Origin of the sequence: Methanosarcina sp. WH1 (assembly GCF_000970005.1) — an archaeon.
Classification (GTDB): domain Archaea; phylum Halobacteriota; class Methanosarcinia; order Methanosarcinales; family Methanosarcinaceae; genus Methanosarcina.
In genome coordinates, this window is the sequence record NZ_CP009504.1 from 519045 (window position 1) to 576715 (window position 57671).

Genomic DNA, 57671 nt, shown 5'->3' on the forward strand with positions numbered 1-57671 from the left:
AGGTATCCAGGGTGTAGATTCCTTCAAGGCTGTTGTAGTGCCAGCCTTCGAACCTTTTATTATAGGGGGTAACCTCCTTTTTCCAGTAAACCGGAATTACCGGCAGCTCTTCTGCATAATAGTCCTGCAGGGAGTAAGAACAGGAACGCAGGGTTTCGGGATCGGTAGTATTCAGGAGCTGGTCGCAAAGTCCGGTAAAGACAGGATCTTCGATGTATCCGTAGCGTCTGGAATCGAAGTACCCGGTACCCAGTCCCGCGTGCATCAGCATGCCCCAGGGTGTGGTCCTGGAAAAGACAAGCTCGTACCTGGAACTGTCCTTTCGGTCCCCGTAGGTGTTCAGGTCAACGTTTTCTATTTCAATGTCGATTCCCACATCACGGAAGTACTCCTGCAAAAGTTCAGCATCCCTTTCGTAGCCCGGACAGATCATGAGTTCCAGGAGGATATCTTTTCCGTTTTTGTCTTCCATGATCCCGTTTCCATTGTGGTCTTCATACCCTGCCTTTTCCAGGATTTCCCTGGCTTTTTCCGGGTCGTAACTGCATTTTTCCGTGGGTTTGTAGTATTCCATGTCCGGGGGAACCAGCCCCCTGTTGGGAATGCTTCCGTAACCCAGGGTGTCAAGCTGCATGATTTCTTCGTAATTTATGGCATAGGATAGGGCTTCCCTGAATTCAAGGTCCGAACGGGGGGCTTCGTTTAAGGTAATCCCAAGATAGAAAATTCCGATACTGTCCTTTTTGACAAAGTTGAAGTCCCCAGTTTTTTCCAGACGCTCGATGTTCGCGTAGGGGTAGGAGGAAGCATATTTGTAGTAGGTGTCAGCTTCTCCTTTTTCAAGGGCCAGGCAGGCGGCATCTTCATTTGCGTACCAGTCAACCTCTACCTTATCAAAGGCACAGCTTTTGCCTTCCCAGTAAGGGTTTTTCCGGAAGACGAGGCGGGCGGTGTTCAGGTCTACGGATTCTATATAATAGGGCCCACAGCCCACATAAGGGCCTTTGCTTGAGTATTCCATTGGATTGTCTATCTTTTCCCATATATGGGCGGGAAGAATATAGTAGGTCGCAAATTCCAGGTTGATGCGGGTGTAGGGTCTGTCGAACCTGAAAGTCACCGAGTTTTCAGTCTGCGAAACGGAGGAACTTTCCAGGGTTTCGTTGATCCAGCGGCAAGCAGGATGTTTTTCTCCATAGTAAATTATGCTGAACTGTACATCTTCGGGGGTCACCTTCTTTCCGTCACTCCAGTAAAGGTCATCCCGGATATAGAAGGTCCATTCCCTGTGGTCTTCCGAAACCTCATAATGATCAGCCAGCCTGCCGACTATCCTGCCGTCTTCGGACATTTGCATTAGGGGGAAATTGGAGAGATGGGCAAAGATGCCCAGGTAGTAGTCTCCTATCAGGGATTCAGATTTTATGACGTTCGGGGTTGCAATCTTCAGGACTTTTTCAGGTCCTTCAGATGATTTCGCATCCGTATCTGCTTGCGCACCCGGAGTTTCAATCCCCAATGCCTCTTCATCTCCCGAAGGCGGCATGACCTGGAATGCCCCTCCTAAAAATAGTAAAGAGAGAGCTGCAATACAGAACAGCTTGCTTTTTGTCCACTCCATACGCATCTATCTCCTTAAGCAGAATTTTTCCTTACATTCACGAAGTTTTCCAGGTTATAGATCCCGTAGAGGGGGTCTGCATACCAGCAATCGAATTCCCGGTTGAACGGCGTTACCACATTGTTCCAGTAGAGGGGAATTGCGGGCAGCTCTTCTGCATAGTAGTCCTGAAGCTCGTGGGCACAGGTTTCAAGTTCTGCAGGGTCCGTTGTTGCCAGGATCTCATCGCATAGTTCCAGGAACTCGGGGTTGTCCACGTTGTGCATGACTCCTTGTCCTGTCCTTCTGGAATCGAAGTAGCCGCTCCCCCAGCTTGCGTGCATCAGCATGCCCCAGGGGGTGGAACGGGTAACGGTCAGGTCATATTCATAATTGTCTTTCAGGGTAATCCAGGTATCCGAATCCGCAGTCCTCAGGTCGGCGGCAAGACTCACATTCTCAAAATACTCTTTAAGAAGTTCGCCTGTGCGGGCGTACTCGGGCCGGATAAGGATTTCAAGTTCGATGTTTTCTCCGTCTTTTCCTTCCAGGATTCCGTCCCCGTTGCTGTCCGAATATCCTGCTTCTTCCAGAATCTCTCTGGCTTTTTCAGGGTCATACTCAAGTTTTTCAGTTTCCTTAAACGACTCCATCACAGGTGGCACAAAACCACGGTTAGGGACTTCCCCATACCCTAGGGTTTCAAGCCTGACGATTTCTTTATAATTTATGGCATAGGCAAGAGCTTCCCTGAATTTCAGGTCCGAAAAAGGAGCTTTTTCCAGGTTCGGGGCAAGGAAAATCAGTCCGATATCCGTTTTTTCCAGAAAATCAAAATCTCCGGTTTCTTCAAGCTGCCCAATTTCGGAATAAGGGTACGACCCTGCGTATTTGTAGTAAGTGTCGGCATCCCCGTTTTTTAGGGCAAGGGTGGCAACGTCCACGTTTGAGTAGAAATGGACCACCACACTTCCGAATGCCGGGGCTTTTCCTTTCCAGTAAGGATTTTTCTCAAAAACGAGTTTTCCGGCATTGAGGTCTATCAGTTTGAGATAGTAAGGTCCGCAGCCCACATAGGGGCCATTGTTTATGTATTCCATCGGGTTTTCTATCGTTTCCCATACATGAGCAGGAAGGATATTGTAGGTCGCAAACTCCAGGTCGATGCGGGTGTAAGGCTTGTTGAATTTGAAGGTCACGGAATTGTTATCTTCCGATACGGTCGAACTTTCCAGGGTATTATTGATCCAGCTGGCCCAGGGGGTCTCTTTCCCGTAGTAGCGGATTGAGAATTCTATATCTTCCGGGGTCACCGGTTCTCCGTCACTCCAGTAGAGGTCATCTTTCAGGTAAAAGGTCCAGCACGTGTTATTTTCCGAAACCTCGTAGCTTTCAGCAAGCTGACCTGCAAGGTGCCCCTCAGAGTCCATTTTCATGAGGGGAGGGTTTGAGAGATGGGTAAAAACCCCCAGATTTGAGTCTCCTATAAATGATGCAGATTTTATTACATTTGGAGTTGCGATTTTCAGAACCGTTCTTTTGGAAATTGCTGACTGCTGCATCTCTTTAGCTGCTGCTTCGGAGATCGGTTCCGAGTTCTGCAATTCTTCCCCTTCTCCGAGCAGGGCTTTTATATACGTAATAACCTGGTCCAAAATTCCGTCTTCTGAGGGCGTAAAGTTTTCTCTAGAATCTTCAGACTCTGCCGCTCCTGCTGGATACATGTTTGCACAAAAAATAAAAATGAGTGTGGCAAAAGTTAGCCCCTGTTTCAATCCTCTGTTTAATCCTGATCTCTTGAAATGTTTCCTCTGTTTCATCCTGCTGCCTCTTCCTGTTTTACTTCCTTTCTCCTGGATTGCAGAAATAGCACCAAAGGCCCCGGTTATTTTGAAAAACTCATTGTTGTCCTGCTTCTTCTTTGCACCAATAGAGGGTGGGGACAATAGTATGCGTGAATTTTGAGTACTCCTACACGTTACATGTTAAATTTGGAGTCTGAACGATAATGGTAACCTTGATGTGTATTTTTCTTCAATTTTATCTGTATATTAATAATATTGGATATATTGATAATTAAAAATCATACGAAATTATTTTTTTTTATGTTATAGGTTCTAAACAATTTCGTAATATAAACCTTTTGATTTTTAATCTCTTTTTTAAAAAACAGATTTCTACGCAGCCTATTTTTTGAGTGTAGCTTCAATCTAACTGGAAAACAGAAAAATGCTTTGAGAAAAATTGTGTTTTTACTTTTGACTTTTAATCTCAATCTTTTTTTCAATTTTTCTTGCAAAGCTTTCTTTCGAGTGAATATAGATGGAAGCTGGAAGCCCGGTATTTGAGATCATATAAAGCAGGTCCATGGTTGTCCGGTTAAGCCTGGGAGAGTAGTTTAAAAGTGTGCTCCTCGAGACCCTTACCATTGTATCCAGGGACTTTATTCCTGTCAGGTACCTTTTTATATCGCGGGTTCTCTGGCTTTTTTCAAATATCAGGTCTATCCACGTATTCATTTCTTCCATCAGAATTTCCCTTGTAAGGTCTTCAGGGACAATGTAACTTTTTCCTTTCTCTATATTTTTGAAATATTCTCTGAAGTTGTCTCCCTTTGCAAGCGTATACACCTTCCCAAGCCCCCCTGAGTGGGTGTCCGTTGTTGCAGCGATGCCTTTACCGAACCTTTCCGCAAGGGCGATCGTAAGCTCATTTTTCTGCTTGAGCTCATGCATGTTATATTCAAGTACAGGAAATAATTTTGCCAGTTTAGGCACTGCAGAGAGGTCAGGCTCCTGGCGAAGCTCAAACCAGAAGGGATGGTTGTAGATAAAGGGCAGTTTATGACTTTTGAGATATCTTATAAAACTCTTCAGGTCATGTTCTATTATTGAAATCTCTGTAAGTTCTAAAAAGTCTTCTCTACAAAGTTCGAAAACGTTCACATGTAGTGTGTGCCCTGCAAACTCCGGGTCATAGATGGTCATTTCAACGCCAGAGACCAGTTTTTCCCTGTCCCATCCGAGAATTTCGTATGCGTTGACTGTATTATGGTCCGTAAATGTTACAAAATCCATTCCCATCCCAAGGGCTTTTTCATAAAGGCTTTCAGGACGCAAATCTTTTGCCGGGAGCACATCAAAAGAACAGGTAGTATGCACGTGCAGATCTGCCCGTTTCCAGCCTTCCTCCATAAGCTCAGCTGCCCTTTCCGGTGCAATCAGCTTTTCCTGATAATTCTTCGGCCTTCTCCCCATAGGCGTAGAATCCTGAGATTTTTAATTTTGTCCCGATTATTTTTATTCGGCTTTATATTTCTTCTACTATAGTATACTCCTTTTTTTAAATTAAGGTTTTCCGGGCTTTTCACTGAGGAGTACAGTCAGTATTTTTTTGTATTTCATACCACCATGTTTATAAATATGCTAAAGTATCCCTGTAGCTTCACAAAAACGATAGTGATTAACTATGGGGTTATTCGGAAAACTAAGAAAAATCATTAGCATTATTTTTGAAAATGAGGCCGAGCAAAAGGGAGATGACTTCGAAAAATACGTGGTGGACCTCTTCGATGAAAAGCAATTCTCCATCGTGCAGTGGACTACAGATATGGCAAGAAAACATACCCGATTCGTAGAATCCGACTGCGGCCCTGACCTTGTCTTCCGCTACAAACCCACCAATGAAATCTTCTGCGTGGAGTGCAAGTACAGGTCAAAACTCTTCAAAGGCAAACTCCAGTGGGCTGCAACCCGTCAACTAGGACGCTACAGGAGCTTTGCAAGGGACAATGAGATTCCGTTTTACGTCGTCATAGGGCTCGGTGACAAAGCCGGAAAGCCGAAAAGAATGTTCAGCATCCCCCTTGAAGAAGCAAAGTCTCCTGTGCTTTCTCCGGAGTGCTTTGAGAAGTTTGAACGAAGTCCAAAAAAGAAGTTTTTCTGGAAAGGTGGAATGCTGAAATAAATTTCCCAAATTAATTTTGGTTATCCACTAATACCTGATTGATGTTTTCATGGTATATTCTCAAATATGGCTTTTGCTTGCGTTTGTATGCCCACACAGCAGTTCGGTCACAGCAGTGCTAAAAATGTGGGAAAGGAATAGCTGTAAACTGTATTTCGATTATTTTGAATTAATATCAATCAACAAATGATGGACGACCAGTTTTCCTTTATCGTAATAATCATGGAAAGCCCAAAAACAAGCCGTTTGATTTCTCTAATTCATCTAATATTTTTTCAAGGGCATATATTTCACCCAATTTAACCAGAGGAACAAGAAAAAACTGGGAAAGAATAAGAGGACTTCAAACACTTTCCGTGAGCCTGGCATTTGTAGAACCATCGTGTTGTAAAGGCATCAAAAAGCAACCAAAAGTCGCGTTTGGTCTTCTATCCTGAAAACACCAATTCTGTATCAGTGGACGACCGAAGCACTGGTTTGTTTTTTTTTGTAACTGTATCAAAAAGATATATTTTTATAAGAAATCGTAACCAACTGTAGTCAAGTTACGGCTGATTATCAAAAAATCTTGGAGCCTATTCGAAGAGTCAGTAATGCATGTTGATAAGTTCCAATAGACCTCTAATGTCCAAGTATCCTTTCCGTTTGTGAATATTGCATTTTGTGATAGTTACAGTAAGTCACAATACTTTTCGGATAAGTACTCTTAGCCAACTTTCATTATTGTATGACAAGAATGGGTATACAATTTTTAAAGTGTTTAATTCTAAACAAACTGGATTTCCATCAAGATGAAATTTTGAAAGGGAACGTAAAAACCAGATTTAAGTCTAAACGAGGATAATTAAGGGGTGTAGTGATTGAAGAAAAAAACAGGGTTGTGTAAAGGAACACTTGGTAGTAAATGGAAATTAACCTGGATTTTATTAATTCTTATTTTTTCAATAATTTCAGTATCAGCCACAGGGGTAGAAAACAGCACAAAAAGCCACTCAAGTGGCATAGTAGACTATCATGAACAAAAAAAGGATGTAAGTAATGTAGTAGACGATCATGAACAAAAAATAGATGTAAGTAATATAGTAGATGATCATAATCAAAAAACAGATGCAAGTGACGTAGTAGATGATCATAACCAAAATACAGACACGGGCGACATAGTAGATGATCATAACCAAAAAACAGACACGGGTGATGTAGTAGTTAATCATAAACAAAAAACAGATGTAAGTAATGTAGTAGATGACCATAACCAAAAAACGGATGTAAATAATGTAGTAGATGATCAGGACCAAAAAACGGATGTAAATAATGTAGTAGATGATCAGGACCAAAAAACAGATTCAAGTAATGTAGTAGATAACCGGGACCAAAAAACAGATACAAGTGATGTAGTAGATGACCAGGACCAAAAAACAGATACAAGTGATGTAGTAGACGATCAGGACCAAAAAACAGATACAAGTAATGTAGTAGACGATCAGGACCAAAAAACAGATACAAGTGACGTAGTAGATGATCATAAACAAAAAACAGATTCAAGTGGCGTAGTAGGTGATCATAAACAAAAAACAGATTCAAGTGGCGTAGTAGGTGATCATAAACAAAAAACAGATACAAGTAATGTAGTAGATGGTCATAAACAAAAAACAGATTCAAGTGGCGTAGTAGATAATCATAAACAAAAAACAGATTCAAGTGGCGTAGTAGATAATCATAAACAAAAAACAGATTCAAGTGGCGTAGTAGGTGATCATAAACAAAAAACAGATACAAGTAATGTAGTAGATGGTCATAAACAAAAAACAGATTCAAGTGGCGTAGTAGATAATCATAAACAAAAAACAGATTCAAGTGGCGTAGTAGGTGATCATAAACAAAAAACAGATTCAAGTGGCGTAGTAGGTGATCATAAACAAAAAACAGATGCAAGTGACGTAGTAGATGGTCATAAACAAAAAACAGATTCAAGTGGCGTAGTAGATAATCATAAACAAAAAACAGATTCAAGTGGCGTAGTAGATAATCATAATCAAAAAACAGATTCAAGTGGCGTAGTAGATGGTCATAAACAAAAAACAGATTCAAGTGGCGTAGTAGATAATCATAAACAAAAAACAGATTCAAGTGGCGTAGTAGATGGTCATAAACAAAAAACAGATGCAAGTGACGTAGTAGATGGTCATAAACAAAAAACAGATGCAAGTAATGTAGTAGATGGTCATAAACAAAAAACAGATGCAAGTAATGTAGTAGATGGTCATAAACAAAAAACAGATGCAAGTAATGTAGTAGATGATCATAAACAAAAAACAGATTCAAGTAATGTAGTAGATGGTCATAAACAAAAAACAGATGCAAGTAATGTAGTAGATGATCATAAACAAAAAACAGATTCAAGTGGCATAGTATATTCTCATAAACAAAAAACAGATGCAAGTAATGTAGTATATTCTTATAAACAAAAAACAGATGCAAGTAATGTAGTAGATGATCATAAACAAAAAACAGATTCAAGTGGCATAGTATATTCTTATAAACAAAAAACAGATGCAAGTAATGTAGTAGATGATCATAAACAAAAAACAGATGCAAGTAATGTAGTAGATGATCATAAACAAAAAACAGATGCAAGTAATGTAGTAGATGATCATAAACAAAAAACAGGTCCAGTTGACGTAGTAGACTGCCAAAATCAAAAAACAGATTCAAGTAATGTAGTAGACAGGCAGAACCAAAAAACAGATGCCAGTTCCGGATTAGATTGTCCGGCAGGCTCCCAAGTTAGCTCTGAAGAAAAAACAGATGGCATTACTGGATTAGATTATCTCACAAGCTCCAACGTTATCTTTGAACAAAAAACAGATGCAAATAATGAACAATATATTGGGGCGAAAAATGAATCAAAAACCGAAGTGTACAATGATACACAAACTCTAAAAAATGGGGAAATGAGCCCTGAAATAAAGGTATACAACTGGAATGACAGCGCAGGAAACGAGTCGGTGATACCTGAGATAAAAGTAGGGGGCAGCAGCTGGAACCATTTGAAATTCATACAATCATATTCCTATTCTCTTCGTTCTTTTTATACTGTAAACGAGAAAGTGAAGATAATCTATAGAGGGCCTGAAACTCTCGGACAGCAGAAAATTAAAATATATCTTGTTAAGGAAAAAAGCCCGTTTCTTCCTGAAAATGGCATTTCAAACGGCATAAATGAAAGTACGATTTCCCTTGAAGATGTTTTCAATAGTAACACGGAATTTTATATCCAGATACCCGGGACTTTGAACAAATACGGAGACTTATCTCCTCTAACTGTTGGTCCTCTTCCTGCTGGAAGTTACTGGGTCCTTATAACCCTCGCAGGAAACGAAAATGAAAAACCTGAATCCGAAAAAGAGATTCTTTTAGCGAACTATTTCGAAGTTCTCAAATACGAACTGGAAGCCAGAGTTCCGTATACCTTCGAGGAAGGCGAAAGTTTTGAAGTCAATCTGAAACTGAAGAATGCACCTGTTCAGAAGAATTATACGTACTGGGCTTTACTGATAAGTGAAGATGCCTATACAACATCTGAAGGCACAAATTCAGGCCGGATGAATATCGGAATCAGGCCCATCGTGAACGGGAACGATATTCTCAGGAGTTTAAATGCCAGTTTGATTGAATCTGAGTCCGAAACCGGAAAAGGAGAGCTTGAGAGCAATATCCAGGCTCTTATCGGAAAAGGCAATGGTATTATAAGTATAAGCGAAAAAGACCAGAGCACTTTTTCCCTAAAAAGCTTCGAACTTCCTCCAGGAGACTACCTCTTCCTTGCAGGTGCTTATGAAAATGACAAAGGTCTTGCAGGGATAGCCCAGAAAAAACTAAGAATCTCCGCCGAAAACTCACATGGGTCAGGCTTGAAATCCAGCTCGGAAAATCAGACCTTTGACAATATCTCTCCAAAAATATACACAGTCTCTTCCTTGATGGGAATTAACCCTTATCTCGAAACTCCAGACGCATTCATATCCAAAGATCTCAAACCCTACGTTCAGGCAAGAGCATCAGTAGAAGTCGTAAGAAATCCCCCAAAAATCCCCTCCTTCCTGATAGGTTTTTCAGGAACCCTCCTTATCGGACTTGCTATACTGAGGAAATTTAGATAAAACCGAAAAATCAATTTCGAACGGCCACTTCACCCCAAACAGGTCGCCCGACAATTTAGAATATTTTCTTTTTCAGCGATGATTGAGTATTAAAGCTGGGAATCCTTACAAAGTATCTCTTTCTGGGGGACTGCGTACTGAGATAACTCTCTAATTGTACTTAGCTTGTGATTTCCGTTTTCTATCTTTTTTCTCTATCATTTGAGAGGATTTTTCCTAAAAAACAGTTGTATATTTCTTATTTTCAGCACCTGTTTCTCAGAAAATCTGCCTTCTATCTACCCTCTATTCCATCTCCCACTCAACAAATATATATTACTCTTTAAGTATCTTTTATTCATGACCCTTGAGCCCGTGCATATGCATAAGATCTCGGAGCTTGCAGAGAGGATTGACCGTTCATTTGAAGCTGATGAATCAAAAACGGCAGCTGATATTTATTTTCTGCTTGAGGAATTGAAGATTGACGGGAAAGTAATCCTGAAGGCTGTGGAAAGGCTCTTTCGGGGGATGGTCAGGCCCGAGCTGATGGCACAGGGCGAGGATCCGTATCCTGTTACTTATGCCTGTGACAGCGGGAGCACGAACCCGAAAACTTACGACAGTGGGCTTTTTGTTGACTTTTGCCACTGCGGGCTGGCTGCAACACCTACCGATCTTGATGTCCAGAGGTGCAGAACAATTGTCTGTGCGGCTTATTCTTCTTCGCAGAGGATAGCAATGCGAGCGACATCAGGCTGGGAAACCTTCGATGAAGGGCTTGGGAGGGCAAAGCTGGTAACAATTGCTCCGGACGAGCTGAAAAGAAAGGCTCCTGACATGGTGCACAGTTTAGCCATGTACCTGGCAGAATCCGAGCACATGCTTTTCATGAAGGATCTGTTAGAACCGGAGAGCTTTTTCATAATGGACGGGCCTCTTTATCCGAAACAGCTCATGTACTGGATGGTGCTGGACGACGAGGAAGTGCAAATCCGGCAGAACAATAATGCCCGAAAAATCCTCCAGAATTACATTGATATTATGGACCATTTTCTGGAAAAAAAGAGACCTGTGATAGGCTTTGTAAAAAATCCGACTGACGTGCAGATCATGGACAGCGTCCGGAAGAAAAGGGAAGGTTTTGACCTGCCCTGGATGCTTGATTCACAGTTTTTCCGAAACCTTCTCTCCCTTTACAAGGTTGAAGGCCAGAGAGGGCAGGGGCATGACAGACATAATTCGAAAACCAACGGGAAAAACGGCAAGTATAACGGTTCCAGAAATACTTACATTACTTACACTAATTGGTTTTTGCAGCCCAACCGATTTTACGAAAGGATGCTTAACGGGACTTCTCCTCTTGCAGCCGGGGATGCATTCCAGCAAGAGCTCAGGCATAAGTTTTCGCCTGAGGACTATGCTCTCTGTTTCTTCATGCTTTACGTACCTTCCACGGATGTGGTTTTTAAGGTTGAAGCTCCTTATGGGCTTATTAAGGATGATTTCCTGCGCATGCAAATTACCAAAAAAGTGCTCTTTGACCTTTCTTTGCATGGTTTTCCCCTCACTCTCACAAAGGCAGACCACCTCGCAAAAATCAGGAAAGTGGAGAGGCAGGAGATCGATAAATTTTTTGAAAATATGAGTCCTGATATCTCTTATAATGACACTCGGTGGGGTAATATCAATGAAATATGAAGATGCCGATATTCTGGCTTTTATTTCCAATAAGTCAAAACCTACTTCTGCTTCTGAAAAGGATGCCGAATCCGACGATAATGCAGGCTCAGATGAAAGTTCCAAGGCGAGGGATCTGGAAAAAAAAGACCTGGAAAAGGATCTGCTTACGGAAGTCCCCGGCTTGGACTCACTGCCAGCTTTTGAAGAATTCCCTGTTTCTTCAGCTGAAGCTCCTATGGAAGCCGATCCGCATAACTCTTTAAATAATGGTTCAAATACAGCCTCTCAGGCTCTTCCCAGCCGTTCACAGGCTGTTCCGGAGCTCACGTCCTCTTTTTCCCCGGATAACTCTTTTGTTGCAAGGCTTTCCGGAAAAGATGAACTTCCATTTGAAGCATTTGATGGCTATGATTTTGAAACCTCCGGAGTTACTCCATCTCTGGATGAAGCTTTCGGAATTGTCACAACCGGTATAGAGCCTCTGGAAATAACTCACTCGGGAGCTACAATTACTGGATACATTGCTTCTGCCCGCAGGAGTGAGATTAGGCTTGGGACATATGTTGTTGTGCCGTATGAGGGTGGAGAAAAACTCTTTGCAAGGGTAGGAAAACTTCAGTACAGGCAGGAGTTTGCAGTGGATGATGCAACTGAAATCCATTCGAGGCGCATGCTGAATGCCCGGGCAAGCCCTATGAATGAGGCAGACTATAAGTTTCTTGCCTGCCTTGACCCTCTTTGCATCCTGTACCGGAAAAAATCAGATAGTGCACTTACACGCAGGATGGCAGACAGAATTCCTCGCCCGAATACTCCTATACTGCCTGTTACGGATAGGCTTGAAGTTCAAACAGGGTTGAACATACCTGAAGAGGGGGTTTTCCTGGGGCACCTCAGCGTTGGAGGAGAACTTGTAAAGACCCACTCTGAACCCGAAACAGTTGCCTATTACCTGAGAAACGATTATTTTCTGGGCGACCCCCTTATTTTCAGGCATATACTGATCTGCGGGAGCACGGGAACAGGAAAGACTTTCCTCTCAAAAAACATCCTGCGCCAGTTCATGACCGAAAGCAACCGGTACCGACTGCGGAATTCTCCCGATAAAGCCCGGAAAAATCCCTGCCTGGTAATTATGGATCCTCAGGACGAATATTCCCAGCTTTTTGAGGACAACGAAACCCTGACCGAAGAGGACAAATTCAGGTTTGAGTCCGAAAATGTCACTTACGGCAGGGTTCAGTCCACAAAGGCTTTTGTGGCAAAGGTAGACGGACAGAAATATCCCGGAGATAAATCAAGGGCAGAACAGCTCGAGTTTACAATTCCGTTTTCCCTTGTGAAGTACAACTCCTGGCTGATATCGGCAGCCGGAATGTCTGAACTTCAGTACATAGGGCTTGAAGTGCTCCTCGGGGACTTTTTCAAATCAAGCGTTCCCCATACCTACCTGAACTTCATTAACTACATTGAAAATGAAGGTACTCGTTCCCACTACGTTGACAGTGGAAAACTGCATGAGTCCTCTTATGATGGAATTGTGAGGAGAGTCAGTAGCCGGTTTTTCCCGAAGGTATTTGATCAGGATGCAACTCCAATCACCGAAATTGTGGATAAAATCTTCAAGCCAGGGCAAATTTCGGTTTTCCCAACCGAGTACATAAGTTCTCCTAGAATCAGGGACCTCATAGTGCTCACAATCATGAGCCTGATTGTTGACAACAAGCTCAATACCACAGGGATTGATGCCATTAAAGAAACTCCAATCGTCCTGGCGCTGGATGAAGCTCATCGCTATCTTTCCCGTGCAAACGGAGAACATGCCCGTCTTATCATCTCCCGTTTCGCCGACGCAGCCCGGCAGGGAAGAAAGGAAGCGTTGGGGCTCTTTTTGATCACGCAGGACCCTCAGGATATTGACGACACTGTTTTCAAGCAGGTCAACACAAAGCTGATCCTTAATCTCAATAATGACGCTGCAATCTCATCCTTAAACGTCCCTAAAGAATACGAACGCAGGATTCCTTATCTCAAAAAAGGACAGATGATAATCCACAGCCCTGATAACAGTGATATTGTGGAAATCCTTGGGCTTTCAAACTGCGTTGTGAGGCACCGCTAAGAAGGTATGAAGCTAATAATTATAACTAAAAAACGATAATTGATGAAAAAATGTACAAAACTTGAATATTTACGAAACCTTCTTTTTCAAGAAAGGGTTCTCAGCACATGCCTGCTTGAAGCACAGGCATGTGTTTCTTCTTTTGTATTTCTTCTTTCTTTTTATTTCTTTATGTGTTCTGTCCCTGTTTTTCAGCTTAAAGCAGTTCGCAGAGCCCCATGTTATCGAGAACCGCCTTGATATTCCAGTATACATACCTCTTATATCCACTGGGGTCAGGGATGTCGTAAATTGCCATGCCTCCGACATTCCAGGCAACGTTTTTGATAAGCTCACTCTCTTGCAGTTTGTCTACGAACTCTTTGAGTTTGCTGAAGTCATCGATACTTTCTCTCCAATCTGCAGCCCTCAGTCCACTGTCACCTGCGTTTGCCATCTCCATCTTCTGCAGGGCAAATGCATATATCTCGAGCATGTCGATGTTTGCAGGCAAGACGTTCTTGACAATCGGGGCCCCTTCCCGCATACTTTCTTTCAGTCTTTCCGTAAATGCAAAGACGTCGTCGGAAGTCAGGGTGTTTTCGGCTATCTTTCCTTTTAATGTTTCAAGAATCTGTTTCATGATATTTTACCCCTACATAAAATGGCTCACATAGTCTGATTTTAAAGGGTGAGTTCCAGGGAGTAGTTTATTCACACCTAAAATAAGTAATAAGTTTTCTCTATTAAAATGATTCTAAATCAGTTAGTTCTGCGGAGTTATTCACCCACACATAAAACAGGATTAATCTGTTTTCTATATTAAAATTATCTGTTATTTATAAAGACCTTATTTATAAATTAATATTTTTTTATAGTAATTGTTGTGGATGATATCTTTTACGCTGTAAACCGAAGTAATAAAGATATTAAACAGCCATTACCTGTGCAGGATTTTATAAAAAAAGTGATAAATTACATAAGAAATATGAAAAAGGATGGGATAGCGCGGATTTGAACCGCGGTCCAAGCGTCCCAAACGCTCGAGGATGGACCAAGCTACCCTACTATCCCAAGGGTACTTCCTCTCAAAGGCTATTATCCTTTATATAGCTTTCGTTAGAACATACACCTGTAATCTGACTTTATGAATCAACACTTCCAGCTTTACTTACTTTAATTCTGGAATTTGTGCAGGGGTTTCCCGATCCTGAGTCGTTTTTTCACTCCCAACGCTGGTATATGTCGTTTTCCACTCCTAAAAGGTCAAGCGCCCTGCCTGCCATGGTGTCTATGAGGTCATCCAGGGTTTTCGGTCTGGAATAGAAACCCGGACATGCCGGGAGAATGCTTGCCCCAGCCCTTTTAGCCTTCAGCATGTTCTCGAGGTGTATCAGGTTCAGGGGAGTTTCCCTTGTCATCAGGATCAGTTTTCTTTCCTCTTTCAGGCAGACGTCTGCAGCCCTTGTTATCAGGGTGTCTGATATCCCGTTTGCAACTGCCCCGAGGGTTTTCATGCTGCAGGGAGCGATGACCATGCCTGCAGTTTTATATGAACCGCTGGCTATGGGGGCTGAAAAGTCTTTCTGAAAATAATTCCAGGTTGCAAGCTTTTCCACTTCAATGGGCAAGTAATCAGTTTCGATCTCGATTATCTGTTTTGCAGCTTCGGTCAGTACAAGATGGGTCTTAATTCCTTTTTTCGCCAGCACTTCCAGAAGGCGGATCCCATACTGCACCCCTGAAGCCCCGCTGATTCCTACAGTTATTTCCATTATTTGCTTCTCCTTGCAGTCATGTCACTTTTTTCACAGGAGATAATGAAGCTTCCAACCATTTCCTCTGCGGCTGAGACTATTTCTCTGATCTCTTGCTGGCTGATATTATCCACATGGATTCCGGCAACAAATACCGATGTCTTTCCTGTTGCCCTGCTTACTCGCCTTGCACTGTCCAGGGCAAGCTGCTCTTCCCTGTGTCCGGGAAGTGTTATCACAGAAGAGCTGGCTCTCCTGCTTTTTTCATCAAATAGCCCGACCGCAACAGCACCTGCATGTTCCTTCCCGCCGGTAAGGGTCAGCAGGTAGTCTTCCCCGATCTTTTTTACCTCGAGTATGATTTCTACACTGCAGACTTTCCTTGTGGTTTTAAACAAAAATTTTACTCCTGTATTTTAAGTTTTTTCCAGATCACTCAGCTTAAACTGCTTTGTGGTCTTTTTAATGTTAAAATATTCCTTTGCAGCTTTTCCCACGGCTTCGCAGTGCTCTTTTGGGCTGTAGACTCCCATTCTCCAGTTATCCATATGGGCTTCCTGCAGGATTGATACAAAATGTGAAGCTTCATTAAGCGGGATCATCCTGTGATCTGCTTTTATCATCGCTTTCATTTCCAGCATTTCAGGAGTCTTTGGAATATCCACAAGCACGCATTGAGAGTCTACTCCTGCAAGTTCTGCAATCTCCTTCTCAGCTCTCTCAATTTTATCTCGGTGCTTGAGTACACCTTTTCCTGCATCTTCAAGCCCTGTATAAAGCGCCCGCTTATAGAGTTTGCGTGAATCCAGCCGTCTGGCAAGTTCTCCTGCATATCCGCTTGCGTTTCGCATGGCTGCTGTCAGGTCTGTGTCATCCATCTGCCTGAGCCTGGATGGATCAAGTTCCCCATTCTTGACCATATACTCCACGGCTTTTGAACACATTGCTTCCGAAATTCTGGTCACGTGATGATAGTAAACCGAGGTATTCATCCAGAAACGGGAGACCAGAAGAGATTCGGCAGCTTTCAACCCCCCGTAGTCGATAACAAGCCTGTTTTCGTAAAAGTGCATCTGGTTGATCAGGCGGTTGTAGTCCACGACCCCGAAGGCAACCCCCGTGTAGTGGGAGTCCCGGACAAGGTAGTCCATCCTGTCCACATCGATCTCACTGCTGAGGATCTGTCCTAAAGAGGTTTCGCCTTTGATGTGTTTTGCAAGGTCTCCAGGGGAAATTCCATGCTTTTTCAGTACTTCTTTTATTTCTCCTTTCCCTACAATTTCCTTTACATCATCATGCCTGTGCCGGGTATACTTGTCAATAGCATTCTCGGTTACGTGGGAATACGGCCCATGCCCTACATCGTGCAAAAGGGAGGCAGCTCTGATCTCTGTTTTTTTATCCTTTTCAATAGAATTGAGGTTTTTCATCAGTATGGAGGCAAGGTGCATGGCTCCGAGGGAGTGTTCAAAACGGGTATGGTTTGCTCCCGGATATACAAGGTTTGAAAAGCCAAGCTGCTTAATCCTTCTGAGACGCTGCATCTGGGGGGTAGCCAGAAGTTCCTGGACGATTTCATCCATTTCGATGTAACCGTGTACGGGATCAAGGACTACTTTCATTATTCTTTAGACAGATGTCATTATATATTGCTGTATCTATTACTTTGATGCTAACTTTGATGCTAACTTTGATGCTATCTTTGATGCAATCTTTGATGCTAACTTTGATGCTGGATAAGTTGCAGGAGCACCTGCTATCCAAAGTCTGAAAAAATCCGGGAAAGGTATTTATCATGATCATATTGTCAGGCGGCACCGGAACTCCCAAACTCCTTGACGGGCTCAAGGACATCCTCCCACCGGAGGAATTGACTGTTGTTGTAAACACTGCTGAAGACCTGTGGGTTTCTGGGAACCTTATCTCTCCGGACCTTGATACAGTGCTCTATCTCTTCTCAGATCAGATAGACCGAAAGAAATGGTGGGGTATAGAAAACGATACTTTCAGGACTTATGAACGTATGCAGGAACTCGGGGTTGAAGAAAGCTTGAAGCTTGGGGACAGGGACCGGGCAATCCATATTATCCGTTCAAATCTCATCCGGGAGGGGGCATCCCTTTCGGAAGCGACAGTAAAGCTTGCATCCTTTTTAGGGATTCAGGCAAACATTTTCCCTATGTCCGATGACCCTGTTTCTACCTGTATTGAGACCCTGAATGGGGTTATGCATTTTCAGGACTTCTGGGTTGGAAAACACGGAGAGCCTGATGTGCTTGGAGTTGACATCAGAGGCGTTTCTGAAGCTTCAGTTGCTAAAAAGGTTATTGAAGCTCTTGAAAAGGATGACAGAGTCCTCATAGGTCCGAGTAATCCCATAACCAGCATAGGGCCCATTATCTCCCTGCCGGGAATGAGAGAACTGCTGAAACAGAAAAAGGTTGTTGCAGTCAGCCCGATCATAGGAAATGCTCCTGTCAGTGGCCCTGCCGGGAAACTGATGCAGGCCTGTGGGCTTGAAGTTTCTTCCATGGGAGTTGCGGAGTACTATCAGGAATTCCTTGACGTCTTTGTTTTCGATGAAAGGGACAGAGCAGACGAATTCGCTTTTGAGAAGCTTGGTTGCCGGGCCTGCCGTGCAGATACCCTGATGACCTCCACGGAGAAAAGTAAGGAACTGGCAGAGTTCGTAGTCGGACTTTTCGATACCGTATTCTGATTTTTCGATTTCTTTTTCTTTCCTTTTTGTAACTATTCAGCCACTGATAAAAAAGTATGTTTTTTCAGCAAAATGCTGAAATTCTCAGAATAATAGCGGCGCTCCTTTGAGCGCCRCGAGAACTACCGTCTATAACAGGTAAATCGTTCTTTTTAATGGTTGAGATATAAGCTCTAATTCTGCAGAAAGCTTCCGCTCCTTGTATAGTTCTGAAAGTTCCTGATATTTTCTGCTGTAATTTCATCATCCTTATGTCTCTTTCTGCTTGGTTATTCTCAAACGGAACTCTCAAGTCATTGAGGAATCTCAGGATCTGTTTTTTGTTTTCTATAAACCTGTCAAGTAGGTTCCTTGCTTTTGTTTTTGGATTTTTACCACGTTTTCCTTGTTTTTCAGGGTTTAGAGAAGGTGGATTTTCTTCAATCCCTTTCATGACTACAGCATCGAACCTTTCTTCTAACACTTTAATTTGCTCAAAGTCCAGATCTTTGACCTGCTCTTTACACTCATCAGTATACTTTTTCATTTCTGTTAACAGTTCATTCATCTCTTTAGCCCATTGCTGTTTATAGTTCTCCTCAATTCCAGTAAGTTCTCTCTGGAGATGAGCATTGCAAAGAGCATGATCACATTCATAACTGTTATAGGGTTTCCATCCGTCATGAACTGCTATTCCTTTAAACTCTGGAAGAATTCCCATGGCATTAATTGCTTCTGATCCTCTTTTTGAGTGAGCAAAATAACAGGTGTATTTGTCATTAGAAGCTACATGAAGCCAATGCCTTTTTCCTTCAATTTTCATCCCAGTTTCATCACAATGGATTACAGGAGAAGTTATTAACCTCTCCTGACTCACATTTTCAAACTCCTCTAAATTCCGGAAGCATTCTTTTTCTGCTCTGATTATCGTAGCAGAACAGATTTTTATCCCCATAACGTCATCAAAAAACTCTAAAATCCTTTTATAGGGAATAAACTGGTAGTTTTTACAGTAAATTGCTGAAGCTAAAATATTAGGACCATACTGGACGGGATATTTCACAGATTCTGGAAAAGAAGCTTTATTTGATTTTCCACAGTGAGTACAGGTCTTAATCTGACTTCGATGTTCCGTAACAATTAGATTTACAGGAGGAATATCAAAAATTTGTCTTCTCTCATAAGCTTCAACTTCAACATCCTCAAGAGTATGTCCACATTCTTTGCAGCAGGTCAAAGAATGTTCAATTACCTAATCAGGATCATTAACCATATCAAGAGTTGTGCCTGGATGACCTTCTTGACCTCCAGGTTTCTTCCCACTCTTTTTCCGGAGACTCTTGGGATTAGGTTTTTCTTTGACTGAAAAGTCAGTAGAAGGAGGTTTACTGCTGTTTCTGCTATTTTGATTTAAGCGAGATTCTAAAATCCTTACACGTTCTTCTAGTTCAGCAATTCGAATAGCTTGTTCTTCTATGATAGTTTCAAGTCTCTGGATTACAGAAATTACAGCTTCAGGACCAGCTTCATAGATAACGAGGATCTCTTCACGTGTAAGCATAATAACGAAACAAAATAGGATTCAATTTATATGCAATTTTTCCTCGAAAAGAGGAAAAATTGTAGCCTTTCAAAGGCTACCTGAATTGTTACTCCTTTTTTTCTCTTTTTTCCCTCTCTCTTTTTCCTCCCTTTTTTTCTCTTTTTTCCCTCTCTCTTTTTTCTCCCTTTTTCTTTCTCTTTTTTTCCCTCTTCTTTCCCTTTATTCCCGTAAATTTCCTTTTCCTTTTCTTTTTCTGCTGATCCAGTCTTCAACGTTAACAAAATTCGAAAGATTTATGTATTATTTTTCTCTTCTTTTGTAATACTAAAAAACATAAAATTAAAATTTTGTCTTATTTGTTAAGCTATATTCTCTAACAAATACTATTTTGTTATAAAATTAACAAAATAATTAACGGGTAGTAGAGGAAAAAGCATGATTGGAATACGTGTAATTGCTAATCGAAAAATCAAAACAAAAATCATAGATTTTGTTTTACTGACAATACTTGTCTTCTCCCTTTGTTCCATACCGGGGATGGCACATGAATCTGATAACCAGGAGTTGATGGCTCAGGTTTTTGCCTTAGCCGAAGCAAACCTTGGAGATATTGGTCCTGAAGATACCCTTATTATTACTGATCTAGGATCTCCTGCAGAATCCTATGTTTTTCTGGACGATTTCTATTCGGAGTTTTACGGAAGGGAGTTACAGTATACAGAGAACCTGCTTGTAGTCCAGAACGCCAGGAATGCCCCTCTCTGGTTTGCTTTCTTTAACAAATCCAGCGGGAACTGTACTTATATAGAGGTTTCATACGGGGATGAGAATGAAATCAGCTATCAGGCGACCGAAACTATAGACTTCGATGAACTTTCGAAAAATAAGAAGTCCATAGCAGCCTGGAATGAAAAAGTAAGTACAAAGGTGTTTAACGGGCGCGAATTTGCCATCCTTACAATTTCCAATGCCTGGGCTACAGGAAATCTTGATTATGGCCTGATGCAGTGCCTGGAACTTCACAACCACTTCTGTCCAGGGGTTTCCAGTGGCTTTGTGCTTGCGAACTGGATGGAAGAAAATTACCCGCTTGAGGAAGGGGTAAGTTATACTGTTTTCTCCTGCCCTAAATGGTGCAAAGAAGACGTTTTTGTAAAGCGCTGGGATGCCACCCCTGGAAAAGGAGGTATCTTTGTCTCTGCGCTCACGGATGAAGAGATAGAAGCAATCGGGAACTCTCCTGCCGGAATCTTTGTGGTTACGGATAAAAATGCCGGAACTATGAAGGCAGTGGCGCTCGGATTTGACTTTGATGTCGTGAATGCGAAGTGCGGGGCAAAAGAAGGCGATCCTGCCTGGCTTTCGAAATACTTGATGGACCTCTGGCTCATGGACAGAGAAAACTGGGACGAGGAAGGACTTGTTACGAAAATCGCAGCCATTGACATTGATAAGGATACCCTGAGTGAAATGAAACGGGCGGGTTCCAATCCCTATGAAGTTCTCGGGCTTCTCAACTCAACGGGAAATGTTAATCCTCCAGTTGATGATAAGGAACTGATGGATCAGGTCTTTTCCACAGCCGAAGCAGAGCTGGGAGCGCTTGGGCCTGAAAACACTTTTATATTGACTGATATCGGTTCTCCTGCAGATTCTGATTCTTTTCTAAATGATTTCTATTCAGAGTTTTATGGAAAGGAGTTGCAGTATACAAAGAACCTGCTTGTAGTCCAGAACGCAAGAAATGCCCCCCTCTGGTTTGCCTTCTTTGACAAATCAAGCGGGAGTTGTACTTATATTGAGGTCTCATACGGAGATGAGGATCAGATCAGCTACCAGGTGACGGAAAATATAGAGTTTGATACGCTTTCCGGAAGCCCGGAGTCCATAGCGGCCTGGAATGAAAAAGTGAATTCTGCTGTTTTTAACGGGCGTGAATTTGCCATCCTTACAATTTCCAATGCCTGGGCTACAGGAAATCTCGATTATGAACTTATGCAGTGCCTGCAATTGCACAATCACTTCTGTCCCGGAGTCTCTAGCGGTTTTGTGCTTGCAAACTGGATGGAAGATAATTACCCACTTGAAGAAGGGGTAAGTTATACGGTTTTCTCCTCTCCTCGCTGGTGCAAAGAAGATGTTTTCGTAAAGCGCTGGGATGCCACCCCCGGAAAGGGAGGGATTTTTGTTTCTGACCTGACAGACGAAGAAGTGGATGCAATTGGAAGTAACCTTGCTGGAATTTTCGTTGTCAAGGATAGAAATGCCGGAACTCTTAAGGCAGTTGTGCTGGGATATAACTCCGATGTCGTAAGTGCGAATTGCGGGGCAAAAGAAGACGATCCTTCCTGGGTTTCAAAATATCAGAAGGATCTCTGGCTTATGAATCCTGAAAATTGGGGAGACCTTGTTACGGAGCTCGCAGCCATTGATATTGATGAGGCTACCCTGAACGAAATGAATCAGGCAGATACTAATCCTTATGAAGTTCTCGGACTGCTCAATTCTGCAGAGGATGCAAGCTCCCTGAGTCTGGAATCCACTGAATCGGTAACTGTATAAGGACAACTAAAGCCTGAAATAGACTGATAATGGGATTTTAACGCCATTGATGTGTTTATTTTACCCATTTTCATCTTTTTTACCTTTTTTGTGTTTGCTTTCTCAGTTTTTATCTCAGTTTTTATTTTTTACTTTCTGCAATTCTCATATCTTTTATCTGTGTGTCCTTAAATTTATTAATACTGACTTAACTATTTATTTCTAAATTTCCTACACCCTGAATCTGAACAGGCTGGAATCGGAAGACCAAAGCTATATCAAGTACTTTGATGTTTTCCTGCATCAACCTCCCTTTCCCGGCAGCAGGTTTGTACGCTTATATCTGTAAACTTATATCCATACATAGCTTCGGGAAACAGTATCTGAGGGAGCAGGCTTAATTTTCAAGATTTTTACTTCCGGAATATTGAGACAGCCAGAAAGGTTAAAACCATGCTTGAAAGACTGAAAGATTCACTGATTAAGTCCCCTGTGATCAAGCGAGGGGAATATAACTATTTTATCCATCCTATTTCTGATGGTGTACCTTCCATCGATCCCCATATGGTAGAAGAGATTTCCGATTACATCGCAGAGATAGCAGATATAAACGTTGACACTATCCTGACTGTGGAAGCTATGGGCATCCCGGTTGCAAATGCTCTTTCTCTGAAAACCGGAATTCCTCTGACCATTGTCCGGAAACGGCCTTATTTCCTTGAAGGAGAGGTGGAACTTTCCCAGAGCACAGGATATTCGAAAGGTGTTCTCTATATAAACGGGCTCAAAAAGGGAGACAGAGTAATTATCGTTGACGACGTTATCAGTACGGGTGGAACGCTTCTTGCCCTTGTAAGGGCGTTAAAAAATATGGGTGTTGAGGTAACGGATGTAATTTCCGTTATAGGGCGCGGAGATGGCTATCTTAAGCTAAAGGAACTTGGATTTAAACCCAAGGTTCTCGTTACAATTGATGTGGGCGAGAAAGGGGTGGAGATTAAGGATGTCTTTGGGGATCAGTGAAGCATTCGATTTAAGACCTGACTATATAATCAGCGTAATAAAGGACACGAAAGCAAAGCTTGTGGGCTTTCAATTTCCTGAAGGGCTTAAACGCAATGGTCCGAAACTTGCGAAAGCTGTTGAGGAGGCCACCGGAGCTGAGGTTCTCATCTCAGGAGACCCCTGTTTCGGGGCATGTGACCTCGACAGAACTCTCCTTGACCACGTTGATATCCTTTTCCACTTCGGGCACGCGGAACTGGAAGATGTCAAGCTTTCGGATAAAGTGTACTTTATCGAAACTCGCTCCTCAATTGATGTCCGGCACGTTGTTGAGAAGGCTGTCCCTGAACTTAAAGGACAGAGAATAGGGCTGATCACCACTGTTCAGCATGTCCATAAGCTTCCGGATGTATGCAGTGTGCTCGAGAATCAGGAAAAGACCTGCGTTATCGGGCTTGGGGACTCCAGGCTTGCCTATGCGGGGCAGGTGCTCGGCTGCAATTTCTCGGCAGCAAGGGATGAAGATTGTGATGAGTACCTTTATATTGGAAGCGGGGATTTCCATCCCCTTGGGGTATCTCTTTCCACAAAAAAACGTGTCCTTGCAGCTGACCCATTTTCCGGTGAAGTCCGGGAGGTTGACCCTTCAAGGGTTCTCCGCCAGCGGAGTGCGGTAATTGCAAAGTCTCTGGATGCGCAGGTTTTCGGGATCATTGTCTCAAGCAAAAACGGGCAGATGAGATTGGAACTTGCTTCTTCTCTCAAAGAACTTGCAAGGAAACATGGAAAAGAAGCTCACCTGATCCTTATCGACCTCGTAACTCCTGATCAGCTGCTTCAGTTCAAGGTTGATGCTTTCGTAAACACTGCCTGTCCACGGCTTGCTGTGGATGAAGTGGGACGTTTTCCCTCTCCCATGCTGACGCCACAGGAGTTTGAGATCGTGCTTGGAGAACGTGAATGGGAAAAGCTTGTGCTGGACGAAATTACCGAGGAACCCGTATAACCTTTTACCAGATGACTGCATAACCTTTTACTGAATATAAAACACAGATTAATCAAAAGATATGAAACAGAGAAAACTTGAAATACTGCTCGAAGAGGTCGAAGGTTTTTCCGATCCCGAACTTGAGCTTGAGCAATACCAAACTCCTTCTCCCCTTGTTGCGGAAATACTCCATTTCGCTTACATGCAGGGAGACCTTGACGAATCGGTCCAGGACCTGGGCTGTGGTACCGGTATTCTTGCAATAGGGGCAAAATTTCTGGGAGCCGGGAAGGTTGTGGGGTATGATACGGACCCGAAGGCGCTTGAGGTTGCAAAAAAAAACTCCGAAAAGCTTGGAGTGGAAGTGGAGTTCATCTGCTCCGATATTACGGAAGTTTCAGGGCATGTAAAAACCACACTTATGAACCCTCCATTCGGGGCAAGAGTTAAAGGCAGGGACAGACCTTTCCTTTCGTCAGCGTTAAGAACAAGTGAGATAATATATTCCATCCACAACCGCGGAAGCCTTGCATTTATCCAAAAGTTCATTAAGCCTGCGGTCATTACACACTCTTACGTTGCGAAATTCCCTATTAAACGGACTTTCGATTTCCATCAAAAAGAAAGAGAAATTATTGATGTAGAGATTTACAGGGTTGCGGTTCATGAATAAAGCCTGTGTTCAGGAGTTATTTAAAGGCATCATGTTTTACAGCTTTGCATCTTCAGATTTCATTTTAAAAGGCGGAATTAATAACTCTATAATTCTATTATACCGAGAACAGGGTATGGTTCAGAGTATAAATCCGTGACACATAGAGCAAATCCATGGAGTAAACAGATAATTCGGGACCGATAATTTGGGATAGATTATCTGAAATAAATAAGCTGGATGGGTACCTTACAATAATATAATCTGTATGCATTGAAAAGTATGACATGCTTCAAGGGAAGAATTAACTGGAAGATATAGAGAAGGGAATTACTCCTATTTCTCTCGAAGATAAGTTATCTATGAGTTCAATTGCCGCCAAAAACTCTATAAAAATTACTGGAAAAACAATTATCAAAACTAATTATCTATATCCACTAATAGCGATAATTCGAATGAGGGATCATGATTAGAATCCGAAAAAATAAGACTACTAGGAAAAAATTAACAGGTCCTGGTGAAGGAAAGTCTATTGATGAAAAATCGGTCCCGCCAACTGGCGAAAACAGGGATCAGTCAAGGGATCAGTTTAAAAGCCAGCCCCGAGATCAGTCCAGGGGCTCGCAACGAGATCAGTCCAGGGGCTCGCAACGAGATCAGTCCAGGGGCCCGCAACGAGATCAGTCCAGGGGCCCGCAACGAGATCAGTCCAGGGGTCCGCAACGAGACCAGTCCAGGGGTCCGCAACGAGACCAGTCCAGGAGTTCGCAACGAGACCAGTCCAGGGGTCCGCAACGAGACCAGTCCCGAGATCATTTCAAGGGTCAGTCCCGAGACCAGTTCAAGGGTGATCCTAACAAAAAGAGAAGGTTCCCATATCCTAAGAAAACTCCCCGAGATAGGAAGGAAATGTCAGGTTTCAGGTCTTCTGTCGGAGAAACCGTGATATCTGAAGAAGAACTTGAAAAAGGAGATTTTGTTCTTCCGGGAGAACTTGTTGGTACTACGGAGGAATTCAAGCCAGGTCCCGGAGCAGCAGTAATTGCCGGAGATATTTATTCTACTGCCACAGGCAATGTACTCATTGACAGAAAAGCCAGGGTGGTCTCGGTTAAGCCAAATACTCTTACTCCAAATATTCTTAAAGTCGGGGACATAATTTACGGTAGGATCACTGACGTCCGCGAGTCCGGGGCAATGGTGGAAGTTGCAGGAATTGAAGGAAAAGAAAACAGGGAAATTGTCGGATCAAGGCCAGGAGATATCCACGTTTCAAATGTAAGGGACTCATATGTCAAGAGACTGTTAGATGAGTTCAGGCCGTCTGATATTATAAGGGCCAGAGTCATTGAAGTTGACAGAATGCGCCTTACCACAGCCGAAGATTCTCTTGGAGTTGTAAAAGCTTACTGCTCAAACTGCAGAGGCGAACTCGTGCCGGAAGGGAAAAAGCTTAAATGCCCTGTCTGCAATATGACTGAAACCCGTAAGATCTCAACCGGGTACGGGAAAGGAATAAGGTAAATTTCTCTTTCCCTATCTTACTTTATGCAGGTTTCGGCATTTTATGACGAATTATGCATTATTTGGCAGGCTGTTTATAGCTGGCTATATCATTCACCATTTACAGGTGGTCACCAATGGAACTGAACATCATTACTAAAACAAATAGCGATCTTGAAGTCGAGCTCAGAGGCGAAACTCACACCCTTCTCAATCTTCTTAAGGACCTCCTGATTAAAGATGACAGGGTTGAAGCAGCTTTTTACGACATGAAACACGTGAGCATTAGCGACCCTATCCTTTACATCAAAACCGATGGTACGGATCCGATTCTGATCTTAAAGGAAACGGCAGCAATTATTGTTGCTCAGTGCGATGAGTTTATCGAGATCTTCGGCAAGGCAGCAAATGCCTGAAGCCGATGTGCAGGACGTCTCTTAAAAAGATGTTTTGCTCATTTTTCTTCTTTCAGAAACTTTTTCCCGCTCCGTACTTCCATGTGAAGGCTACTGGATAGTATTTTCTTTTTACTTTCCTTTCCATTTTGTGCTTTTAGAACAATGAAATTCAGCTAACTCTAATTATCCAAGTTTATTGTCGGACTGCCTGTTTAGCTCAGGTTTAATTCATGATTTTTTCCCGTAGCCCTAAATGTAATTCTGAATTCCGTCCCCAGCTCTCGTTTAAGCTCAATATGTAATGGGACCGGAGTGAAGAGATTATGTTATCCAGTTTTGAATATTGGTCAACGGTAAGGGAGTAACCGATGGGCAAAACAAAGCCCTATTGGTTGGGTAATGGGAGCCGGATGAGTCGAGAGGCTCAAGTTCAGTTCTGAAAGGGTCTAGGGGTGAAATTCCCCTGGGTTACTTGCCAGTAAAAGGAAACTTTTACGCTCCGTTCGTTGGAGAGGGAAAGTGAGCAATTACTTTCTCTTATCCTACTTAGAAGAGGGAGAGCGAGTAATTGCTCTTTCTTATTTGACAAGCCCGTAAAAATGTTCTCTATATTCTCAATATAATCACTGATTGAAAACAAATCTACTATAATGTTGAAAATATTGGATAAATCGATAAATTAATTACATATTTATGTACATTTGCAGAACGTGAGTTATAAGCTTCTTCAAGCTCAGAAGTATGCGCTTTAACTTTTTCTTCTAAATTGTTATGTGTTTCTTTTAGAGCTTCTTCTGCTTTTTTGCTCTCGGTAATATATCTGATGATTAGACTATCTGCGGCTCTCCGTTACTATCCGTGAAAAGGGCGCTGCTTATCTCTCCAGTAAACGTAGTTCCTTCCTTGAGACTGTAAGTTAACTGGGCTTTTATTGATCCAGAGCGCATAAGTTTGTCTAATACGTCGGATACCGCAGGATCTTCCAGGTCAAACATCCCCTTGCACCCCCTCCGATCAGTTCTTTTTCTGCCTACTCAGCATCCGGTAAGCGACTGGATTAACTGACAGAATTTTCCCGTCACCTCTGGGGTCACTAAGGATAAAGGCATCCGTGCTGTGGTCGAATAACATGCGATACCGTGTTTCATTTTCCAGCAATCCAACGCCTACAAGAACATTACCTTTGAGATCATTTAGGCCTATAGGAACTAGATGTTTTTCTTCCTGATATTAACGACTGGACTGCCCTGAAGCAGCTGAAGAACGACCCTGATACAGCCCTTTCGTACTTATTATTTCAGTTACAGACAACAACAAGCTGGGAATTGCCCTTGGGGCAACTTATTCCTTTACAAAACCAGTAAAAAGAGTCGAACTGCTGGATTCCTTATAAGAAATCACAGGTAAGTTCAGGTTAGAAGAACCGAGGATTCTCATCATTGATGACTATGAGAATTCAGTGGAACTTCTGAGTACTATGATTAAACCTGAAGGCTTTGAGGTGGCAAAGGCCTATGGTGGGCAGGAAGGCCTGGACAGACTCTTTTCCGAGCAGCAGTCGGATATCCTTATTTTCGATCTGTTGATGCCGGAAATAAGCGGATTTGAGGTAGTTGCCCGCCTTAGATCAGGTGAACAGACAAAAAAATCTCAATTCAGTTTAATGTACCGCAGGCGAGTTAACCGAGAAAAATATTGAAGAACTGAATGACGAACTTAAGGGTCATCTTATTTCTATTATGAAAAAGGAAACTTTCGGAAGAAAAGAGTTAATTAATAAGATAAAACAATTAGCTATGCTGAAGAGGCGTGAAGATGAAAGAAATTCTTATTGTCGAAGATAACCCCATGAACATGGAATTGATCCTGGATCTCCTGGAGTTTTACGGACACCATGTAACGGAAGCTGAGGACGGGATAAAGGCTCTTGAACACCTTGCTGAGAAAAAGTTCGATATTATCCTCCTAGACATGCAACTTCCTAAAATGGACGGACTTGAAGTTCTGGACAGGATAAAAAAGAACCCTGAGACTTCAGACATTCCTGTGATAGCTGTCACAGCTCATGCCATGAAGGGAAGTGAAGAACACTTTATCGAAATGGGATGTGTAGATTATATTTCAAAACCCATAAATATCCACAGGTTCAGGTCCCTTATAGATAAATATCTGGGAGTATAAAGGAAAGACACAGAACAGCAAATTGGAACGCAAACCGAATTACAATATGATGTTTGCAGTCTAAAGAAATCAAAATTTGGAGAACAAAGAAAATCAGGAAAAGTAAACTAACATTGGAAAACTATTGTAGCCGGAAATACATTTTTTTCTATTTCGAGCTGAATATTTTTTCAGTCCCGTTTTCACTCAGTTTGATTTTCGTCTACATCCGGCTAAAGCCTTATGTTTTAAACAGATTCCGCCTCTGTCTTAAACATGCCATATTACCCGGTAAATTATATGTTGTCCAGTCGCCTGGACATATTTTTATAATATAAAAAAAGCTCTTCACACCATTTAAGTGCGCTTTCATCGAAGCTCATCAACCGCTGGTGGTCAAACTTTCCTTTTTTATCAAAGAGTACAAGAGAGCAGAAACGTTCTGTTACGACATCTTTAAGTGTCACATTTTTGTTACATATATAGACTTCCGTATTCTTTGATTCTACAAGAGTTTTCAGGTCTTCAAAATAATCCTTTTTCATTCTCTCAAAGACCGGCTCTGTAAGGATAAGGCACATCTCTGCTTCTTTTCGTACGAGCTCGGAATATATCTCGATATGGAGAGGATTAAAGTATGAAAGGAATATTTTTATATGTTTTGACGCGAGAAGGTTCTTTTTGAAGTCTTCGGGAACTTCGAAAAGCCGGTTAAGATCGGCTTCAAGCATGAAGTAATTCCCTAGTTCATTAATCCTGTTAAGAAGATACTCGGGAATTGCGGTAAAATCATGGTTAATCCAGTAATCGTAGTTTTCCTCAAAAACCCTTACCGTATCAAGCAGAGGCTCCATCTTTTCTACAACGATTTCCCCCATATCCGAGAGCCTGTAGGTATTTTTCTCATCCTGAACGATCAGACGCCCTTCCTTTAATTTCTTGATCTGCGGCATAATTGAAGTCGAGTTAACGTTAAGGGCGGTTTTTATTTCGTCACCTGTCTTGGGCCCTTCTTCTAGAAGGAGCAACAAATCTTTCCTTTTTTCAGATAGGAATGCCAGGTCAATAAACGATATTTTCATTTTAATTCCATCTCCCCTAGAAGCTTCTTAAGTATGCCGGAGGAGTTCTCCAACATCTTATTTCAGGAAGCAATCTCTATTGGCAAAAGTCCTTTATTTTTCCCAGGAGAAAACTGCGAGGGGGACTTAGTGCAACACTCATGCGCTACTTTTCAGTTGCTTCCTTATATTATTTTCCAAAATTTACTTATTTTCTTAAAGTTAAGCTCTTTTTATCTGTCGGTTTCCCTTTCTCTTTGCTTTTTTTCTTTCTATCTTTTTTTTATTTCCTATCTTTCTGTTCCCCTTTTTCTTTTCCTTTTTTATTTTCTGCCTGTTTTTCTCATCCTTTTCTCATTCTTTTATTCTGATAGCAAGGATGTAACCCACATATTTTGAGGTTTACTTTTTCGGAGCAGGATTTTTTTGCCTTCTCCCAGCCATTTGAAACTGTATCTGATCTTTCTGCCGAACAGGTAATACTTCCCCATTTTCAAAATCAGCTCTGCAAAATACCGGGCAAATTTCCAGGTCCCGCCCATCCCCCAATCAATGCGTTTACTTCTCCGGGTCTCGGAGAAGACCTGAACTTTCGGACATTTACGTCTTTGAGCCCGCCTTCTTGAAGTCCCCTTTTCTATTCTTCCGGTGTGGGGAGTGAAAAGGGAAGCTCTATAATTTCCCCGAATACTTTTTCTGCGTGAGCGATTTCTTCAGCGGCTTTCGGGGAAATCCTCTCCTCTTTGTACATTTCGTTGATTCCCATATAGCCCTCAGTTTTCAGGACCGGCGCAAATTCTTTGAAGGTCCTACCCCTGTCAAGGAACTGGGACACAAACTCGGTTATCACTGCGTCAAAAGTCCCGGCTTCGAAGGGCAGGGCATAAGTGTCCGCAACCCTGAACTCCACCCTCTCCGAAACGCTCTGTCTTCTGGCTCTTTCTTTTGCTTCCTCAATAAAAAGTTCCGCAATATCAATCCCCACCACATTGCAGCCGATTTTTCTGGCAAGGAAACAGGCAGAAAAGCCGTTTCCACAGCCTACCGTAAGAACTTTTTCGTCCTGGCAATCCGGCATAACTCAGCAAGTTTTCTGGTGGATGTAAAGCCGCCTGTATGATAATAGAGCATTCCCAGGTAACCTAAGAACTGTACATGAATTTCTCGATTCATACAGATCAAGCATTCTATAGCCTTTTCTGTATCAGGCAACAATCTTTTTTTTCAAATGGAATATCCTTTCCAAAAACCTAATTTATTTCGATGTTAATAGAAGTAATCCGGATCGAGAAATGGATTCATTTGCAATTTTTAAGAAATATATCTGTATATTCCGGTTTTAGATTGAAGCAATAACTCGTTAATCTCAGTTTTGAAATCCCATCTTCTGGTATTGCTTCTCTTCCAATAATTAAAGCCTGATTTCATACCATTTTGGTTCAAGTGTATCAATCTAGTTTCGTTTGGAGTACTTGACGACTTTTACAATGATTCACTTTACGTTTCCCATGGAATCCTTACCCTATCAAATCGTCTAAATTGGATTTTCAAAGTTATTCACATTGTTCCAGAAGCTTTGCACACCTGCATTACTGCTGATGCACATTCTGGTAGGGTTACCCCCAAATGGAAGGCAGCATTCAAGTAATCCATAACATAACTTCTTGTCGCACGGCATGAACGTGCTTTTCACACTTTTATTTTTTGTGCTTGTTATTCAAAGAATATCATGTGCTTTTTTAAATCCCTACTCTTTCCTTAACTGCCGTATTCTTTTTTCCACCAGTTTCATATCTCAATAGTTTTTTCTTCTCTGTATGACTGGATTGCAGCCAGCGCCACTTCCAGAGCATGCTTTCCTTCTTTTCCTGAGGGTATCGGGCATGTTCCATCCTTCTCACAGCAGATAAAATGGAAGAGTTCCTTTTGCAAAGGTTCCGCTTTTTCTACCCTGGCTTTCTGGATCCATCCATCGTTATGGAGTTCCACACTTTGATCCAGGTAGTCCAGATATGCAACACCTTTCAGACCTACAGCAGTAAGCTTCCGGATTTTGTGAGGGGTAAGCCAGTTTGTCTCCACAAGCCCTGAGTATTTGTGGTTCAGGCGCAGGTGAATGGTCGCATGATCTTCAAAGGAATGAATATCTGAGCCCGCTACGGCATATACCTGGTTTATCTTCATTCCGTAGATGCAGGAGATTATATCTATATCATGTACCCCAATATCCAGGATTACCCCCACATCCCTTATCCTGGGATTGTAAGGGCCGACTCTTCTGGTTGAGATAGAGACGATTTTTCCCAGAGCCTCTGAATCGACGATCTCTTTTAATTTTAGTACCGCAGGATTAAACCTCTCTATATGCCCCACCATCAGATATCTGTCCATTTCTTCAGCAGATTCGATCATTGCGGCTGCATTTTCCACACTGTCTGCAATAGGCTTTTCTACAAGCACGTCCACCCCTGCTTCAAGGGCATCAAGTACTATGGGGCAATGAAGTGTGGTAGGAGCTGCAATACTGATTGCGTCAAGCTTTGTTTTCTTGAACATTTTTTTATGGTCTGCAAAAGGCAATGTATTGTATCTTGCTGCAAGCTCTTTTACCCTTGAAGTATTGGGATCGGAAATCCCTATCAAATTTACGTCTTCCATTTCACTATAAATCCTGACATGGTTCTCTCCCATGTAGCCGGTTCCAACCACTCCTACTCGTATCAATTTTACCCCCCACAATTACTTTATCAGGCTTTATTATCTCGATTGTCTGATATCCTGCAAAAAAACAGGATATTTCAACACAGATAGTATGTTATCTGTAAATAAAGATCAATTTTATCTGTAAATAAAGATCAATTTTATCTGTAAATAAAGATCAATTTTATCTGTAAATAAAGATCAATTTTATCAGTAAATAAAGATCAATTCTTGAACAGAATGACCTTGAGTTCTTACTGCTTTTTCAGATAGGCTTCAATTCGATTTTTCCATATTGTTCCTTTCATTGTATGGAAGCCTTCCAGAATACAGGTAAGTTAAATTTCAAACCCTTTTTTCCCCAATTGACGGCGTATGCCTTACCATTATGCCGTTTCCCTTTTAATTAATATATATTCTTTGTATGTCAGTTTTATCCTGCCATCAATATTTTTTGCCAGTAGACTCTGACTACGCGCATATATTGAACTCCTCTGCTTCATTTTTTAAAGCCTATTGGCACTTCTATATTTTGCTTGAATTCCTCTCAACTAAAGAAGCTCCTTTACTACTTCACGCGCTCTCAGAGTATGCCTCATGTGTCTTCGGTTAAGTGAGGAATCATGATAAATTGCACCTATCTCTACAACAGTTGTCTAAAATTTTAATATAATATAGGCTGAAGCAGAGTCTTGATTTTAGATAAAGAGGGCAAAATTTGAGAGGGCAAAGTTTGAGATCGATTTATGGTACAAAATCGATAGCTTTCGGGCAAGAAAATTCCTTAACTGATGACCAATGGAGTATGCCTATACAATGCGCTTCTTTACCACTTAATCTTATTCCCTCAGCTCTCTCCTTTCCTTATCACCGGAAGGATTAATAAGCTCCCGGTGCAACATTATTTTTCTTAAGGTTACTGCATGATATCAAGGAGCTTTTATGATGCTTATCTTTTCCCCGGTCTCTGAGATTCATGCCTTAATATATAACTGGGTTAGGACATACTATATGTCAGCAACTCTCTATTCAATAAATGGGGTATTCTCATAAGTTCTTAATATCTCATAAGTTCTTAATATCTCATAAGTTCTTAATATCTCATAAGTTCTTAATATTTTCACGAATTATTTTTAGTCACATGTTATCTTTATATATATTTTTTGTACAATATCTTTTAAATGATAGCCTTTAATATTTTTGCATTTATACATATACAGGGGGTTATAGTATAACGCATATTCATAGGGGGGTGAAGAGGGTTTGTATTCAGCTCTTACACTTTGTTTTAATTCTCTAATTTCCGATCCTATCAGTATAGTTTCATCGCCATCTCAACTTTCCGATAGGCCTCTCAGGCACGAGTTTACGGTCTTGATTCCAGCTCAAAACGAGGAGGCTTCCATAGGAAGCAAGGTCCTGATTGCGGCAAGTTATGCAGACCGCGTACTCGTGATTGACAAAGGTTCTACTGACCGAACGATGGAAGTAGCAGCTCTGGGAGGGGCAAGAGTCGTCCCTTTGACCGGAGGAGAAGAATCATTAATAAAAATTCTTTATAGGGCATCCCTTGATTCAGAGCTTGTGGTTCTTATCTATCCTGAGTGCATGCAGGATATAGATCTACTGTCTCATGTTCTCGAGCCATTAAGGCAGGGGTTTGACCTGTCGATAGGTTCCTGGCCCTGCCGGATTTCCTGTGAACAGGAGACTGTCATGCTTCTGAACGGGAAAAGCACCTTTAAAGAAAAAATAGGCTTTCTTGCCATAAACTCAAGATCGCTTCAGAATATTAGTTCAGGCAAAGAGCATATGTCTTTGAAGTCCCTGCTTTCTGCTGCGAAAACCGAAGACCTTAAGGTTAACTACCTGAGCTTTGACGTTGATCCTGCATTTCGAAAGCTTGAGAGCGCCCGTATAGGAGTTGTAATACCTGCTTATAATGAAGAACTGCTTATTGGCGAAACCCTGAGTGGGATTCCAGAGTATGTTGATCGGATCTATGTTATCGATGATTGTAGTATTGACCGGACTGGAGAGATTGTAAAAAAGTTCGGAGACCCGAGAATCGTTTATTTGCGCCACGAGGTAAACAAAGGTGTCGGAGCAGGAATAATTAACGGGTACAAGCTTGCTCTAAAAGATGAAATGGATATTGTAGTAGTTATGGCCGGGGATAACCAGATGGATCCTGCCCAGCTTCCAAGATTGATCTTTCCGATTATCGAGGGATGGGCTGACTACACAAAGGGTAACCGGCTCCTTTCGGACAATTTTATGACCGGGATGAGCAGGTGGAGGTCTTTTGGAAACCTTCTGCTGAGTTTCCTGACTAAAATTGGGAGTGGATACTGGCATATTATGGACCCACAGAACGGGTATACAGCCATTTCCAGACAGGCCCTTGAGGTTATCGATCTGGATTCAGTTTACCCTTACTATGGCTATTGTAACGACCTGCTGATCAAGCTTAATGCCTTTGGAATGAGGGTCATGGATGTGGTAATCCCTGCCCGTTACGGCAGAGAAAAGTCATCCATAAAGTACAGCAAGTATATCCTTAAGGTTTCACCCATGCTATTCAGGGGTTTTCTCTGGAGGCTAAGGATCAAATACACGGTACTGGATTTCCATCCTCTGGTTCTGTTCTACTTCCTTGGAATGCTTGCCTTACCTTTGAGTGTGCTCCTGGGGTTCTGGGGACTTTTACAGCTATTGTTTCAAAACCCTCTACCTTCCTATTACCCACTGCTTGGTTTCTTCGTACTGGGTACCGGACTTCAGATGCTCCTGTTCGGAATGCTCTTTGATATGCAGGTTGAAAAGAAAAGGAATGACAGGGTAGGACTTGCTCGTTGAGGTTTGGAAGGAAAACTTCCAGACCTTTCTCTGTAATGTATTTTACTCAAAAACAATAGGATTCCACCTGTTTAACAAGGGCAAATACTCTGGGATCTTTTCTTTTTTGACACAGGTAAATCCCGGCAAGAACAAGAAGGCAGCTGAACGGATGAAACAGGAAACCCCTTGAAACAGGAAACCCCTTAAATCTTTAGATTTAGCGGGTAGTTCACTTGTTTGTATACTCTATAGTAAGTTTTGGTCTCTGGGCTTTGTTTTGCCATTCCGAACTGTAGAATGCAATATAATTATTGTCTTCCACTCTGGCTTTTATCAGGAAACCGGTATTTTCATACTTCCCACTGGTGTACTCCTGCACAAGCTCTGTTACATCCAGCTCATAATAACGGTCTTCCGGAAGATCACTGCTCTTAATAGTGATTGTCGCATATGGGTTGCTACCCTGAGAAACACCATTTTTATCGTACCAGTCTCCTCCTGGGTTCTGCCAGAGGGTTTCTGTTTCTCTTTCTTCCCAGGTAACATGTTCCTCACACCATTTTTCCGGCCTGTATACTTCAAGAACAGTATCTTCCAGCCTGGCCACTTCTGGGTAATACCAGAACAAAGAAAGGGTTGCTTTTTCAATACGGTCTGCTTCATCCAGCTCGTTCAGTTCAAAAATCATGACAGCCCTGTATATTCCTCCCTCTGGTCTTTTTCCCACATCGGTATATTCAGTTTCTCGATATGTCGTGTTAGGAGACTCTTCTTTCAGCCTGTTGTCCGAAACAACCGACAGTGAGGCGATTTTAAGGGTTTCTTCGTCCGATTCTCCCGAAGTAAAACCCAAAAAGGTATTTTTCACAAACTTTACTATTTTTGATATAGCCCTTTCAATATCATATTTGATGCCTTCTTCCCGTCTTGCATCGATGCCATGCTCATCTATCTCATAAGGCATTTCCTGTGGCCCTGCGTTTATCGCGTCTGCACAGGGCAGGTTTTGCACTGAAGACCCGTTTTTACCCAGCTGTTCAATAAGTGCAGGATCGGCCTGTACATCCGATGTAGAGCTGGCATACATGTAGTCTCCACCCGAATTGTTTAAGAGACAGTTGTTTTGAAGGATGAACGAATGAGTGTTTTTCAATTCATTATAAAAAGCATAACCTTCTCCGGCGGCAGGATTCGATTGGGTATTAATTATTATATTATTTCGTGCAATGGTTGTATAGCCTGACTCTGGAGATGAAAACTCGTTGTTTACCTCTTTATGAGCAATTGCCGCCCCATAGCATCCATCGAATACGTTGTTTTCTATCAGGGTATCGTAAAAACCGTTGATGACGATACCTCCTGCCCAGTCGGCACCGAAATTAATGCCAGTTTTGTAAAATTTATTATTGTGAATGTATATATCTTTTGCAGAATCTTTTGAATATGTGGACCCGTAGCCTGTAATCCAGATTCCTGCGGCATTTGTTTCATATATCAGGTTGTTGTAAATTTCTATTTCATCCATTACTGTTGACGAACCCGCTTTCTGGATTTCAATTCCAGCTCCGCCTTCCCCCTCGGAATTGATTACATTGTTATAAAATTTGACTTGATTCCCGTTATATACTCTGAGCCCGCTGTTTGTTCTGCACGTTATTTTGTTGTTCCAGGCTTTTACATTTGAAGAATAGATAATATAAAGAGCATCATGCCCGAGTTTATATATCGTGTTGTTATAAAATTGAATATTGTAACCTTTCACCACTTTCAGCCCATCACCGTGGCTGTCATGCATATACATATCATATACCTGAATATTTTTGCAGTTGAGAAAATGGATCAGGTTGTAGTACCCTTTTCCCCTGCCTTTTTCCTTATTTCCGTCATGGTTTCCGTCGATTTCAAAACCTCTTATAGTAATATTCTGGTTTCCCGAACTATCGATCTGTGTAATCAGGGGTTTTTCCTCTGGCCAGCCTGCTTTATCTTCAAGTTTAATCACAGTTGTGGAATCCCCTTCCAGGATGGTATTGCTGCCGATGAGAATGCTGCTCGAGATAGTGTATGTATTAGGACCTTTTAAATGAACAGTTGTGTACTCCGGGTTTTCTGCAACATATGCGAGGGCTTTATTGATCTCTACCTGGTCATCGATTCCATCGCAGTTGAAAGCTTCACTCCCATCGGTATTTACATAAACCGTCTGTTCAGACGGGGTATTTGAGAGGGCAACGGTTACACCTGCAAGCAGAATCAGAATTAAGATCAGGATCCCTTTTTTCTTTTTTTCTCCCTGTCTATATATCCACGGATTTTTGTTCATTTTGTACCCCCGATACACTTAACTATAACTCTCTAAACTTTATAAAAGTTATCTTTTAGGGCCGGTAAAAAACTTTACCTAAATGTTTGAGTTTTTTTCGGATCCTTATGTCAAAAGAGTTTGATTTTTAAATAAAAAACCTTTTTTCCTCTTTAATATTTTTTATACACAATATCTATAAGTCATAAATTTTTGAGGTTAGCAGAAAAGTCTGTCCTGAATCTGGAGAGGATCTAACTGTGGAGATTAAAAGCAAACCCCTGGAAGTTTAAGTTCAAACTTCTTTCCGAGGCTGGATAAATTAAAGTCTTTTAATTAAGGGATACATCTGAGAAAGCATTAAATCTGAATTGAGGAAGCATTAAATCTGAATTTAAAAGAAAAGTAGATAGAGGCTTCTCAGGAGTATCCTGAACATCCTCCACTCAGACGAAAATATCTGATGCCACCAGGCCACATATCCTGGCATTACACCTGACCTTGATGCTTCTCCAGTGTTTCCGTACCTTCCTATATTGATCCTTTTCCCGTTGTCTTCGGGCTCATTTGAGTAGTCAGAGGAGGAATACCCTGCATCAATACACGGGGAATTTTCAATGTCCTTTACCCAGGTTTTCCCATTCCATCTGCCGCCTGCTGATCTAAGATGGTAATCATTTTTTTTCTGATTTGCGAAAAGAGGATTTACATAAATATCGCTTGTTGAGGTTGCATTTCTATAGTCTCCTGCCACATTATTGTAAAAGCAGTTGTTTTCCAGTACAAGCCTATGGGTTTTGGGGAGGTAATTGACAACACCAAATCCTGTCCCGCTTGACTCGCTCTTGCGCCGTTTCGTATTTGTAATGATGTTATTACGGACAATGGTCGTGTATCCTGTACCTTTAGGTGATACTTCTATGGAGCGGTCTGTCGGGTACATCGGGACGATAGCAGCATGATACGTGCCGTCAAACACGTTATTCTCAATCAAGGTATTGTTAAATCCGCTGGTTACAATACCTCCTACCCAGTCAATACTTGGGTTTGTGCCTGTGCTGTAGAATGTATTGTGATGAATATGGACATTCTGTGCTTCTGTCAGAGGGTAGTTACCATAGGCAAGCAGCCAGATGCCAGGTCCGTAAGTGTCGTGAATCGTATTATTATATATTTCTATATCATCCATGACAGCTGAGGATTTCTGGATCTGAATTCCAGGTCCGCCTGCGCTCCAGTGATAAAAGGAATCAATGGTATTGTCATGAAATTTCACATGATTCGAATCCCACACTCTAAGCCCGCTGTTAGTCCTGCAGGTTATCGTATTATTCCAGGCTTCCAGGTATTGAGACTGGATCCCGTAAAGACCGTCGTGACCGAGCTTATATACTGTATTGTCGTAAAACCGAATATTGGAACTGTTTTCAACTTTCAGTCCGTCTCCATGACTGTCATGCATATACATATCATGAACCTGGATATTTGTTGAATTAACTAAATGGATTAGATTATAGTATCCGGCGCCTTTCTTTTTATCTGTATTGGCGTCATGATTCCCGTTTATCTCAAAACCCTTTATAGTAATATTCTGGTTTCCGAAACTATTTATCTGCGTAATCAGAGGCTTTGTTACTGCCCAGTTTGCTTTGTCTTTAAGCTTTACCACAGCTGTAGGGTCCCCTTCCAGAATGGTATCGCTTCCGATGAAAATACTGTCTGAGATTACGTATGTGTTAGGACCTTTCAAATGAACGGTTGTATACTCCGGGTGTTCTGCGACGTATGCAAGGGCTTCATTGATTTCTATCTGGTCATCAGCCCCATCACAAATATAGTTTCCTTCCCCGTCTCCAGTCACATAAACCGTCATTCCTGAAGGTGTGGTAGAAAGGGCGGTTGTTCCCATTATAATCAGGAACAAGAAGACTGTAATGTAAACTCCCATTTTCTTTCTTTTTTCCCACCTTTTTATAAGATCTTTCCCGTTCATTTTTTATCCCTGTACCCTGAGATATAAATCCTCCAAACTTGAAAAAAGTTTATCGCTGGAAGGTATTGCCACCGGAGTTATTTAAAAACCTGATTTCCTCAGTGATCTCACAGGTTTAGTCTTTATTAACAGTTCATACAGGTTTAATACGCTCGACAGTTTAAAATAATTTATTGCAAACCATCGGCTTTTCTTGAATGCACATGAGCTCCAATATAAAGGATACTAACCATTGATTACGGCTGTGTACAAAAAGCTTATGTGCTTAAATTTATTAAATTTGTATTGGGGGTACATATCGAAAGTACAATACCTTCTGAATTATAATATGCCTATTTATAAAATAAAGTTCAAATTAATTTTCTTATACAGTTCTCTGATTTAAGTTTAGTACAGAAACATATGAGTACCTTTTAAATTATATACACTATCAAATTATATATCTTCTCTAGCTGAGTTACTACTTATTATAAAATTTTATTATTACTTCTGCATGAAATTGTCTACTATGAATTTTCTCCACTTGCATACATTCCATTAGATCTCAATGAATATCATATGAAATGAAGTACAAAGAATATTCAGATGTGTTTCCTGATAAAAATAAGTTGGAAGAACTCAAAAATCTGGTTACGGAGGTTTTTATAATTTCCGCACTACCAGCCTCTTAGAGTTCTCCTCCTGAAGTTAGAGCCATTAAACTACAGCTTTCTCTTCTATATTCAGCATTGGGCGTTTTTTTTCATCTTCTACTTCACTGCTGTAGAATGCTACATAATCCGCATTTTCGGTACGTGTTTTAATCAGGAACCCTGTATTTTCGTACTCGCCGTTGACGTACTCTTTTACTAGATCAGTTACGTTCAGCTCATAGTACCTGTTGTCCGGTATATCGCTTCCGTTCAGGGTTATCGTAGCGTACGGTGCATCCCCCTGGGAGATATTATTCATGTCGAACCAGTCTCCTCCGGGATGTGTCCAGTGCACACCATCATCCCTGCTGTTCCAGGTCACATTTTCTGGATCCCAGGCTACAGCGGGCCTGTATATCTCTACTACCGCATCTTCCGGCCTTTCCCGTCCGTCAGGATAATACCAGTAGAGGGAAAGAGTTGCATTGGTAATATTTTCAGCATCGTTGTATTCACTCAGGTCAAACAGGAGCAGATCTCTGTATCTTCCTACTCCAGGTCTGCCTCCGATGTCAATATACACCTTATCCTGGTAGACTGTATTAGGAGATGCTTCCCTTAGGCGGTTGTCTATAACAATGCCTGTTGCATTTGATACGTTCCCAGCTTCGACTTCCTGCTCAGAAGCAGTCTCTGTTACAGCAGAGGAAGTCTCTGTTACAGTATTGTCGTTAACTATAGTCTGGTCATTGGTCGTTGCAACTTCGGTTTCTTTTGTCTCTGTTACAGCAGTTAAAGAATTGCCAATAGAGCCATATCCATATCCTTTCGCTACCCAATTCTCAACACTGTGATCAGATGGTCCTAATATGTTTGTGCCTGAGCCTACCTCAATGTAAGGTGACACGTTCCACATAACGTTATCATGAACGTTAATTGACCCTTTTGCATTCCAATTTCCAACGCCTGCGCTGCTGCTTGATCCTTTGTAATCATGCATAATGTTGTGATGGACATTCACATTTGTCAGTGTATTTTCCAGTTCAACACAGCACCATCCGGACCCGGCACTACCTGTGAAGGTGTTATGATCCACTTCAATATTTGCACAGTTGTCTATCCTGACTCCTGTGTTGGTCTGAACCTCAACATAGCAGTTATACATTCTGGAATCCTTGGTGCCGGACAAAAATGCCACGCCATCGTGTCCGGAGGATTTCATTCTGCAATTATATACCTCTATTCCAGAACTTCTACTGATTCTGACACCGTCACCATACAGATAGCGGGTGAATAATATGTCATGTACTTTGCTATTAGTCGAAGACGTGAGCTTTATGCAGTTTCGATAGTCTCCATGACCTCCGTCACTTGGTCCAGTTGCTGCACTTTTGAATTGAAGGTTAGATACTTCAACGTTAGAAACACCTGACCCGAATACATATGCAGGTGATCCCTCGGAGTTACAAACCGAACCTGTAGCATAGATTATTGTACTGTCACCTGCACCTTTCAGTACTACATTAGATTTCAAAATTATAGGTGCACTTATCTGATAAGTGCCAGTACCAAGGAGAACATATCCCGGGTTACTTGATGTTGCTCCTGATGCTACAGAATTTATTGCATTATTAATTGCAGTTTGAGCATCTGTCCCAGATGTCGGATTTACAGTTATTGTATTCTGTGCGCCTAACGTAGTGGGTACGGTTGTTAAAATAAGGCATATTGCTAGGAATAGGATTCCTAGATTCTTTTTTAGCATCGTATCACCTTTGGGTTGGATTTGGAATTTGAGAAGACTCAAAAAACCTAGAAGAGTTGTATATTTCCCCAACAGTTGATACGGTTGTTAAACTAAATGTCAGGAATAGGGTTCCTAGATTATTTTTTAGCATCGTATCGCCTCTGTATTGGATTTAGAATATGAGTACACTCAAAAAACTCCAGGATAATTGTATACTCTTTCCCAGATATTTCTCAAAATTCCATATTACGTACTCGTAATATTTTTCCGAACTATCTAATTAGACCAGGTCTATATCAAATATCTAATTATATCGGGTCTATACGGTAATTCAAAAATTCTAATTACGTCTGCGTAATATTTTTGAATCTATCCAATTTGGTTCTCTGCGTTTTGTGGGGCGGACACGGTGCAGAGGATTTTCCACTCTCTATCTTCACTGTTAAAAGTGATTAATTTTTTGGAGGTGGACGGACATAAGAAGCTCTGACTCTAAACTTTTATTTATAATTTGTCATAATTACAGGATATTTATAGGTCAAATTTCCTGTTTTTGTCAGCCATGGCTTTTAGCCCGGTCAACTCATCTGCGGAACTTTTGTTTACTTATTTAATGCTGAGTTAACTTTGAAATGTATGTGGTTCTATTATAATATTTTTTCGATATTTTTTCAAATATATTTATACCTTTTTGGGGTACTTTATCTTCCCGTACTCCCTTTTTGACAAACATATTGGTAGCTGCAGATACATCTATAACTGGGCTTTATACCTGAAAACAAAAACGTATGAGAAGACTGAAAAATCGATATTTCAGATTGATATAAACAAAAAACCAAACATGATAGAGGTATAAAAGTTGCCGTGAACATCATAAAATTTGCTCTCCTATGTAAAAACTTAATAGGGTCAAAAAATTTGCTCCCCTATGTAAAAACTTAATAGGGTCACAACACCTGTGGAATGTGGTAGAAATCCAGACTTCTTTTTTCCAGGCAAAGAATTGAATTCATGAAGGTAATGACTTTACTTTGAGCCCCAGTAGTTCAGTGAGTGCCTTACTAGCTGATCTATGGGAAATAAATCCTATTAATAGGCAATACCTGGTGAATTTTATTTGTCTTGTTCTCGCCGTTAAAGTCCTGTTTCCCTAATTTAGTGCTTTTTAGCTCTTTTTTTTATTGTGGTATTTCAAAAAATTTTTATACTCTTAAGGTATTAGTTTATGTAGGGAGGCTTTCTAAGCCAGTGGGGAATGCATTGTTGCTAAATTCTCATTCTTAGTCAGACTCCCGGTCCAGTTTCACGATATCTGCAAATACAGCTCGGGGTGAGGGGTTTAATGAATGGTAGTCTTTCAGTTACGGTAGATCTTGAAGATTGGTATCATATTCCTTCTGTCTGTAGTTCTCCGTTTTCGGTTTACAGGAATGTGGATGAATTCTTCAAGAACTGGACTGGCAGGTATGATTTCTTGAGTGAGCCCACAAAAAGTGTTCTGGACCTTCTTGATGAGTTCAACATAAATGCTACTTTTTTTGTCGTTGCAGATACCATCGAACACTACCCTGGATTGGTGGAGTCAATTGTAGATAGGGGACACGAGCTTGCCTGCCACGGGCTAAATCATGCCTGTAAAATCGATCCTCATACAAAAAAACAGTTAATGAGTGTGGAGGAATTTGAGCAAAGAACTCGGGTTGCAAAGAAAATGCTAGAAAAAATCAGCGGAGAAAAGCTGATAGGTTACAGGGCACCAAATGCGTTGGTAGGTGGATGGATGGTTAATTCCCTTGAAAAGTTGGGATTCAAGTATGATTCATCTGTTTCAGTAAATTCCTTTTACAACAAAACAGATTCAGCCCTTAATACCGTTTCTTCCTTCCCCTATTATCCAGAGAAGAACGAACTTGAAGCAGGCAGTGACCGGAACTTTATTGAATTTCCATGGGCTTATTGTCAACATGGATTCAAGTTCCCCGCATCAGGCGGCCCTATGCTTCGGTTCCTGGGCTCGTCATTTATATTGAACGGGCTTATGCAGAGTCTTAAAAGAGGACATACAATATTCTATTTCCATCCACTGGATATCTCCTGTGCCAGATTCCCATCTCTTGGAAATAAAAGGCCCTTTTACTGGTGCATGAAGGGGAGATTTGTTGAACAAAGGATCAGACATATTCTGGGTAAACTGAGCGAAGTTGAGAAAATATGCTTGAGGGATTATTCAGGAATATCATGTATTTGAAAACTTCCTGATTCTCAAAGTAGAATGGTCTACAGAAAGGTCCGTAGAAAGGTCAGGCAAGATTTTGCCGTTTCTTGCTCCCTTAATATATTTTAAATTCTGAATACCTCCCCATACAAAGGTACATAGTCAGGAAGTCTAAGATAGTCAGGGAGTCTAAGATAGTCAGGGAGTCTAAGATAGTCAGGAAGTCTAAGATAGTCAGAAAGTCTAAGATAGTCAGGGAGTCTAAGATAGTCAGAAAGTCTAAGATAGTCAGGAAGTCTAAGATAGTCAGAAAGTCTAAGATAGTCAGGAAGTCTAAGATAGTCAGGAAGTCTAAGATAGTCAGGAAGTCTAAGATAGTCAGGAAGTCTAAGATAGTCAGGAAGTCTAAGATAGTCAGGGTTCATAAGAAACCAACTCCCTAATTCTTATTATTTTTTTGAAGTAACAGCTCAAGGCTGTATGATGTTATCCACATTTCTGTGTTATCCATATTTCTATGTTATCCATATTCTCTTTTCCAATTTTCCAGTCTTCTATTCTCACACTCCTTACCATTATTAAATAACCAGGATTTATGACATCATTTTTATATATCTTGACAAAATAACGGGAGTATGAATAAGGTATGTAAATTGCATCCATAATAGCCCGAAAACCTTTAATTCATGAGGATTTTTTCTTATGAGGAAATTAATTCTTTTGAGAACCAGTATATAACCTGCTCATCGGGCACAACAATTAATTTTTTGAGAACCAGTATATAACCTGCTCATCGGGCACAACAATTAATTATTTGTTGAGAAATTGGATACACGAAAAATAAAAAGGAAAAAAACAAAAGAAATTTTTAGATGGAAGGAAATTTTGAGCACGGAAGTTTACCTGCTTCAGGATCCTGTGAAAGCAGACTCTATGGAAGTATAGATGCTGCTTCAGGAAAATCCTTATATAATGGTATGGAAACTGGACTCTGTAACTTTCCGGAAGGATGGGGGACATATTGTCTAAACTCAACAATAATATCTTAAATCTGATAACATCGGTATCTCTATTACTACTCGTTTACAGTCTTTTTGTTCTCAGAGGAATCCGGCCTGAAGGATACGCAGTTAGTATCTATGGACAGCTTCCTTTCCATTTTTACCTGGTCCTGCTCGTATGTTACCTTTCTGCCTGTTTTCTGCTTCTTGCATATAAAAAGATTAGTGCAGTCTTCACACTGATATTTGTTCATATTATTGTATTAATAATTCCATATATGCTTGGTTACGCTTCAGTAGGCAGGGGGGATGAATTCTCATACCTGGTTCTGGCAGGAAATACAGGGGGTTTTGATTCTTCAGGTCTTTCTAGCTTTTTAGATTTCTCCCCTACCGGTCCTTTACTGATCTCAGCTCTGACTCTGGTCTCCGGAATGAAGACACAGGCACTATCTTACTTTTTACCGGTTTTCTTTTCGATTATGTTTATTGCCGGCATGTTTCTGTTCTACCGGGGTTTTATGAGCCGGATAAAACTGGTTTCGGTAACTTTTCTCTCCTCGGTCATTCCATACTTCGGGCATTTCCAGGTATCAACGATCCCCTACTATCTCGCTTTCTGCCTCGTTCCGATCTATCTTCTTTTGCTGTGGAATGCAATCTCCAATCAAAACAGGACGATGATGGTTGTTTGTTTGCTCTTTATGATACCTTTACTTCCGTTAGCTCATCCTTTTATCTTCACTTACCTGGTATTTTTCGCTCTACTGCTCATTTTTGCAGGTAAAGCCATGCGATCAGGACTCCTTAAAAAAATAGTCCGTCTTAAAGATCTTGCTCAAGATCCCCTTTCCAGCTCTTCGGGAAGAATAGTTCCCCTATTTATCTTCCTGTCATTTATTTCGTGTAGCTACTTACTCTGTGCAAAGTACGCTTCAGGGTTCTTTTATATTTTTCTCTCGGCCCTCACCTGGCGTATTGAAGCCCTGAAAGCTGCGGGTTTTTCTACAATTCCAAGCATGAACCCCGGGATTTTTGAGTTCATACACCTTTTCAATCTCTATTACGGCAAGTACTATATTCCGTTAATTTTTGTTGTAATCAATACGGTAATCGTATGGCAGAATCGCAAACGCTTTTGTCACCACTTTGTCCGCAGGTATCCTCGCTTTTTATTCCTGTATATAGCCTCGTTCTTCCTGGAGGCGGGCTTCCTCTTAAATCCCTTTATCCCTTATCCTCCTGACAGGTTTGCAAACTTAAGTTTCATTATCTTTGCCCAGATTCCGCTTATAGGGTACTCTCTCTATATTGTTCTTCTCAGGAAGGGGTATACAACCGGCCTTGGCGTTACAATCCTGGTTCTGGGTCTTCTCTGGACTTTAGGATTTTTCAGCTGTTTCAGTTCCCCGTACGCTGGCGGAATCTCGGAAGCTGTCACACAAAATGAGGTAGAAGGAATAAAGTGGTTAACAGGATCAAAAGCCGCATATCCGTATGTTATGTATTCTGGAGAATCGGTAGGTTCTACCTTTTTAGGAAATCCTGCCGGCAGTTCTGAACAACATAGAACATTTCCTGAGGTTTCTATTACTTCCGGATCAACCCCTGCAAACCGTCCCGAGGATGTAAAGTATTTAGAGAATCCTGCCACAAACGGACCTTTCTACTTTGTAGTAACAACTTTCTCAGAGGCTCTTTACCTGGAAAAATCAGGACCCGATATTATGGGATACTTTTCAGCTTGGAACAGCTCCGAGACTCAGGACAATAAGCCCATGTGCAAAATTTATGATTCCCTTAACATAAAAATCTATGAACACACTTCTTGAGCCTGCATCTCCCGAGTTTCAATTCGGGATCACAGAAAATCGGAGATTTTGGGAGTTGCACTACAAGTGCAACATCACGAGGTTCTTTTCACTCGTTCTGCTTGCTCAAGAAGACTAATAAAAGATTTCGGTTTCCAATTATGGAATATATCAACCGATTTCAGGGACTACTTTTTTAGTTCTGCTCTGTTACTTCTTCTTTCATTGTTTGAGAGCTAACATTTTTTGCTTCTATTTTTGACCTGATACAACTGGCTGTAAAGAGGAGTATAATGCCCAACCCTATTATTTCCGGGATAAATACGCTTGTAGAAGCTGGATTGTATGAATTACTCAGGATTTTCATGAAGTACTCAATAAAACTTCCGGAAAGCGTATCTTTTGGAAACTTCCATCCTAGAAGTGGCCAGAAAAGGACTTCAGGGGAGTTCCACATCTGGTCTTCAAGCAGGTGACAGAATGAAGCGCCTGCAACAATAAGGGGTATTGTCCAGCCCTTTTGGTAGAAGATGTAAGCTGCAACCAGCCCCAGCAGAACTCCGAAGAGGAGGGTATGGGCAAAGATTCTCCCGCTTCCTATAGTTTCGGTAAGAATTATCCTGCCAAGGGGTTTGTCGATAAAGTCCGGAAGGAGCGCCCCAAAAGCGATCCATTTTAAGTCTACTGGAATATTCTTTTTCGGCAATAAACGGTTCAGGAAATAGAAGATCCCCAGAGTAATGCCGATATGCCCGAAAATAAACATCAGGTTAAAAAAGTTGATGATATATAATTATTTTTTGGCCGGCCTGCCTGAAAGACATGCCAGCGCAGGTTTCCCCTGTTTACAGGTTTCTTCCTTTTACAGGTTTCCGCCATTTTTATCTTTACTGTGTACAGAACTTTTTAAATCTGGCACTCAGACACGAGTTTTTCTACCAGCTCCTGCCTGATCGTAGTCATTCGGTCTCCGCCACATACCATACCCCGAACACCAATTATGTCGGGTCCTATTCTTTCGAGAACCGAAAGGTCTTCGAATTTCAGGGAACCAGCAATTGCACTCTCAAGCCCGTGTTCATGGGCAAGGTCAGTAAACTCTATCAGCTCTTTTTCATCCATGAATTCAAAGGTAGATTTCCCGTCCTTGATGCCAGTGTCTACCATGACAACATCTACTCCGGCCTCTGCAGCAACTGCGGGGAGTAAAATAGGTGAAATCGAATTAATGCGTTTGTAGTCCGAATATCCTGAGGCAACAACCTTTTTTGATGGGTCATAGTCTTTAACGGCTCTTGTAATCTTCGTGAGCAGCTCAAGGGCCTGTGCTTCGGTCTGGATATCATAAAGGCCTACTTTTATATAATCCGCTCCTGCGACTGCTGCTCCAAGGGCTGCAAGTGCGGCAGTTCCGGGTTTGTAGTTGAAATCTCCTATTGTTGCGCTTATCGGCTGCCTGCCGTTTACACCCTCTTTAACGTCCCTGATTACCCAGGGGAAATTGGCTCCAAGGGAACCTTCTTTTGGGTTTTTGACATCTACAATGTCTGCGCCGCCTCTGGAAGCGATAATTGCTTCCTCTCGATTTATTGGACTTACAAGCAGTTTCATAAAAAGCCTCTTATTTAGAATGAAATTAAATATTTAATGAGGTATATTGTTCTTTTATATATATCTAACCTTATTTTATATTTTTTTATAGGATGATGCCGCTATGGAATAAGTATGTTCCGTGTAATTTTTGTAATGGATATATTTAACCGTAACGTGGTTCTTGCAAAAGGTGGGGTCAGGGAAAATTACCGCCCGATTTCGGATTCAAGTGCTGTGTGCCGGACTTCAGCTCCCCTGGATGTAGTTGAGTCTTTACACCCTGAAGAAGTCTACATTGCCGACCTTAACGTACTGCAGGGTAAAGGTCCTCTCGATATTAATGCGGAGATTATCCGGAAAGTAAGTTTAAAGGCGGATACAATGCTTGATTTCGGGGTCTCTTTTCTAGAGGATGTGGACAAAGCACTTTCTATTGCAGGAACTGCGGTTATAGGCACGGAGACCGGCAAGCTTGCAGTAATCAAAGACGCAGCTTTCAAAAATCCGGGGCGTATCAGTGTAAGTATTGATGTCAAATATGGAAAGATTCTGAAACAAGATCCCGAGATCCCTGAAGATCCTTTTGAAATCGTCAAGCTTCTTAATAAGCTCCCTTTAAAAGACCTGATTTTCCTCGACCTTGACAGGGTCGGTACAGCTTCGGGGTTTGACCCGGAATTTCTGCGCAAACTGGCTGAAACCTCCGTACACGACGTATTGCTTGCGGGAGGGGTCAGGGATATGGAAGACCTTTTTGCTCTTGACAGGCTCGGTATAAAGGGGGCTCTGGTCGCAACTGCAATCCACACAGGGTTGGTTCCTCTGGAAGTCATGAACCTGGGACTTGAACAAATTAAAAAGAATGGTTAATAATCCCGGGAAAGGATTTATTCCTGCCTTATGCCTCTGGTATATAAGGCATTAAGTATCTTTATAACCCAATTTGCAGATTTATATCCAGATTATCAGATTTCAGCATTTAATCAAAGAGTTTACGAGGTTACAATATGGCAGCAAGAAAGGTAACTGAAAAAAGCATTGAAGAACCATTAGAAGAGCACACAGGAGATGACAGTGGAGACGGGTATACGGAGATCAAAATGGGGGGTGGCTGGTACATGACCATCTCTCTGGCGCACAGCGATCGGTTTGAAAAGGAATATGTAGAACTCGCAAAAGAGCGCGGAGGCGTGAAAAAGTCCCGCTTCAATCTCAACCCCTCGCACGTTCGGATGCTTGGGGAAGCTCTGATCAAGTTTGCGGATGATAACAAGCTCTAACCGGACTTTCACTTCCTTTTTTTATTTTTAGATTTTAGTTCGATATTTAATTTTCATGTCCAGGTTATTTAATATTCATTTCCCGGTAGATATCTCGTTCAATCCACCTGGAAAAAGTCGAGAATTTTTTGTACGACTGTTTTTTCCACGTCCTCCGGAGAACCGGAGGCATCGACAACTACAAAACGCTCCGGCTCTTCTGCGGCAAGCCCGAGGAAAAGCTCTCGGACTCCTCGTAAAAATTCTATCTTTTCGAATTTGGTTTGTTCTCCCCGCTTGCCGCAGCGTTTTACTGCAATTTCAGGTTCAATGTCAAAAAGAAAGGTAAGGTCCGGAACAACTGTCCAGTCTCTATGAAGGTTTCTCACCCATTCAAGCGGGTTCTCGAGAAGGTTTTTAAGGGTAATCCCCTGGTAAGCATAGCGGCTGTCGGAATAACGGTCCGAAATCACGGTTTTCCCGTTCTCAAGGGCAGGTTTTACAAGCTTTGCCAGGTGCTCGGCATGGTCAGCTGTAAAAAGGAAGAGTTCAGCAAGCTGGTCTGTATCCGACTGAATAGCATTTTCAACAGCATTTCCGGTGAGGGTGCCTCTTGTCGGTTCTCTGGTAAAGACCGGCTCAAAAACACAAAGTTCAGAGCTTTCCTGAAGTTTTTTTGCAACCGTACTTTTGCCTGAACCGTCAATACCTTCAAGTGTGATCAGTTTGCCTCGCATAAGAACCGCCTTTTTTATTTTTTTCTTTACAGGTTTTCATTCAAATGCACTATCTGTATTTATATTCTATAGGAAGCCCTGGTTGAGAAGTCAGGGCAGAGATAAGGACAAGGACAAATATAAGGACAAATATAAGGACAGAGATAAGGACAGAGATAAAAATGAGTATCTATTTATGTAAACATTCAAAATAGCTTAAAGTAATGACTATAATAGGAGTTATCACACGGGGCAAGTACGGGCATCGCCTTGTTGATGTTATAAAAGAACACAGCGATTTTTCAGTTATAACTGCCGACCTGCCCGAGTTTGTGCCCATATTCATTGAGGAACCCAATGAGTTTTTGGAAAATCTGAATTTCGACCTGCGTGTCTTTTCTGCCGACCTCGTGGTTACTTATTCCCTGCATCCGGACCTGACCTCGGCAATTGCAAAGCTTGCCTCAGAAGCCGGGGTACGCTCTTTGATTGTACCGGGAGGGGCTTCCAGAGCATCGGTTCCCGAACTTAAACAGATTTCCGAAACTTCCGGAATGGATATAGAGGTGGATGAAACTTGCTGTACCCTCGAACCCAACTCATTCAACCGTCCATTTGCTGATATTTTCGGGTCCCCGGTTTTGAAAGTTAAAACCGAAAAGGGAAAAATCTCTAAAGTTGAGGTCATAAAAGGTGCCCCATGCGGGAGTACCTGGCATATGGCCAAAGAACTTGTCGGAGTGCCGGTAACAGATGCTCCCCCAAAAGCCGGACTGTTGATCCAGCAATATCCATGCCGGGCTATCAGGGGCGAAATGGGGGGGATTCATGAGTCTGCAGAACTTCACAAACAGGCGCTCATAACAGCGCTTGAGAATGAGGAATGATTATATATTCCTTGGAAAAATATAATCTAAATGGCAGAAGAATGGGACTCATTTTTTATTTTCTAAAATTCCTGTTTTTTGCCTGTACTGATTTCCAAGTATCTTTTTGGGGGTGAAATCATTATTTCCCTATCTATATCAGAAGATTCAGGGCCTGAAGACCTTGAACCAATAGCATTTGCAGTGCATTCACTAATGGGACTTCCTACCACCATTAGAAGCCTCAAACGAAAAGGGCTTCGTCTGGAAAAGGGAAAAATCCTTGACCGGGACTATACAGGACCCGTTCTCGAAGAGGTGTTAAAGACCAACAAAATTGTCCATGAAGTTCCCTCAGAAGGCATGTACCGCGGAAAACATGTGGTAGTTGCTCCTATCCGTTCAAAGGATGGGAAGGTTGTTGCGGCTCTCGGGGTTGTGGACCTTCTGGCTACAATTGATCTTTCTTCTGTCTTTCAGGAATATACTTCCGTGCTGCAAGAAGTAGAAGATGCAAAAAAATAAAGCTGAAACAGGTTCCGGGAACCATTCTATAAAAAAGGAAAAAACGAATTGGATTTTATTGGAGGATGGTGTCCCCCACCTCTTTTTCAAGGTTTGAGAGGGACATTTTTCCAATTCCTCCAGCCCTTTATGAAATCCAGGGTGTGAATTTTCAACCGGGAAGAGTTTTCCGGTATTTACTCTGGTTTTTCGTATAGGTATCTTACTGTGGCTTTTCGTATAACTGGACCTTTTTCAACAGGGCTCCGTTCTTTGCGTGTGGCTGTCTGAAGACGGTGTCATTGGATTTTTCAATTTCTCTTGCCTGGGTTGCGAGTATTGCTGCAGCTCCCATTATTTCGTGCCCGGCTGCGGCTGTGAGGCATACCTGGTCGATTTCTTTTAACATGAAGCAAGCAGGGAAGTTAACCTGTGCAACTTTCTCAGCCATGTGAAGGGATGCAAGAGCTTTTGCTTTTGCGTAAGGATTTGCAAAGCCTGCGTGTTCTACACATTTTTCGGGTTTTGCGAAGATGTGCGGAAGTTCAAGGTCCTTTCCTGACTTTCCGGATGCTACTTGTTCGGCTACTTTGTCGAGCTCTTCCTGGATAAGTCTTACAACACCACAGATGGAAAGCACTTTCATAGCATCGGAATTGAAGGATGCCATTTCGACGGGGTCGAGGAATTCCCTCTTTGCTCCGATAAGTGGGTCTACCGGAAGGATAATGTATCCGAAACCATCCTGCTCAAATGCCTCACGAGCCTCCTTTTTTGTAGGGCCGTCTGAAACTACGATACAGGGCACATCTTTCCAGAGTTCACGAGCTGCGGTAGGGCCTGGGGCTGCTGCGTTCGGACTGATAATTACTACGAAGTCAGCATTCCACTGCTTGAAGCTTTCAGTGTCCGCGGCATCGGCAGGGCCCATTTTGGCACCAGTGCCGAATACTCTTACGGTTATTCCTTCTCGCGCTGCAATTTCATCCTGGATCAGATTGATAACCTGGCTCATTCCCAGGTTGCCCATTTTTATAAAACCTATGTTGACCATTTTTCTCAAAATCCTGTGTTAACCTTTTTCTTCAATAGTGGAATTCCTAAAGGGTTTATAATCCTTTTGGCAATCTCCCTTTCTTATCCCTCTTATTTTATATATATCTGTCCTATTTATAATAATTATTCGGTACATTTCATTAGTCCTCCGAAAAGCTTAAAAGGGATGTGATTTATTTCACTCAAAAACGTTGACATCAATGCTGTTGTTTTGTGGTTTTGTTTTCGCGAAACCCGCATTATAATTTGAAGAACTTTATCCGTTGGTGGGCTTTTAATGTCAGGGCACATATATTCTATCAAGCTGCGGGGGTACCCTGAAAACGGTACTTCGTGTGGCATGCCCTTTTTCGGGAATTGTCCCGCTATATATAGCTATTCAGGTCCAGGTTTTGATTGAGTGAACTGTCCTATACATAATTCTACTGAAAACAAACTCATTGTTTTTGATATGGATAGTACCCTTATAGACGCTGAGACTATCGATGAGCTCGCCAGGGCTGCAGGTGTTGTAAGCAAAGTAGAGGAGATTACGAAGAGAGCGATGTATGGAGACCTCGATTTCGAGCAAGCGCTTGCAGAAAGGGTAAGACTTCTTAAGGGACTCCCCCTTGAAACTGCCCTTGATGCTGTAAATCAAATTGACCTTATGCCGGGAGCAGCCGAACTTGTCCTGTATGTTAAAAATCGGGGCTATAAGACTGCGATGATTTCCGGTGGATTTACCATAGCTGCCGAGATGGTAGGTGAAGTGCTTGGTATTGATTTTGTCGTTTCTAACGAACTGCTTGTGGAAGATGGTTGCCTTACGGGCGAAGTTTTCGGTCCTGTCACACAAAGTGACTCCAAAGCAAAAGTGTTTGAGGAACTGGCCCGGCTTTACAATGTCAGGCCCGAGCAGTGTGTGGTTGTCGGGGACGGTGCAAACGATGCCTGTATTTTTGAAATCGCAGGTTTTGCCATAGCTTTCAATCCAAAGCCCATCCTCAGGGAATATGCGGACGTGGTCATAACTATAAAAGATCTGAGAGCCGTGATCCCTGTTCTTGAATCTCTTTCTTATCAATGTTGTAATAAGGCACAGCATGTCGACATCGAACATTACTAAAATGCCAGCTCTTTTGCTGGATCGGGAGGCACAATAAGAGATGCTAAAGGAATTGCAGAAAAAAAGATCAGATTTGAAGGACATTTCTGAAGAAGCCAAGGAAAAAAGGAATACTTTAAACGCTGAGGCCAGTGCTCTTGCCGCCAAGCGCAATGACCTGAACAAGAAAACAAAAGACCTTATCAATGAAGCCCAGGAACTAAAAGTTCGCAGGGACGAGATCAACGAGAAGGTAAGTGAATACAAGAACAAGCGCGATGATACCAACGCCAAAGCAAATGATCTATTTTCAAAGGCAGATTCGATCAGGAAGCAGAACAACCTTGGCGGGCCTTCAATTAAAGCCTTAAGGAAAGATATCGATCGCCTTGAGTTCACTCAACAGACTGAAGTCCTGAGTACCAGCAAGGAAAGAGAACTTGTTGGCAAGATTACCCAGCTTCAGAAACAATACCATGTTAAAAAAGTCCAGCTCGAGAGCAACCTCGAACTGAAAGATATCCTGGATGAAGCTCAGAAAATAAGGGATGAAGCTTCAGAGTACCATAACGAACTTGCCGAATATGCCAGGCAGGCCCAGGAATACCACGAGAAAATGATTGCCGCCTTCAAGGAAGCTGACAGAACCCGGGCAGAGTCGGACATTGCACATCGGGAATTTGTAAAAGCCCAGGAAGCAGCTGACGAACAGCACAAGATGTTCATCAACGCTCAGAAGGAAATCAGAGATCTCGACAAAGAAATCTTCAAGCTTAAAAAGAAAGACAAGGACGGAAAGTCCCGTGTCATCAAGTCCGAACTTCAGAAGGATGCCAAATCCATTTTCGATAAGTTCAAGGGCGGAGCAAAACTCACTACCGAAGACCTGATGACTCTTCAGCGGTCTGGTTTAGTCTAATCAATCACAGAGAATCAATTTGTTCGCTGAAATTTTTAATTTTCGTTGTAGGTGAAGGGCTCAAACCTTTACTTGCACTCCTTTTTCTGTTACCCGCTTAGTTTCTTTTTGCCAGCTTAGTTTTCTGTTACCCGCTTAGTTTCTTTTTGCCAGCTTAGTTTTCTGTTATCCGCTTAGTTTCTTTTTGCCAGCTTAGTTTTCTGTTATCGGAGCAGTACTGGAATCTGCTGCTTGTTTTATGTTAACTGTTTACTGCTAGTTTATATTCCCTTTTCACGCTGTATCTACTCAAGTTGTTTTTATTCAAGAAGATTCGGCTTTTCTATAAGTTTTCACTTTTCACCGCCCCAGTTCATGGTTGATATTCTGTTAGTGTACTTTCGCGCAGCTAGTGCTTCACTTTTTTGCTGTACAGGAAAGCTCAGACCGCACAGGGCATGCGGAAAAAAGAACTATTCTTACTTTTACCCGACATTCCTCTGATGTACTCATATGTACTCAGATGTACTCATATGTAGAATTTATTTGCCTATAACGCTGCGCGTATCCACCTGTCCACTGCACATTGCGTTAGCTGGCTTTTCGGAATGCCAGACTCCGACCCTGAAAAATGATCCCACCGCCCGATTGACAAAATTGTTGCACAAACCTTTTCCTGTATTCCAAAAGTGTCAACCAGCGGCGAATGAGGCTGTCAGCATGACTAGGAAGACGATGTTGATAATCACATGCGCAATCATGGATACGTAGACACTCCGTTTTTGCCATGCGACTAGAGCCAAGAATGCATGAGTTGAGAATGCAACTCTATATTAAGGAATTCTTGTCAAAGAACACTAAACTATTCCTGGGAAAACGGTGGGAGACCCGAAGCTCACTCCAGAAGCTTCAGGTATTTTTCCCTGAACTCGGGGTTTCTCATAAGGCAGCATTTTGCATTATATGTGGGGTCGGCCCTGATTATTTTCCAGACATCCTTTATTTTGTCCCTGTGAGTATTTCCATAGGGAATAGGGATGCAGGCACAGGGGAGAATATTTCCTTCAGGCGTGATGTGTAGCCACTTCCTGCCTGCCATACAGCCTGTGGTCTTCATAACCTGCGGAATTGGAAAAACTCTGGGTCCTTCTTTTTCCCTGGCCTGGGACACAAAATTGTCAAATTTCCTGAGGTCTTTTGGGGTCATGATCTCAGAAGCATGGTCCATCCACCTGCCTGTGGGGACTATCTCATAGAAAGAGAGTTCATGGACTCCAAGATCTGTTGCAAGGGTATAGAGCTCATCAAGCTCATTGACATTATCCCTTGAAAGTACCACATACATGTTTACAAGCAGTCCTGCCTCAAGTCCGTTTTTGACTGCTTCAACCGCGCTTTTGAAAACTCCTTTCCTGCCCCTTACATAATCGTGCTTTTCCTCATATGAGCTGTCAAAACTAACCGTAAGGGAATACAACCCTGCAGCTTTAAGGCTCCGTGCGCGTTCTTCTGTCAGTCCGACTCCCGAGGTGAACATGCCGGTAATGGCTTTATCAGGGTTAACGTAGCTAATCAGGGCTTCCAGACCATGATAGGTCAGGGGCTCCCCACCATCAAAAATCACAAAGGTTGTGCCCATCTCGAGCACCTGATCGATTACATCTTTAACAGTCTCGGGTGTAAGCTTTGCCCTGTTCTTTGTATCCGGGAGGGCACAGTGGATACAGTTGTTGGGGCAGTCCTCCGTAATTGAAATTGTTACCTGGTCAGGCATATTTTTCCCGAACATTGATGAGAGCTGGCTCTTCACAAGCCGGTCAAAGCCCGGACTCGGGATCGGGGGCATCCAGGTAGAATAGATCAGGCGGTCAGTTTCTACATTTGCAGGCTTTTCGCCATCAAAGATCGAGAGGTTTGCCGTCAGGACTTTTTTAATGAGTGGAGAGGCTACCCCACTGGTATTCATCTTCAAGCATCCATTTTCTATTTCGGCATAAACCCTGAAAAGGGGATTTTTATAAAACTCGTACTGCATATTTTCCCTGCATCTGGCTTTCTGGTGATTTTTTCCTTTCCGTATTTTCCGTTCTATTTTTTACGGTTTTGTCTTTTCCCTTTTTTTCAGTTAGACCTTTTCTAGCTTGCCTTCGTTTCCAGTTTACTTATTCCTAAGGAATGCTCTGTATTTCAGCATAGCCGAGGGTTTCTTCTTCAGCATGAAGAGAAATACCTGCATAGCCTGTTCAAAGGCGCTGCCATGGATAAAGGACAGGTCTTCTTTTTCAAATACCCTTACCATTTCATCGATTTCCCTGTCCGTCATCTTCCTGAGGGTTTCAAGCCCTATGCGGCCCAGGTAATGCTCGACCTTAAATTCTTTTTCCCAGGTTTTCCTGTATTCCGAAAGAGCACTTTTTGAGACGTCTCCCTTTTTTACAGCATCTGCCGCAACATCTCCGCATATCTGGCCTGCCCTCATTGCATAGCCTATCCCTGACTGGCCTGCAGCTCCTCCAGCTACCATTATCCCATCTGTAATGTATTCCCCCGGTATGGTGACGATAGGGTCTCCCCCGGAAAGTTTTCTTACAACCTCAAGTTCCTCGAGTCCTTTAAGCTTTTTGAAACGTTCCACCCAGGCATTCAGGTAAGGGG

General features: G+C 42.0%; 48 protein-coding genes, 1 tRNA gene and 1 pseudogene (2 of these 50 cut by a window edge). 25 read left to right on the plus strand and 25 right to left on the minus strand.

All coding sequences use genetic code 11. The features are described 5' to 3' along the window. Positions 1-1621: the 5' portion of an ABC transporter substrate-binding protein gene (locus tag MSWH1_RS02375; RefSeq protein ID WP_052722536.1), read on the minus strand. 23 nt of this gene lie to the left of the window's left edge; 1621 of the gene's 1644 nt are visible here — the first part of the coding sequence; the start codon lies at positions 1619-1621; its stop codon lies beyond the left edge, outside the window. 14 nt (positions 1622-1635) lie between these two features. Beyond that, a complete protein-coding gene (locus MSWH1_RS02380; RefSeq protein ID WP_231591868.1) occupies positions 1636-3324 on the minus strand; it encodes an ABC transporter substrate-binding protein in 1689 nt (562 codons plus the stop codon). Between MSWH1_RS02380 and MSWH1_RS19555 the strand changes: the two genes are divergently transcribed. Continuing rightward, the gene (locus MSWH1_RS19555; RefSeq protein WP_197074637.1) at positions 3323-3565 is read left to right on the plus strand and encodes a hypothetical protein; all 243 of its coding nucleotides are present in this window, start codon (positions 3323-3325) and stop codon (positions 3563-3565) included. The two genes, MSWH1_RS02380 and MSWH1_RS19555, sit on opposite strands and share 2 nt — an antisense overlap. A gap of 287 nt (positions 3566-3852) precedes the next feature. Here the strand turns inward: MSWH1_RS19555 and MSWH1_RS02385 are convergent, their stop codons facing one another. Then, positions 3853-4857, minus strand: a complete 1005-nt coding sequence (locus MSWH1_RS02385; protein ID WP_197074008.1) for a PHP domain-containing protein — start codon at positions 4855-4857, stop codon at positions 3853-3855. A gap of 211 nt (positions 4858-5068) precedes the next feature. Between MSWH1_RS02385 and MSWH1_RS02390 the strand changes: the two genes are divergently transcribed. The 4 genes from MSWH1_RS02390 to MSWH1_RS02405 all read left to right on the plus strand — a co-directional run bounded on the left by MSWH1_RS02390 (position 5069) and on the right by MSWH1_RS02405 (position 13510). Next, the gene (locus MSWH1_RS02390; protein WP_048125742.1) at positions 5069-5566 is read left to right on the plus strand and encodes a hypothetical protein; all 498 of its coding nucleotides are present in this window, start codon (positions 5069-5071) and stop codon (positions 5564-5566) included. Between the two features lie 860 nt (positions 5567-6426). After that, positions 6427-9726, plus strand: a complete 3300-nt coding sequence (locus MSWH1_RS17330; protein ID WP_052722537.1) for a TIGR04279 domain-containing protein — start codon at positions 6427-6429, stop codon at positions 9724-9726. 339 nt (positions 9727-10065) lie between these two features. Next, the gene (locus MSWH1_RS02400) at positions 10066-11406 is read left to right on the plus strand and encodes a DNA double-strand break repair nuclease NurA (RefSeq protein WP_048125744.1); all 1341 of its coding nucleotides are present in this window, start codon (positions 10066-10068) and stop codon (positions 11404-11406) included. Beyond that, a complete protein-coding gene (locus MSWH1_RS02405; protein WP_231591870.1) occupies positions 11396-13510 on the plus strand; it encodes an ATP-binding protein in 2115 nt (704 codons plus the stop codon). The genes MSWH1_RS02400 and MSWH1_RS02405 overlap by 11 nt, the downstream gene beginning before the upstream one ends. Positions 13511-13706: 196 nt before the next feature. Here the strand turns inward: MSWH1_RS02405 and MSWH1_RS02410 are convergent, their stop codons facing one another. The 5 genes from MSWH1_RS02410 to MSWH1_RS02430 form a co-directional block, all read right to left on the minus strand. After that, positions 13707-14132, minus strand: a complete 426-nt coding sequence (locus MSWH1_RS02410) for a hypothetical protein (protein WP_048125748.1) — start codon at positions 14130-14132, stop codon at positions 13707-13709. A gap of 356 nt (positions 14133-14488) precedes the next feature. Further along, positions 14489-14563, minus strand: a tRNA-Pro gene (locus tag MSWH1_RS02415). 149 nt (positions 14564-14712) lie between these two features. Then, positions 14713-15264, minus strand: coding sequence for a UbiX family flavin prenyltransferase (locus MSWH1_RS02420; RefSeq protein WP_048125750.1), 552 nt, complete (start codon positions 15262-15264; stop codon positions 14713-14715). Then, a complete protein-coding gene (locus MSWH1_RS02425) occupies positions 15264-15644 on the minus strand; it encodes a hypothetical protein (protein ID WP_048125752.1) in 381 nt (126 codons plus the stop codon). Before MSWH1_RS02425 ends, MSWH1_RS02420 begins: the two co-directional genes overlap by 1 nt. An 18-nt stretch (positions 15645-15662) precedes the next feature. Beyond that, a complete protein-coding gene (locus MSWH1_RS02430; protein ID WP_048125754.1) occupies positions 15663-16868 on the minus strand; it encodes an HD domain-containing protein in 1206 nt (401 codons plus the stop codon). 173 nt (positions 16869-17041) lie between these two features. On the opposite strand from MSWH1_RS02430, the gene cofD reads away from it, so the two are divergent. Continuing rightward, positions 17042-17965: a 2-phospho-L-lactate transferase gene (gene cofD, locus MSWH1_RS02435; RefSeq protein WP_048125756.1), complete on the plus strand. Its 924-nt coding sequence runs from the start codon at positions 17042-17044 to the stop codon at positions 17963-17965. A gap of 84 nt (positions 17966-18049) precedes the next feature. Here the strand turns inward: cofD and tnpC are convergent. Further along, positions 18050-19505 (minus strand): annotated as a pseudogene (gene tnpC / locus MSWH1_RS02440) (IS66 family transposase). Positions 19506-19922: 417 nt separating this feature from the next. Between tnpC and MSWH1_RS02455 the strand changes: the two are divergent. The 7 genes from MSWH1_RS02455 (at position 19923) to MSWH1_RS02480 (ending at position 26592) form a co-directional block, all read left to right on the plus strand. Then, the gene (locus MSWH1_RS02455; protein ID WP_048125765.1) at positions 19923-22049 is read left to right on the plus strand and encodes an FmdE family protein; all 2127 of its coding nucleotides are present in this window, start codon (positions 19923-19925) and stop codon (positions 22047-22049) included. Between the two features lie 432 nt (positions 22050-22481). After that, entirely contained in the window at positions 22482-23051 is a 570-nt protein-coding gene (hpt, locus tag MSWH1_RS02460; RefSeq protein WP_048125767.1) for a hypoxanthine/guanine phosphoribosyltransferase, read from the plus strand. Continuing rightward, positions 23032-24039 carry a diphthamide biosynthesis enzyme Dph2 gene (gene dph2, locus MSWH1_RS02465; RefSeq protein ID WP_048125769.1) on the plus strand — a complete coding sequence of 336 codons (1008 nt, stop codon included), beginning with the start codon at positions 23032-23034 and terminating at the stop codon, positions 24037-24039. The genes hpt and dph2 overlap by 20 nt, the downstream gene beginning before the upstream one ends. Positions 24040-24100: 61 nt before the next feature. Further along, positions 24101-24694, plus strand: a complete 594-nt coding sequence (locus MSWH1_RS02470) for an METTL5 family protein (RefSeq protein ID WP_048125771.1) — start codon at positions 24101-24103, stop codon at positions 24692-24694. A gap of 514 nt (positions 24695-25208) precedes the next feature. Then, positions 25209-25619 (plus strand): hypothetical protein, encoded by a 411-nt coding sequence (locus MSWH1_RS19805; RefSeq protein WP_231585543.1) that lies wholly within the window; start codon positions 25209-25211, stop codon positions 25617-25619. Then, the gene (locus MSWH1_RS19810) at positions 25616-26197 is read left to right on the plus strand and encodes an exosome complex RNA-binding protein Csl4 (protein ID WP_231585544.1); all 582 of its coding nucleotides are present in this window, start codon (positions 25616-25618) and stop codon (positions 26195-26197) included. Before MSWH1_RS19805 ends, MSWH1_RS19810 begins: the two co-directional genes overlap by 4 nt. 116 nt (positions 26198-26313) lie before the next feature. Continuing rightward, positions 26314-26592 carry a DNA-directed RNA polymerase subunit L gene (locus MSWH1_RS02480; RefSeq protein ID WP_048125776.1) on the plus strand — a complete coding sequence of 93 codons (279 nt, stop codon included), beginning with the start codon at positions 26314-26316 and terminating at the stop codon, positions 26590-26592. A gap of 809 nt (positions 26593-27401) precedes the next feature. Here the strand turns inward: MSWH1_RS02480 and MSWH1_RS18730 are convergent. After that, on the minus strand, positions 27402-27569 hold the full coding sequence (locus MSWH1_RS18730; protein ID WP_156148053.1) for a hypothetical protein: 168 nt from the start codon (positions 27567-27569) through the stop codon (positions 27402-27404). Between the two features lie 19 nt (positions 27570-27588). Then, positions 27589-27705 (minus strand): PAS domain-containing protein, encoded by a 117-nt coding sequence (locus MSWH1_RS20690; RefSeq protein WP_082088009.1) that lies wholly within the window; start codon positions 27703-27705, stop codon positions 27589-27591. A 328-nt stretch (positions 27706-28033) separates the two neighbouring features. On the opposite strand from MSWH1_RS20690, the gene MSWH1_RS19815 reads away from it, so the two are divergent. Both MSWH1_RS19815 and MSWH1_RS02490 read left to right on the plus strand, forming a co-directional pair. Further along, positions 28034-28273 carry a response regulator gene (locus tag MSWH1_RS19815; protein ID WP_231585545.1) on the plus strand — a complete coding sequence of 80 codons (240 nt, stop codon included), beginning with the start codon at positions 28034-28036 and terminating at the stop codon, positions 28271-28273. A 116-nt stretch (positions 28274-28389) separates the two neighbouring features. Continuing rightward, positions 28390-28755 carry a response regulator gene (locus MSWH1_RS02490; protein ID WP_048125778.1) on the plus strand — a complete coding sequence of 122 codons (366 nt, stop codon included), beginning with the start codon at positions 28390-28392 and terminating at the stop codon, positions 28753-28755. 275 nt (positions 28756-29030) lie between these two features. Here the strand turns inward: MSWH1_RS02490 and MSWH1_RS02495 are convergent, their stop codons facing one another. The 3 genes from MSWH1_RS02495 to MSWH1_RS02510 form a co-directional block, all read right to left on the minus strand. Continuing rightward, positions 29031-29816, minus strand: a complete 786-nt coding sequence (locus MSWH1_RS02495; protein ID WP_048125780.1) for a winged helix-turn-helix domain-containing protein — start codon at positions 29814-29816, stop codon at positions 29031-29033. A 616-nt stretch (positions 29817-30432) separates the two neighbouring features. After that, on the minus strand, positions 30433-30873 hold the full coding sequence (locus MSWH1_RS17340) for a class I SAM-dependent methyltransferase (protein WP_052723118.1): 441 nt from the start codon (positions 30871-30873) through the stop codon (positions 30433-30435). Between the two features lie 710 nt (positions 30874-31583). Then, positions 31584-32519, minus strand: coding sequence for a UDP-N-acetylglucosamine 3-dehydrogenase (locus tag MSWH1_RS02510; protein WP_082088011.1), 936 nt, complete (start codon positions 32517-32519; stop codon positions 31584-31586). A gap of 1239 nt (positions 32520-33758) precedes the next feature. Between MSWH1_RS02510 and MSWH1_RS02515 the strand changes: the two genes are divergently transcribed. Then, positions 33759-35354, plus strand: coding sequence for a glycosyltransferase (locus tag MSWH1_RS02515; protein ID WP_048125787.1), 1596 nt, complete (start codon positions 33759-33761; stop codon positions 35352-35354). A 211-nt stretch (positions 35355-35565) separates the two neighbouring features. Here MSWH1_RS02515 and MSWH1_RS02525 read toward each other — a convergent pair whose 3' ends face one another. From MSWH1_RS02525 to MSWH1_RS02535, 3 genes are all read right to left on the minus strand, one after another. Further along, positions 35566-37659, minus strand: coding sequence for a disaggregatase related repeat-containing protein (locus MSWH1_RS02525; RefSeq protein ID WP_048125792.1), 2094 nt, complete (start codon positions 37657-37659; stop codon positions 35566-35568). A 373-nt stretch (positions 37660-38032) separates the two neighbouring features. Beyond that, the gene (locus MSWH1_RS02530) at positions 38033-39631 is read right to left on the minus strand and encodes a right-handed parallel beta-helix repeat-containing protein (protein WP_048125794.1); all 1599 of its coding nucleotides are present in this window, start codon (positions 39629-39631) and stop codon (positions 38033-38035) included. Positions 39632-40327: 696 nt separating this feature from the next. Further along, complete coding sequence (locus MSWH1_RS02535; RefSeq protein WP_048125796.1) at positions 40328-42028, minus strand: disaggregatase related repeat-containing protein; 1701 nt, start codon at positions 42026-42028, stop codon at positions 40328-40330. A 673-nt stretch (positions 42029-42701) separates the two neighbouring features. Here MSWH1_RS02535 and MSWH1_RS20695 point away from each other — a divergent pair. Further along, the gene (locus MSWH1_RS20695; RefSeq protein WP_197074009.1) at positions 42702-42866 is read left to right on the plus strand and encodes a helix-turn-helix domain-containing protein; all 165 of its coding nucleotides are present in this window, start codon (positions 42702-42704) and stop codon (positions 42864-42866) included. A 486-nt stretch (positions 42867-43352) separates the two neighbouring features. Further along, positions 43353-44258 (plus strand): polysaccharide deacetylase family protein, encoded by a 906-nt coding sequence (locus MSWH1_RS02540; protein ID WP_048125798.1) that lies wholly within the window; start codon positions 43353-43355, stop codon positions 44256-44258. 92 nt (positions 44259-44350) lie between these two features. Here MSWH1_RS02540 and MSWH1_RS18740 read toward each other — a convergent pair whose 3' ends face one another. Beyond that, entirely contained in the window at positions 44351-44650 is a 300-nt protein-coding gene (locus MSWH1_RS18740) for a hypothetical protein (protein ID WP_156148055.1), read from the minus strand. A 61-nt stretch (positions 44651-44711) separates the two neighbouring features. Next, on the minus strand, positions 44712-44888 hold the full coding sequence (locus tag MSWH1_RS18745; RefSeq protein ID WP_156148056.1) for a hypothetical protein: 177 nt from the start codon (positions 44886-44888) through the stop codon (positions 44712-44714). Between the two features lie 358 nt (positions 44889-45246). Between MSWH1_RS18745 and MSWH1_RS02545 the strand changes: the two genes are divergently transcribed. Beyond that, the gene (locus tag MSWH1_RS02545) at positions 45247-47058 is read left to right on the plus strand and encodes a hypothetical protein (RefSeq protein WP_048125800.1); all 1812 of its coding nucleotides are present in this window, start codon (positions 45247-45249) and stop codon (positions 47056-47058) included. 175 nt (positions 47059-47233) lie between these two features. Here MSWH1_RS02545 and MSWH1_RS02550 read toward each other — a convergent pair whose 3' ends face one another. Together MSWH1_RS02550 and MSWH1_RS02555 are read right to left on the minus strand one after the other, a co-directional pair. Next, a complete protein-coding gene (locus MSWH1_RS02550) occupies positions 47234-47803 on the minus strand; it encodes a metal-dependent hydrolase (protein WP_048125802.1) in 570 nt (189 codons plus the stop codon). Positions 47804-47943: 140 nt separating this feature from the next. Then, positions 47944-48648 (minus strand): (5-formylfuran-3-yl)methyl phosphate synthase, encoded by a 705-nt coding sequence (locus MSWH1_RS02555; protein WP_048125804.1) that lies wholly within the window; start codon positions 48646-48648, stop codon positions 47944-47946. 114 nt (positions 48649-48762) lie between these two features. On the opposite strand from MSWH1_RS02555, the gene MSWH1_RS02560 reads away from it, so the two are divergent. Continuing rightward, complete coding sequence (locus MSWH1_RS02560) at positions 48763-49500, plus strand: HisA/HisF-related TIM barrel protein (RefSeq protein ID WP_048125806.1); 738 nt, start codon at positions 48763-48765, stop codon at positions 49498-49500. Positions 49501-49637: 137 nt separating this feature from the next. Continuing rightward, entirely contained in the window at positions 49638-49910 is a 273-nt protein-coding gene (locus MSWH1_RS02565) for a hypothetical protein (protein WP_048125808.1), read from the plus strand. Between the two features lie 98 nt (positions 49911-50008). On the opposite strand, the gene tmk is transcribed toward MSWH1_RS02565, so the two are convergent. Further along, positions 50009-50626: a dTMP kinase gene (gene tmk, locus MSWH1_RS02570; RefSeq protein ID WP_048125809.1), complete on the minus strand. Its 618-nt coding sequence runs from the start codon at positions 50624-50626 to the stop codon at positions 50009-50011. Between the two features lie 203 nt (positions 50627-50829). Here tmk and MSWH1_RS02575 point away from each other — a divergent pair, with 203 nt between their 5' ends. Both MSWH1_RS02575 and MSWH1_RS02580 read left to right on the plus strand, forming a co-directional pair. Beyond that, positions 50830-51492, plus strand: a complete 663-nt coding sequence (locus MSWH1_RS02575) for a DUF166 domain-containing protein (RefSeq protein ID WP_048125811.1) — start codon at positions 50830-50832, stop codon at positions 51490-51492. A 78-nt stretch (positions 51493-51570) separates the two neighbouring features. Then, complete coding sequence (locus MSWH1_RS02580) at positions 51571-51996, plus strand: DUF2111 domain-containing protein (protein ID WP_231585548.1); 426 nt, start codon at positions 51571-51573, stop codon at positions 51994-51996. Positions 51997-52198: 202 nt separating this feature from the next. On the opposite strand, the gene MSWH1_RS02585 is transcribed toward MSWH1_RS02580, so the two are convergent. Continuing rightward, a complete protein-coding gene (locus MSWH1_RS02585) occupies positions 52199-53029 on the minus strand; it encodes a F420-dependent methylenetetrahydromethanopterin dehydrogenase (protein ID WP_048125813.1) in 831 nt (276 codons plus the stop codon). Positions 53030-53431: 402 nt separating this feature from the next. Here MSWH1_RS02585 and serB point away from each other — a divergent pair, with 402 nt between their 5' ends. Both serB and MSWH1_RS02595 read left to right on the plus strand, forming a co-directional pair. Then, a complete protein-coding gene (gene serB, locus MSWH1_RS02590; protein WP_048125815.1) occupies positions 53432-54139 on the plus strand; it encodes a phosphoserine phosphatase SerB in 708 nt (235 codons plus the stop codon). A gap of 40 nt (positions 54140-54179) precedes the next feature. After that, entirely contained in the window at positions 54180-55037 is an 858-nt protein-coding gene (locus tag MSWH1_RS02595; protein WP_048125817.1) for a coiled-coil protein, read from the plus strand. 874 nt (positions 55038-55911) lie between these two features. Here the strand turns inward: MSWH1_RS02595 and MSWH1_RS02600 are convergent. Together MSWH1_RS02600 and MSWH1_RS02605 are read right to left on the minus strand one after the other, a co-directional pair. Further along, the gene (locus MSWH1_RS02600) at positions 55912-57051 is read right to left on the minus strand and encodes a radical SAM protein (RefSeq protein ID WP_048125819.1); all 1140 of its coding nucleotides are present in this window, start codon (positions 57049-57051) and stop codon (positions 55912-55914) included. A gap of 123 nt (positions 57052-57174) precedes the next feature. Beyond that, positions 57175-57671, minus strand: the 3' end of a protein-coding gene (locus tag MSWH1_RS02605) for an NAD(P)/FAD-dependent oxidoreductase (RefSeq protein WP_048125821.1). The gene runs 661 nt beyond the window's last position; the window shows 497 of its 1158 coding nt (coding positions 662-1158); the start codon falls outside the window, past its right edge; its stop codon occupies positions 57175-57177.

What these genes read in the sequence shown, in the direction of transcription:
- MSWH1_RS19555 (WP_197074637.1), top strand. Translation starts at nt 3,323, where the DNA reads ATGTTTGCACAAAAAATAAAAATGAGTGTGGCAAAAGTTAGCCCCTGT.
- MSWH1_RS02380 (WP_231591868.1), bottom strand. Translation starts at nt 3,324, where the DNA reads ATGTATCCAGCAGGAGCGGCAGAGTCTGAAGATTCTAGAGAAAACTTT.
- MSWH1_RS02385 (WP_197074008.1), bottom strand. Translation starts at nt 4,857, where the DNA reads ATGGGGAGAAGGCCGAAGAATTATCAGGAAAAGCTGATTGCACCGGAA.
- MSWH1_RS02390 (WP_048125742.1), top strand. Translation starts at nt 5,069, where the DNA reads ATGGGGTTATTCGGAAAACTAAGAAAAATCATTAGCATTATTTTTGAA.
- MSWH1_RS02400 (WP_048125744.1), top strand. Translation starts at nt 10,066, where the DNA reads ATGACCCTTGAGCCCGTGCATATGCATAAGATCTCGGAGCTTGCAGAG.
- MSWH1_RS02405 (WP_231591870.1), top strand. Translation starts at nt 11,396, where the DNA reads ATGAAATATGAAGATGCCGATATTCTGGCTTTTATTTCCAATAAGTCA.
- MSWH1_RS02410 (WP_048125748.1), bottom strand. Translation starts at nt 14,132, where the DNA reads ATGAAACAGATTCTTGAAACATTAAAAGGAAAGATAGCCGAAAACACC.
- MSWH1_RS02420 (WP_048125750.1), bottom strand. Translation starts at nt 15,264, where the DNA reads ATGGAAATAACTGTAGGAATCAGCGGGGCTTCAGGGGTGCAGTATGGG.
- MSWH1_RS02430 (WP_048125754.1), bottom strand. Translation starts at nt 16,868, where the DNA reads ATGAAAGTAGTCCTTGATCCCGTACACGGTTACATCGAAATGGATGAA.
- cofD (WP_048125756.1), top strand. Translation starts at nt 17,042, where the DNA reads ATGATCATATTGTCAGGCGGCACCGGAACTCCCAAACTCCTTGACGGG.
- MSWH1_RS02455 (WP_048125765.1), top strand. Translation starts at nt 19,923, where the DNA reads ATGATTGGAATACGTGTAATTGCTAATCGAAAAATCAAAACAAAAATC.
- hpt (WP_048125767.1), top strand. Translation starts at nt 22,482, where the DNA reads ATGCTTGAAAGACTGAAAGATTCACTGATTAAGTCCCCTGTGATCAAG.
- dph2 (WP_048125769.1), top strand. Translation starts at nt 23,032, where the DNA reads ATGTCTTTGGGGATCAGTGAAGCATTCGATTTAAGACCTGACTATATA.
- MSWH1_RS02470 (WP_048125771.1), top strand. Translation starts at nt 24,101, where the DNA reads ATGAAACAGAGAAAACTTGAAATACTGCTCGAAGAGGTCGAAGGTTTT.
- MSWH1_RS19805 (WP_231585543.1), top strand. Translation starts at nt 25,209, where the DNA reads ATGAAAAATCGGTCCCGCCAACTGGCGAAAACAGGGATCAGTCAAGGG.
- MSWH1_RS02480 (WP_048125776.1), top strand. Translation starts at nt 26,314, where the DNA reads ATGGAACTGAACATCATTACTAAAACAAATAGCGATCTTGAAGTCGAG.
- MSWH1_RS18730 (WP_156148053.1), bottom strand. Translation starts at nt 27,569, where the DNA reads ATGTTTGACCTGGAAGATCCTGCGGTATCCGACGTATTAGACAAACTT.
- MSWH1_RS20690 (WP_082088009.1), bottom strand. Translation starts at nt 27,705, where the DNA reads ATGTTATTCGACCACAGCACGGATGCCTTTATCCTTAGTGACCCCAGA.
- MSWH1_RS02490 (WP_048125778.1), top strand. Translation starts at nt 28,390, where the DNA reads ATGAAAGAAATTCTTATTGTCGAAGATAACCCCATGAACATGGAATTG.
- MSWH1_RS02495 (WP_048125780.1), bottom strand. Translation starts at nt 29,816, where the DNA reads ATGAAAATATCGTTTATTGACCTGGCATTCCTATCTGAAAAAAGGAAA.
- MSWH1_RS17340 (WP_052723118.1), bottom strand. Translation starts at nt 30,873, where the DNA reads ATGCCGGATTGCCAGGACGAAAAAGTTCTTACGGTAGGCTGTGGAAAC.
- MSWH1_RS02525 (WP_048125792.1), bottom strand. Translation starts at nt 37,659, where the DNA reads ATGAACAAAAATCCGTGGATATATAGACAGGGAGAAAAAAAGAAAAAA.
- MSWH1_RS02530 (WP_048125794.1), bottom strand. Translation starts at nt 39,631, where the DNA reads ATGAACGGGAAAGATCTTATAAAAAGGTGGGAAAAAAGAAAGAAAATG.
- MSWH1_RS02535 (WP_048125796.1), bottom strand. Translation starts at nt 42,028, where the DNA reads ATGCTAAAAAAGAATCTAGGAATCCTATTCCTAGCAATATGCCTTATT.
- MSWH1_RS02540 (WP_048125798.1), top strand. Translation starts at nt 43,353, where the DNA reads ATGAATGGTAGTCTTTCAGTTACGGTAGATCTTGAAGATTGGTATCAT.
- MSWH1_RS18740 (WP_156148055.1), bottom strand. Translation starts at nt 44,650, where the DNA reads ATGAACCCTGACTATCTTAGACTTCCTGACTATCTTAGACTTCCTGAC.
- MSWH1_RS18745 (WP_156148056.1), bottom strand. Translation starts at nt 44,888, where the DNA reads ATGGATGCAATTTACATACCTTATTCATACTCCCGTTATTTTGTCAAG.
- MSWH1_RS02550 (WP_048125802.1), bottom strand. Translation starts at nt 47,803, where the DNA reads ATGTTTATTTTCGGGCATATCGGCATTACTCTGGGGATCTTCTATTTC.
- MSWH1_RS02555 (WP_048125804.1), bottom strand. Translation starts at nt 48,648, where the DNA reads ATGAAACTGCTTGTAAGTCCAATAAATCGAGAGGAAGCAATTATCGCT.
- MSWH1_RS02560 (WP_048125806.1), top strand. Translation starts at nt 48,763, where the DNA reads ATGTTCCGTGTAATTTTTGTAATGGATATATTTAACCGTAACGTGGTT.
- MSWH1_RS02565 (WP_048125808.1), top strand. Translation starts at nt 49,638, where the DNA reads ATGGCAGCAAGAAAGGTAACTGAAAAAAGCATTGAAGAACCATTAGAA.
- tmk (WP_048125809.1), bottom strand. Translation starts at nt 50,626, where the DNA reads ATGCGAGGCAAACTGATCACACTTGAAGGTATTGACGGTTCAGGCAAA.
- MSWH1_RS02575 (WP_048125811.1), top strand. Translation starts at nt 50,830, where the DNA reads ATGACTATAATAGGAGTTATCACACGGGGCAAGTACGGGCATCGCCTT.
- MSWH1_RS02585 (WP_048125813.1), bottom strand. Translation starts at nt 53,029, where the DNA reads ATGGTCAACATAGGTTTTATAAAAATGGGCAACCTGGGAATGAGCCAG.
- MSWH1_RS02595 (WP_048125817.1), top strand. Translation starts at nt 54,180, where the DNA reads ATGCTAAAGGAATTGCAGAAAAAAAGATCAGATTTGAAGGACATTTCT.
- MSWH1_RS02600 (WP_048125819.1), bottom strand. Translation starts at nt 57,051, where the DNA reads ATGCAGTACGAGTTTTATAAAAATCCCCTTTTCAGGGTTTATGCCGAA.